Raw genomic sequence first — 54,929 nt, 5'->3', positions numbered from 1 at the left:
GAGGGCGTGGAAGCGACGGGGGATCCGGCCGGCCCGGTACGCCAACCGGCCCGCCTCGACCGCGTGCCGCATCGCCGTCGCCATCGCCACCGGGTCGGCTGCGCGTGTCACCGCGCTGGCCAGCAGCACCCCGTCGCAGCCCAGCTCCATGGCGAGGGCCGCGTCGGACGCGGTGCCGATGCCGGCGTCCAGGATCACCGGCACGTCCACGTTCTGCCGGATGAGCCGGATGTGGTGCGGGTTGGACACCCCGAGCCCGGACCCGATCGGCGACCCCGCCGGCATCACGGCCGCGCAGCCGACGTCGGCGAGCCGGCGGGCGAGGATCGGATCGTCCGAGGTGTACGGCAGCACGGTGAACCCGTCGGCGACCAGCTTCTCGGCGGCGCGCAGCAGCTCCACCCCGTCGGGCAGCAGCGTGCGCTCGTCGCCGATCACCTCGAGCTTCACCCAGTCGGTGCCGAACGCCTCCCGCGCCAGGTGGGCCACCTTCACCGCCTCGCCGGCGGTGTAGCAGCCGGCCGTGTTGGGCAGCAGCCGCACCCCGCAGCGGTCGAGGAGGTCCAGCAGACCACCCGAGCCGCCGGAGGTGTCCACCCGGCGCAGGGCGAGCGTGACCAGTTCGGTGCCGGAGGCCCGGATCGCCTGCTCCAGCAGGTGCAGGTTGGCCGCCCCGCCGGTGCCCAGGACCAGCCGCGAGGTGAACGTGACGTCGCCCAGCTCGAAACCCACGCCGGTCACCCGCCCTGCGCCGCGCTGAGCACCTCGACCCGGTCGCCGTCCCGCAGCGGCGTCGCCGACCAGCCGCCACGCGGCACCACCTCGCCGTTGACGGCGACGGCGAGGCCGCGCTCCTGCTCGGTGACGGCGCGGACCAGGTCCGCGACGGTCGAGCCGCCGGGCAGGGTACGTCCGGCCCCGTTCACGGTCAGTTCCACCGCTCCTCCTTCGTGGTCGTACCGCCGGACACGCGCCCACCGGCAGCGCCCGGCGCACCCGGTGTGCCGGGTCCGAAGCGGTCGGGCGTGAACGGGGCGAGCAGCGGGCCCGGCTCGCCGGTGACGATCAGGTCGGTGATCAGGTCGGCGGTGATCGGGGTGAGCACGATCCCGTGCCGGTGGTGCCCGGTGGCGGCGAGCACGTCCGGCCGGCCCGGCAGCGGGCCGAGGATCGGCGCGTTGTCCGGCGTGCCGGGGCGGAGGCCGGCGAGCGTCTCGACCAGGTCGTACTCGCTCAGCTCCGGCACCAGGTCGACGGCCGCGCGGAGCAGGCGCAACACCGCTCCGGCGGACACCGTCGTGTCGGTGCGCTCCTCGACGGTCGCCCCGACCACCACCTCGCCGTCGACCCGCGGGACGAGATAGACGTGCTCGCCGTCCGCGTACCCCCGGATCACGTGCCGGAAGCCCGGCGCGGCGCCGCCGGGCGCGCGGAGCCTGAGCACCTGGCCCTTCACCGGCCGGACCGGCAGCCCGGTCAGCGCGGCGGCGCCGCAGCCGGCCGCGACCACGGTGACGTCGGCGGCCACGTCGGACAGCGAGCGGACCGCCCCGGCCACCAGCGTCACGCCGGCCCGCTCGGCGGCGGTCCGCAGGGCCGGCACCAGGCGGCGTGGGTCGACCTGGTGGTCGGTGGCGGCGAGGGCGCCGCCGCGCACCCGGGGTGCCAGCGCCGGCTCGCGCTCCCGCAACGCGGAGGGCCGCAGCGCGGCCACCGGCAGGCCGAGAGCCTGCTGGTACGCCCACAGCCGCCGGGCCTCGGCCAGGTCGTCGGCGGTCAGCCCGACCAGGAGGGTGCCGTCGGCGCGGTAGCCGAGGTCGGCGCCGGAGGCGTCGGCCAGTTCGGCGGCGAACGCCGGCCAGCGGGCGGCCGAGGCGGTGAGCAACGCCGTCAGCTCGTGCTCCCCGAAGTACGCCTCGGCGACCGGCGCGAGCATCCCGGCGGCGACGTACGCGGCGCCCGACCCGGGAGCCGGATCGTGCACGACGACCCGCAGCCCGCGCGCGGCGCACCGCCAGGCGATCGCCAGCCCGACCGGCCCGGCCCCCACCACCGCAACCTCGGGTGCAAGGAAGGGCCCCTTGTTATCGCCTCCGGTAGAGGAAGGGCCCCCTCTTAACACGTCAGGGCCTTCAGCAGTTCGGCGGTGGCGCGGGCGGGGTCGGCGGCCCCGGAGAGCGCGCCGACCACCGCCACCCCGTACGCGCCGGCCGCCCGCAGGGCGGGCACGTCCTCCGCCGTCACTCCCCCGATGGCCACCACCGGCACGCTGACCGCCGCGGCGACCGCCCGGACTCCGGCCACGCCGATCGCGGTCGGGAGCCCGTCCTTGGTCGAGGTGGGCCGGTACGGCCCGACGCCCAGGTAGCTGGCCCCGGCGGCGACCGCCTCGCCGGCGGTGCCCGGGTCGCGGGCGGTCGCGCCGAGGACGGCCGCCGAACCCAGCACCGCACGGGCCGCGCCGACCGGCAGGTCGTCGGCGCCCACGTGCCCACCGTCGGCGCCCACCGCCAGCGCCACGTGGAGGCGGTCGTTCACCAGGCAGGTCGCCCGGTACCGCGCGCACAGCACGACCACGCGGCGGGCCAGGTCGTACGCCTCCCGGTCGGTCGCGTCGTCGGTCACCCGGACCTGGACGACCAGTTCGGCGCGGGCCACCGGCAGGGCGGCCCGGACGACGGCGAGCGGATCCCGCCCGGGACGGGTGTCGGTGATGAGATGCAGTCGCCCGAGGGACGGCACGGCAACACTCCTCCCTGCGCCGGCATTACCCGGATCAGGTTCGACGGTCGGGGGCTCACAGCCCCCCTCTCAGCCCGGTCCACCGGGCTCCCGTGGGTCACTTGCGCGTGTCACCGTACGACGGATCCCCCGGATCCGCCAAGTGCGGGTCGCCGTTTTCCCGCTCACCGTCCGACGACGACGGTCGGGGCGGCGCGTCACCGTCCGGTCACGACATGCTGTCCGGATACCCTCCGCGCCGCGCCCGCCGCGCCGCCGGTCGCCCCCGCCGCTTCCCGGCGGCACCACCATCGGGACCGGTCGAGGGCACCTCGCGCCGCGGCCCGGCACCCCGCCCCGTCCGGTGGGCGGGGCGCCGGGCCGCCTACCTAGCCGTCGAGGACGGCGCGGAGGGCCATCAGGTCCTCGTCGCCGGGCTGCCAGGTGCCCGCCCCGGCGTTGGCGCGCACCTGCTCGGGCGTGGTGGCGCCGGCGATCACCGAGGTCACCGCCGGCTGGGCGGCGAGCCCGCCGATGGCCACCTGGAGCATCGTGAGACCGCGTTCGGCGGCGTACGCCTCGATCGCCTCGATGGTGTCCCAGTCGGCGGCGGCGAAGCGCTGCGCGTACCGGCCGCCACCGGCGAGACGGCTGCCGGCCGGTGGCGCCTGGTCCCGCTTGTACTTGCCGGTGAGCAGCCCGTTGGCGAGCGGGAAGAACGGCAGCATGCCGAGCCCGAACCGCTCGCACGCCGGAATGACCTCCGCCTCGACCCCGCGCTCCACGAGCGAGTAGTGGTTCTGCGCGGAGATGAACCGGGTGCGCCCCTGCGAAGTGGCGGTCCAGTCGGCGTCGGCGATCTGCCAGCCGGCGAAGTTGGAGTTGCCCAGGTAGCGGACCTTGCCGGCGGTCACCAGGTCGTCCAGTGCGGCGAGCGTCTCGTCGATCGGGGTGCCCGGGTCGGGCTCGTGCATCTGGTACAGGTCGATGTGGTCGGTGCCGAGCCGGCGCAGCGACGCCTCCACGGCCCGCATGATGTAACGCCGGGCCCCCCGCGCGCCGTGGTCCGGCCCGTTGGCGCCGTGCATGTCCATGCCGAACTTGGTGGCGAGGACGACGTCCTCACGACGTCCCTTGAGCGCCTGCCCGAGCAGTTCCTCGGAGCCGCCCTGCGGCTCGCCGTAGATGTCGGCGGTGTCGAAGAAGTTGATGCCCGCGTCGAGCGCGGCCTCGACCACCGCGCGCGTCCCGTCGAGGTCGAGCTTGCGGCCGAAGTTGTTGCAGCCGATCCCGACCACGGACACCACGAGCCCGGAGTCGCCCAGCCGGCGGTACGTCATCTCAGTCACGAGATCCACCCTATTCCGGCCCGGATCACGCGGCGTCCCAGACCGGCTCGGGAACCTCCGCCACCTCACCGTCGCCCCGGAACAGCACGAACCGGTCGAACGAGCGGGTGAACCAACGGTCGTGCGTCACGGCCACGACGGTGCCCTCGAAGGCGGCCAACCCCGCTTCGAGGGCCTCGGCCGACGCCAGGTCGAGGTTGTCGGTCGGCTCGTCGAGCAGGAGCAGGGTCGCCCCGGACAGCTCCAGCAGCAGCACCAGGAACCGCGCCTGCTGCCCGCCCGACAGGCTGCCGAACCGCTGGTCGCCCTGGCCGGGCAGCTCGTACCGGGACAGCGCCGCCATCGCCGCGTGCCGGTCCATACCCGCGCGGTGCTCGTCGCCGCGCCACAGGATGTCGACCAGCGTCCGGTCCATCAGTTCCGGCCGGTCGTGGGTCTGGGAGAAGTGCCCCGGCCGCACGCGGGCGCCGAGCCGGGCCACCCCGTCGTGCGTGACCGGCGCGAGGGCCGCCGCGCCGTCCACCGGTCCGTTCGCCGGGTCGGGGTCGGTGCCGCCGCGGGCGAGCAGCCGCAGGAAGTGCGACTTGCCGGTCCCGTTGGCGCCCAGCACGGCGACCCGGTCGCCGTACCAGATCTCCAGGTCGAAGGGGTAGGTCAGGCCGTCGAGCTCCAGCTGCTCGCAGATCACCGAGCGCTTCCCGGTCCGCCCGCCGGTGAGGCGCATCCGGATGTCCTGGTCCTTCGGTGGTACAGGCGGCGGTCCGGCCTCCTCGAACTTGCGCAACCGGGTCTGGGCGGCCTGGTAGCGGGAGGCCATCCCCGAGTTGTACGCGGCCTTCTGCTTGTACATGAGCATCAGCTCGCGCAGCTTCTGGTGCTCCTCGTCCCACCGCCGGCGCTGCTCGTCGAGACGGTCGTGCCGGGCGATCCGCGCCTCGTGCCAGCTCGCGAAGCCGCCGGGGTGCACCCAGGCGCTGCCGCCCTCGACGGCGACGACCCGGTCGGCGGTGTGGGCCAGCAGTTCCCGGTCGTGCGACACGTACAGCACGGACTTGCCGGATTCGCGGAGCCGCGCCTCCAGCCAGCGTTTGCCCGGCACGTCGAGGAAGTTGTCCGGCTCGTCGAGCAGCAGCACCTCGTCGGGGCCGCGCAGCAGCAGTTCCAGGGCGAAGCGCTTCTGCTGGCCGCCGGAGAGCGTCCGGACGGGACGGTCCCGCGCGGAGTCCCAGGGCAGGTCGAGCACGATCGTGGCGACGGTGTCGAAGAGCACCTCGGCGTCGTACCCGCCGGCCTCGCCCCAGGCGGCCAGCGCGTCCGCGTACGCGAGCTGCGCCTTGCCGGCGGCGGTGCTGTACTTGCCGCGCACCTCGGCCGTCCGCATGGCCGCCTCGGTCTCGGCGAGCCGGCGGCCGGCGTCGCGCAGGGCCGGCGGGGCGAGCGAGAGGGCCAGGTCCGCGAGCGTGGATTCATCGCCGATCATCCCGATGAACTGGCGCATCACGCCGAGCCCACCGGTACGCGCGATCGCGCCGCGCCGCACCGGGAGGTCACCGGCGACCATCCGCAGCAGCGTCGTCTTGCCCGCGCCGTTCGGCCCGACCAGCGCGACCTTGGCGCCCTCGCCGACCCGGAACGACACGTCGGCGAAGAGTTCCCGGCCGTCGGGCAGCGTGTGCCCGACGGCCGCCACGTCCACGTATCCCACGCCGGCATCCTGCCCGAGGGCCCGGCGGGGGCCAACCGATTACCTGGTGACCCGCAGCACCCGGTAGCCCTTCTGGCTGGCGTGCCGCTCGACCTGCCAGCTCTGCTCGGTGAGCCAGCGGTGCAGCGAGTCGCCGCCGAGGTGCCGGGCGACGACCAGCCAGGCGGCGCCGTCCGGGGCGAGCCTCGGCAGCCAGCGCAGCAGCAGCTGGTGCAGCTCGTCCTTGCCGATCCGGATCGGCGGGTTGGACCAGATCTCGGCGAAGGTCACGTCGGCCGGTACGCCCTCCGGCGGCGCGACGCGCACCCGGTCCGCCGCGCCGACCCGGGCGGCGTTGGCCGCTGTGAGCTCGCGCGCCCGCTCGTTGACGTCCACCGCCCAGACGGTGGCCGACGGTGCCGAGGTGGCGAGCACGCAGGTGATCGGTCCGAAGCCGCAGCCGAGGTCGAGCAGGTCGCCGGTGGTGCCGGGAGCCGGCAGCTCCGCCTTGCGCAGCAGCACCGCGGTCCCGGGGTCGAGGCGGGCGGCGGAGAAGACCCCGCCGGAGGAGGCCAGGGTGTAGTCGCGGCCGGCGACGGAGAACTCGACCTCGCGCGGCTGGGCGGGGGTCGCGGGTTCGGGGGTGAAGTAGTGGTCGCCGGTCACACGCGCGATTCTTCCACCGGCTGACGGGGGGCATGGCGACACCCCGCGTCATCACAATTTCCCATTTTTACCCCCTAAAGGGATAATGGCTCTTACTCTGGGCGACATGGTGTATCGGTACGAGTCCGATGAGGACGCATTCGTGGAGCACCCGGAGCCCGGGTCGGACCTGTCGGCGCTCGGCCCTGGTTCGCCTCCGCCGGCGGGGCCGTCGCCGTCCCGCTTCCCCACCCCGTCACTGCCCCGGACCACCCGGAGACCACCGCCACCCCCCGAGCCCGCCCGCCCGCCGGCTCCCGAGCCGCCCCGCGCGCCGGCACCGAAGCCCGCCCCCACGTTCGCGCCGGAGCCCGCCGCCACGTACAGCGCGGAGCCGGTCCCCGCACGGGCGCCGGCGCCCGCACCAGCGGCGGAGCCGTCCCGCGCACCGGCCGCCACGCCACCCCAGGCGGAGGTCTACTCCCCGGCCGCAGCACCCCCGCCCCGCGGCGGCGGCCGGATGTGGCAGGTCGTGGTCGGCGGCGCGGCGGTGCTGGTCCTGCTCGCGCTCTGCGGGCTCGGCGCGGCCGCCCTGCTCGGCGAGCGCGGTGCTGACCTCGTCAACCCGCCGAACAACCAGCCCGCGGCGGCGGACGAGAGCCCCGAGCCGGAGGCGAACGACCTCGACTCCCGGGACACCGACCAGGCACCGCTGAGCGCCAAGGAGGTCTTCCCGGGCAAGCAGCTCGTCGTCTCCGACGGGCAGCCCGCGTACCAGGTGCTGAAGACGCAGTCCAGCGGCAGCTGCGCCGTCGCCGCCACCGGCGAGGTCGCCGACTTGCTGACCCGCCTCGGCTGCAACCAGGTGGTCCGGGCGACGTTGCGCACCCGGGACGGCGACCACCTGGTCACCGCCGGCCTGTTCAACCTCACCGACCGGGCCAGCGCCGAACGCGCCCGCGACCGGATCCGGCAGATGCTCGACGAGCGGCAGGGCCGGTTCCGGGGCATGGCCGCCGACGAGGAGTCCGAGGCGATCGCCACCGCCCCGGCCCGGGTCGGCTGGCAGGTACGCGGCCACTACCTCGCGTACGCGCTGGTGGCCCGCTCCGACGGCGAGTCCGTCCGCGCCGGCGACACGCAGGTCCGCGAGATCCTCTTCGACATGATCGAACTGCACCTCAACCAGGGCGTCCTGGAGCGGCGGGCGAACGGCGGCGTGGCCGGCCAACCCACGGCCGACCCCGACGACGGCACCGCCTCCCAGAACGGCACCCGGAACTGAGCTTCGGGCACAGCGGGTGCGGGGCTGTCCGGCCGCGCACCCGCTCCGCCGTGCGCTCAGCTCTCCACCGGTACGCGCAGCCGCCGGGTGAGGTCCGCGCGGCGGGCGTACTCGGCCGGGTCCCCGGGGTAGCCGACGGCGACCAGGGTGAGCCCGTGCGCGGGGGCGACCGTCACCTCACTGGCCCGCTCCCGGCGGCTGAGCAGGCCGGCCGGCCATTCGACCGGCCGCCGGCCGTCCCCGACGGTCAGCATCGCGCCGACCAGACTGCGCACCATCGCCTGGCAGAACGCGTCGGCCTGGACGGTGGCGACGAGGATGCCGTCCGGATCCCGCCGCCAGTCGAGCCGGGTCACCTCGCGCAGCGTGGTGGCGTTCTCCTTCCGCCGGCAGTACGCGGCGAAGTCGTGCTCCCCCACCAGCCCGGCGGCGGCGGCGGTCAGCGCCGCCAGGTCGAGCGGCCTCGGCCAGGCGAGGGTGTCGTGCCGGCGCAGCGGCTCCGCGCCCCAGGGTGTGTCGGTGACGCGGTACTCGTAGCGCCGGAAGGTCGCCGAGAACCGCGCGTCGAAGTCGACCGGCACCTCGGTCATGGCCCGCACCCGCACGTCGGTGGGGAGCAGCCGGGCGAGCCGGCGCAGCAGCCGCCCCTCGTGCTGCCGCCAGACGTCCGCCGGCAGGTCGACGTGGCAGACCTGCCCGGTGGCGTGCACCCCGGCGTCGGTCCGGCCGGCCACGGTCAGGCCGGTCGCGGTCCCGGCGCCGAGCACCAGGTCGAGGGTCTGCGCGAGGACCCCGGCGACGGTACGCCGCTCCGGCTGGGCGGCCCAGCCGGAGAAGCCGCTGCCGTCGTACGAGACGTCCAACCGCAGCCGGATGCCCTCGTCCACCTCGTACCCCCTCTGACGCCGCGGGCCCGACACCCCAGGGGGTGCCGGGCCCGACGAAGACCCTGATCAGGCCTTGTTCTGCTCGTTGTTCTCCTCGACGGCGAGGTCGCTGTCCTCGCGCGCCTCGGCGGTGTCACCCGACGCCGACACGGGCGCCTCGGCGTCCTGGTCGTTGTCGGCCGACTTCGGGGCCTCCTCGGCCGGGGCGAGCGCCTCGACCTTGTCCTGCTGGGCGGCCTTGCGGGCGGCGGTCTTCTTGTTCGCCTTCGGCTCGGCGACCTGCAGCTCCTCGACCAGCTCGATGATCGCCATCGGGGCGGCGTCACCCTTGCGCGGACCGGTCTTCACGATCCGGGTGTAGCCGCCGTTGCGGTTGGCGTACCGCGGCGCGATCTGGTCGAACAGGGCGTAGACCACGTCCTTGTCCTTGACGACGGCGAGCACCCGACGCCGGGAGGCCAGGTCACCGCGCTTGGCCTTGGTGATCAGCTGCTCCGCGAGCGGACGCAGCCGCCGGGCCTTGGTCTCGGTGGTCTGGATCTTGCCGTGCTGGAACAGCGACGTGGCCAGGTTGGCCAGCATCAGCCGCTCGTGCGCCGGGCTGCCGCCGAGGCGGGGACCCTTGGTGGGCGTGGGCATTCTCGGTGCTCCTCGTTAATCCTCAGCCGCGCTTACAGCTGCTCAGTCTCGCGGTAGTCCTCGGTGTCGTAGTCGGCCTCACCGAAGGCGTCCACGACGTGCGCCGGGTCGAAGTTCGGGGCGGAGTCCTTCAGCCCCAGACCCATCCCGGCGAGCTTCATCTTGACCTCGTCGATCGACTTCTGGCCGAAGTTGCGGATGTCGAGGAGGTCGGCCTCGGTACGCCCGATGAGCTCACCAACGGTGTTGATGCCCTCGCGCTTGAGGCAGTTGTAGGAGCGGACGGTGAGGTCCAGCTCCTCGATCGGCAGCGCCAGGTCCGCCGCCAGCTGGGCGTCCTGCGGGGACGGCCCGATGTCGATGCCCTCGGCGGTCTCGTCCAGCTCCCGGGCCAGGCCGAAGAGCTCGACCAGCGTCGAACCGGCGGAGGCCAGCGCGGTGCGCGGGCCCATCGACGGCTTGGTCTCGACGTCGATGATCAGCCGGTCGAAGTCGGTCCGCTGCTCGACACGGGTCGCCTCGACGCGGTAGGTGACCTTCAGCACCGGCGAGTAGATCGAGTCGACCGGGATACGGCCGATCTCGGCGCCGGCCTGCTTGTTCTGCGCAGCCGTCACGTAGCCGCGACCCCGCTCGACGGTCAGCTCCATGTCGAGCCGGCCCTTGCCGTTGAGGGTGGCGAGCTTCAGGTCCGGGTTGTGCACCGAGACGCCGGCTGGGGGCTGGATGTCACCCGCGGTCACGTCGCCCGGGCCCTGCTTGCGCAGGTACATGCTGACCGGCTCGTCGTGCTCGGAGCTGACGCACAGCTCCTTGATGTTCATGACGAGCTCGACCACGTCCTCCTTGACCCCGGGGATCGTGGTGAACTCGTGCAGCACACCGTCGATCTTGATCGAGGTCACCGCCGCGCCGGGGATGGACGACAGCAGCGTCCGGCGCAGCGAGTTGCCCAGGGTGTAGCCGAAGCCCGGCTCCAGCGGCTCGATGGTGAACCGGGACCGGGTCTCGTTGATCGACTCCTCGGAGAGGGTCGGTCGCTGGGAGATGAGCATGTCTTCTCTTCTCTTCCGGGGCGCCCGCCATATGACGCCCACGACACAAACGGTTCCGGTGGCCCGCCCCGGAGGGCGGGCCACCGCAACGAGCTCTTACTTGGAGTAGAGCTCGACGATCAGCTGCTCCTGGACCTGGGTGTCGATCACCTGGCGGGCCGGGAGCGAGTGCACGAGGATCTTCATCTGGCTCGGGATGGCCTCCAGCCACGCCGGAACCGACCGCGAACCGGCCTGAGCCTGCGCCACCAGGAACGGGGTGAGCTGCTTGCTCTTCTCCCGGACCTCGATGATGTCGTGCTCCTTGACGCGGTACGACGGGATGTCGACCTTCTTGCCGTTCACCGTGAAGTGACCGTGCTTGACCAGCTGACGGGCCTGGTCCCGGGAGCTGGCGTAGCCGGCCCGGTAGACCACGTTGTCCAGCCGCGACTCGAGGATCTGCAGGAGGACCTCACCGGTCTTGGCCTGCTTGGCCACGGCCTCCTCGTAGTAACCGCGGAACTGCTTCTCCAGCACGCCGTACACCCGGCGGGCCTTCTGCTTCTCCCGGAGCTGGAGCAGGTACTCCGTCTCCTTGGTGCGGCCACGGCCGTGCTGCCCGGGCGGGAACGGCCGGGACTCGAACGGGCACTTCGGGCCATCGCACTTGCTGCCCTTGAGGAACAGCTTCATCTTCTCCCGCCGGCAACGGCGGCAGTCAGCACCGGTGTAACGAGCCATCTCTCTCTACCTCTCAGACCCGGCGACGCTTCGGCGGACGGCACCCGTTGTGCGGCTGCGGGGTCACGTCGGAGATCTGCCCGACCTCGAGACCGGCGGCCTGCAGCGAACGGATGGCGGTCTCCCGGCCGGAGCCGGGGCCCTTGACGAACACGTCGACCTTGCGCATGCCGTGCTCCATCGCCCGACGCGCGGCGGCCTCGGCGGCCAGCTGCGCGGCGAACGGGGTCGACTTGCGGGAGCCCTTGAAGCCCACCTGGCCCGACGAGGCCCAGGAGATGACCGCACCGGTCGGGTCCGTGATGGACACGATGGTGTTGTTGAAGGTGCTCTTGATGTGCGCCTGCCCGTGGGCGACGTTCTTGCGTTCCTTGCGCCGGACCTTCTTGACGGCGGCTCCGGCACGAGCCTTCGGTGGCATAAGTCTGTGCGCTCCTAATTACTTCTTGCCGGGCTTCTTCTTGCCGGCGACGGTCCGCTTCGGGCCCTTGCGAGTGCGGGCGTTGGTCCGCGTCCGCTGGCCACGAACCGGCAGACCGCGGCGGTGCCGGATGCCGGCGTAGCAGCCGATCTCGACCTTGCGGCGGATGTCAGCGGCGACCTCGCGGCGCAGGTCGCCTTCAACCTTGTAGTTGCCCTCGATGTGGTCGCGGAGCTGCACGAGCTCCTCGTCCGTGAGGTCCCGGGCGCGCTTGTCCGGCGAGATGCCGGTGGCGGCGAGCGTCTCCAGGGCGCGGGTGCGACCCACGCCGAAGATGTAGGTGAGCGCGATCTCCATCCGCTTGTCGCGGGGGAGATCGACGCCGGCTAGACGTGCCATGTGCGGGCGTACTCCTCGTGATGTGCTGGCGGAGGTGTGGACCCGCCCCACCCCGCTACCGGCCGTCCCTGTCCTTCCGGCGCCTGTCAGCACCGGCGACCGGGATCGGTCGTTGCCCGAGCGGGCCCCGGCCTCCGACCGGGGGTCAACCACGATGAGGTACGCGCTGCGCACTCCCGCGGCTGGGACGAGCATGTGATGTGTTGTGTCAGGATCTGCGGCCCGGACCGGTTGTCGACCGGCCGCGGTGTCGCGACCGGCCGGAACTGGTTCAGCCCTGGCGCTGCTTGTGGCGCGGGTCGGTGCAGATGACCATGACCCGGCCGTGCCGGCGGATCACCCGGCACTTGTTGCAGATCCGCTTGACGCTCGGCTTGACCTTCACGGTTGCCTTACTTCCCATCTGGCCCGGCGACGCGGTGTTCGCGACTCCGGGCGACGAAGACGGACACGGGACTCACCCGGCCGCCGTCAGGCTTACTTGTAGCGGTAGACGATGCGCCCTCGGGTCAGGTCGTACGGCGAGAGTTCGACGACGACCCGGTCCTCCGGCAGGATGCGGATGTAGTGCTGCCGCATCTTGCCGCTGATGTGAGCCAGCACCTTGTGACCGTTCGCGAGCTCCACGCGGAACATGGCGTTCGGCAGGGGCTCGATGACCCGGCCCTCGATCTCGATGGCTCCGTCTTTTTTCGGCATGTCCTCCGCTGTCCTGACGTCGGTTGCTCCGGACGGCCCACAACGTCTTACACGGGACTGATCAAGATCAGATGCCCGCGCCAGCCGCGGCTCCGACGCCCACCGAAGCGCAGGGTGGGCATGCCGGAGTGGACGCTGTGCGCCGATCAGAAAGTGTACGCCCGCCTGCGCGCCGCCGCCAAACCGACCACCCATTGCCGGCGCTACGAACAGAATGATCGGACGTTCAGCCCGATTCGCCCGGAAGTTTCCTACTCTCGCGTCGCGCCGCCTTCCGCTCCCGCTTGCGGGCCCGCTTCTCCCGGCGCCGCTGCCGGCGCCGCTCCCGCTCGGCCGCCCAGCGCGCCGGCTCACCCGACGTGATCCCGAGCACAGTGCGGACCAGCAGCACCGCTCCCCACGGACCCGCCACCCACCCGGGCCAGAAGTAGAGCGCGTCCCCGGCCAGCAGCGACGTCACCGCCCAGACCGCCACCACGATCGGGACGACCTTCAACCACGGCTCCCACACCTCGACGAGCCACCGGGCGACGACCGGACGGGCACCGACGGCCGGCATCCCGGCCGACCCGGTCACCCCGCCCGGCGGGGCGAGGGCGTTCCCGCCCGGGACGGCGAGCGCCGAGGCCGCGGCGCCGGCCGGCGCCGGCAGGTCCGCGAGCAGCGCGTCGAGTTCGCCGTACGTGCGGGCGGTGTACGCCTGCTGGAGGCGCTCGTCGTACTCGTGCAGGTCCAGACGCCCCTCGTCCACGGCCGCCCGCAACCGGTCGGCCACCGCCTGCCGGTCGGCGTCGGCGGCCCGCATCCCGTCCCGCCCCTGCATGCGTTCCAGCATGCCACCGGCGTGCCACCGGTCGCGATCCCGCGACGGCCGGTCCCTTGGTCGACTCCGTGCCGCCGCCATCGTGGCATCCCCGGTGGGCGGAAACAGCGATGGCACCGGCATCGGGTTGATCACGTGAGTCGGACGGGTCAGGCGGCCAAGGCCCGGACGGGTCAGGCGGCCGGAGCCGGCTGGCGGGCGGTGACCAGGTCGCCGAGGCGCTCCCGGCCGCCGTCCGGCGCGGTGAGCACCCACACCCCGTCGGGCAGCAACGCCATGGTGTGCTCGACGTGCACGGCCATCGACCCGTCCCGGGTCACCACGGTCCAGCCGTCGGCCAGCTCCGCCGTACGGGGCGAGCCCAGGGTGATCATCGGCTCGATGGCGAGGGCCATGCCGGGCACGAGGCGGGGCCCCTTGCCCGGGCGTCCGTGGTTGAGCACGTGCGGGTCCTGGTGCATCTCGGTGCCGATGCCGTGGCCGCCGTACCCGTCGACGATGCCGTACCGCCCGCCCTTGCGGACCGCCGTCTCGACGGCGTGGGAGATGTCGGTGAGCCGGCCCCTGCCGCTGGCGGCGCCGCGGGCGGCCGCGGCGATGCCGGCCCACATCGCGTCCTCGGCGACCGCGGCCATCGTCAGCAGCGCCGGGTTCACGTCGCCGACGCCGACGGTGATCGCGGCGTCGCCGTGCCAGCCGTCCAGCACCGCACCGCAGTCGATCGAGATGAGATCGCCGTCCTGGAGCACCTGCCGGGGGGACGGGATGGCGTGCACGACCTGCTCGTTGACCGAGGAGCAGATCGAGGCGGGGAAGCCGTGGTAACCCTTGAAGGAGGGGACCGCGCCGGCCTCGCGGATGGTGGCCTCGGCGATGGCGTCCAGGTCCGCGGTGCTGACACCGGGCGCGACGGCCTCGCGCATCCGGCGGAGCGCCTCGGCCACCACCAGCCCCGCGGCCCGCATCTTTTCGATCTGGTCAGGAGTCTTCAGCTGGATGTCCAGCTGGGGACGGCGCATCGGGTCGTTACCTTTCCTGCCGAAGAGCGGGGCACGCCGTCGCGTACCCCGCTCCTCGCACTCTATCCACCGAGGGGTCAGCCACCGTACGAGCGCAGGGCGTCGATGGCGCGGACGGTGACGTCCTCCACCGGGCCCGTGGCGTCGATCCCCACGAGCTTGCCCTGGGCGCCGTAGTAGTCGACCAGCGGCGCGGTCTTGTCGGCGTACTCCCGCAGGCGCGTGGCGATGGTCTCCGGCTTGTCGTCGTCCCGCTGGAACAGCTCGGCGCCGCACCGGTCGCAGATGCCCTCGCGCGTGGTGGCGTCGAACTCGACGTGCCAGATCTTGCCGCAGCCCCGGCAGGTGCGCCGGCCGGAGAGCCGCCGGATCACCTCGTCGTCGTCGACGACCAGCTCGAGCACGAGGTCCAGAGCGGTGCCGAGGTCCGCGAGGAGCTTGTCCAGCGCGGCGGCCTGCGGTGTCGTACGCGGGAAGCCGTCGAGCAGGAAGCCCTCGCTCGCGTCCGGCTCGGCGAGCCGGTCCCGCACCATGTTGATGGTGACCTCGTCCGGCACCAGCTCGCCGGCGTCCATGTACCGCTTCGCCTCGACGCCGAGCGGGGTGCCCTGCGACACGTTGGAGCGGAAGATGTCACCCGTCGAGATCTTCGGCACCGCGAGGTGCGCGGCGATGAACTCCGCCTGCGTGCCCTTGCCCGCCCCCGGCGGGCCAACCAGAACGAGTCGCATCTACCGCAGGAACCCTTCGTAGTTCCGCTGCATCAGTTGGCTCTCGATCTGCTTGGTCGTCTCCAGACCGACGCCGACCATGATCAGTACAGCGGTGCCGCCGAACGGGAAGTTCAGGTACTGCTGCTTGTTCAGCCAGATGAAGAAGAAGTTCGGCAGGATCGAGATGACGCCCAGGTAGAGAGCGCCCGGCAGGGTGATCCGGCTGAGGATGAAGTCCAGGTAGTCGGCGGTCGGCTTGCCGGGGCGGATGCCCGGCACGAAGCCGCCGTACTTCTTCATGTTGTCCGCGACCTCGGTCGGGTTGAACGTGATCGAGACGTAGAAGTACGTGAAGAAGATGATCAGCAGGAAGTAGACCACGATGTAGATCGGGCTGGTCGGGTCGACCAGGTTGTTCTGGATCCACGCCTGGGTCTTGCCGGGGTCCGTCTGGTCGAAGAACTGCAGGGCCAGCTGCGGCAGGTAGAGCAGCGACGAGCCGAAGATGACCGGGATGACACCGGCCTGGTTGACCTTGAGCGGGATGTAGGTCGAGGTGCCGCCGTACATCCGCCGGCCGATCATCCGCTTGGCGTACTGCACCGGGATCCGGCGCTGCGCCTGCTCGATGAAGGTCACCGCGGTGATGACGACCAGGACCAGGGCGATCACCAGCCAGAACTTCCCCCAGCCGCTGGTCTCCTTGATCTGCCAACCCTCGGCGGGGAGCCGGGCCGCGATCGAGGCGAAGATCAGCACCGACATGCCGTTGCCGACCCCCCGGTCGGTGATCAGCTCACCGAGCCACATGACCACGCCGGTGCCGGCGGTCATCGTCATCACCAGGATGGTCAGGGTCAGCCAGTCCGGGATGCCGGTCCCCTCGGGGATGATCGGGAACTGGTCGCACTGGTTGTTGAAGAGCTGGCCGGAGCGGGCCAGGGCGACGAACGCCGACGCCTGCAGGACACCCAGCCCCAGGGTGAGGTAGCGGGTGTACTGGGTGATCTTGGCCTGGCCGGCCTGGCCCTCCTTGCGGAGCTGCTCCAGCCGCGGGATCACCACGGTCAGCAGCTGCAGGATGATCGACGCGGTGATGTAGGGCATGATGCCCAGCGCGAAGACCGACAGCTGCAGGAGCGCACCACCGGAGAAGAGGTTGAGCAGGTTCAGGACGCCCGTGGAGCCGTTCTCCAGGGTGTCCAGGCACTTCTGCACATTGCCGTACGACACGCCTGGGCTCGGCAGCGTGGCGCCGAGCCGGTAGATCGCGATGATGCCTACTGTGAACAGCAGCTTCTTGCGCAGGTCAGGCGTGCGGAACGCACTGAGAAAGGCGGACAGCAACTTCTTCCTCCTGCGCGAGGCGGGCCGCCGGTTGTCCCTGGCGGATCGGGGTGGGCCGGGCGAGCGCCCGAAATCCATGACTGGGATGGGACTCTAACAGTCCGCTCCCGGTCCGGGCAGGTGTGCCCGGCTACATAAACCGCTTCCGATGTTACCGGGCGCACACGGCCCAGGTAGACCATGGCGCCCGCCAGTTGACGGACAACTGGGCGGGCGCCATGGGTCGTACAGCCCTACAGCTCGGTGACCGAGCCGCCGGCGGCGGTGATCTTCTCCTTGGCCGACGCGCTGAACGCGTGCGCCGAGACCTGGAGCGCCACCCCACCGAGGTCGCCGGTGCCGAGCACCTTGACCGGCTGGCCCTTGCGGACCGCACCGGCCTCGACCATCTCGACCGGACCGACCTGACCGCCGTTCGGGAACAGCTCGGCGAGCCGGTCCAGGTTGACGACCTGGAAGGTCACCTTGAACTTGTTCTTGAAGCCCTTCATCTTCGGCAGGCGCATGTGGATGGGCATCTGCCCACCCTCGAACGCCGCCGAGATGTTCTTGCGGGCCTTCGAGCCCTTGGTACCGCGGCCGGCGGTCTTGCCCTTGGAGCCCTCACCGCGACCCACGCGGGTCTTCGCGGTCTTGGCACCGGGCGCCGGGCGCAGGTGGTGGACCTTGATCGTCATTACTCGACCTCCTCGACCTTCACGAGGTGGTTGACCGTGAAGATCATGCCGCGGATCTCCGGACGGTCCTCCTTGACCACCACGTCGTTGATCCGCTTGAGGCCGAGCGAACGCAGCGAGTGACGCTGGTTCTGCTTGGCCCCGATCTCGGACCGGACCTGGGTGACCTTCAGGCGAGCCATCAGGAAGCCACCTCCGCCCGCGACGCCAGCATGGCGGCCGGCGCGACGTCCTCGACCGGCAGACCACGACGGGCGGCGACGGCCTCGGGGGACTCCAGCCCCTTCAGCGCCGCCACCGTGGCGTGCACGATGTTGATCGGGTTGGACGAACCGAGGCTCTTGGAGAGCACGTCGTGGATACCCGCGCACTCCAGCACGGCGCGCACCGGCCCACCGGCGATGACGCCCGTACCGGCCGAGGCCGGCTTGAGCAGCACGACGCCGGCGGCGTCCTCGCCCTGCACCGGGTGCGGGATCGACTGGCCGATCCGCGGCACCTTGAAGAAGTGCTTCTTGGCCTCCTCGACACCCTTGGCGATCGCCGCGGGCACCTCCTTGGCCTTTCCGTAGCCCACGCCGACGGTGCCGTCGCCGTCGCCCACGATCACCAGGGCGGTGAAGCTGAAGCGACGACCACCCTTCACGACCTTGGCGACGCGGTTGATCGCGACGACCCGCTCGAGGTGCGGGGTCTTCTCGACGGGCGCGTTTCCGCGGCCGCCCTCACGGCGGTTGTCGCGGCGACCACCCTCGTTGCCACCGGACCCGCCGCCACGGCGCTGTTGACCTGGCATCAGCAGCCTTCCTTTTCTCTCGTGACGGGGATTGTCAGAACTCGAGCCCGGCTTCGCGGGCGGCGTCGGCGAGCGCGGCTACCCGCCCCGCGTACCGGTTGCCACCGCGGTCGAAGACGACCTTGGAGATGCCGGCCGCCTTCGCCCGCTCGGCGAGCAGCGCACCGACCTTGCCGGCCAGGGCGCTCTTGTCGCCCTCGGCGCCCCGCAGCGACGCGTCCAGGGTCGAGGCCGACGCCAGGGTGTGACCCTTGGTGTCGTCCACGATCTGGGCGACGATGTGCCGCAGGGAGCGGGTGACGACCAGGCGGGGACGCTCGGCCGTACCGCTGATGTTCTTGCGGACCCGGAAGTGCCGGCGCGCACGCCCGACGGCGCGCTTGGCGGCGACGCCGCGGCGGCGCTTGAGCAGCGTGGCGCTCACTTCTTACCTGCCTTTCCAGCCTTGCGGCGGATGACCTCGCCCTGGTACTTCACACCCTTGCCCTTGTAGGGCTCCGGCGGGCGGATCTTCCGGATGTTCGCGGCAACCTCGCCGACCAGCTGCTTGTCGATGCCGGCCACGTGGAACAGCGTCGGCTTCTCCACCGTGAAGGTGATGCCCTCCGGCGCCGGGACGAGGACCGGGTGCGAGAACCCGAGCGCGAACTCCAGGTCCTTGCCCTTGGCGGTGACCCGGTAACCGGTACCCGCGATCTCCAGGCTCTTGCGGTAGCCCTCGGTGACGCCGACGATCATGTTGGCGACCAGGGTACGGCTCAGGCCGTGGAGCTCCTTGGCCTTGCGCTCGTCGTTCGGGCGGGCGACGTTCAGCTGCCCGTCCTCGGCCCGCTCGATGGTGATCGGCTCGGCCAGGGTGTGCGAGAGCTCGCCCTTGGGGCCCTTGACCTTGACGGTCTGGCCGTCGATCGTGACGTCGACGCCGGCTGGCACCGGGATCGACTTACGTCCAATACGCGACATTTCTACCTGTCTCCCGTTACCAGACGAAGGCGAGGACTTCCCCGCCAACGCTCCGCTTGCGGGCCTGCCGATCGGTGAGCAGCCCCTGGGACGTCGAAATGATCGCCACGCCCAGACCGCCGAGCACCCGCGGGAGCTCGCCCGACTTGGCGTACACCCGGAGGCCGGGCTTGGACACGCGCTTGATGCCGGCCAGGCTCCGCTCGCGGTTCTGGCCGTACTTCAGCTCGACGACCAGTCGCTTGCCGACGGCGCCCTCCTCGGGCTCCTCGACCGACCAGGTGGCGATGTAACCCTCGGTCTTGAGGACCTCGGCGATGTTCGCCTTGATCTTCGAGTAGGGCATCGTCACCCGGTCGTGGTACGCCTGGTTGGCGTTACGCAGACGCGTGAGCATGTCTGCGATCGGGTCGGTCATCGTCATTAAACTCGTCAACCTTTCTCGCCGGGGTTCCCGGGACCACCCGGGCCTACGGCGAAGAGACAGTGCAGCTGACGCGCGGAGCGCGCCGGGCTATTACCAGGAAGCCTTGGACACGCCGGGCAGCTCACCGCGGTGGGCCATCTCCCGGATGCAGACCCGGCAGAGACCGAACTTGCGGTAGACCGCCTTCGGACGCCCGCACCGCTGGCAGCGGGTGTACGCGCGAACCGAGAACTTCGGCTTCGCGGCCGCCTTGAGGATCAGCGCCTTCTTGGCCATCTCAGTTCTCCTTGAACGGGAAGCCCAGGAGCTTGAGCAGCGCCCGGCCCTCGTCGTCGGTCGTGGCGGTGGTGACCACCGTGATGTCCATGCCCCGCTGGCGATCGATCTTGTCCTGGTCGATCTCGTGGAACACCGACTGCTCGGTCAGACCGAACGTGTAGTTGCCGTGCCCGTCGAGCTTGCGCCCGTCGAGGCCGCGGAAGTCACGGATACGCGGCAGTGCGATCGACAGCAGCCGGTCCAGGAACTCCCACATCCGGTCGCCGCGCAGGGTGACCTTCGCGCCGATCGGCATGCCCTCGCGCAGCTTGAACTGCGCGATGGACTTGGTGGCGCGCCGCACCTGCGGCTTCTGGCCGGTGATGGTCGCCAGATCGCGGACGGCGCCCTCGATCAGCTTGGCGTCCCGGGCGGCCTCGCCGACACCCATGTTGACGACGATCTTGACCAGCCGCGGCACCTGCATCGGGTTGCCGTAGTTGTACTGCTCGCGCAGCTGGGCCACGATCTCGTTGCGGTACCGCTCCTTGAGGCGCGGCATGGTCTTGGTTTCGGTAGCCGTGGTCATCACAGGTCCTTACCGGTGCTACGCGCGATGCGGACCTTCTGGCCGTTCTCGTCGATCCGGTAGCCGACGCGAGTCGGCTTGCCGTCGGAGTCCACGACCATCACGTTCGAGACGTGGATCGGGGCCTCCTGGGTGACGATGCCACCGGTCTTGGCGCCACGCTGGGTGGTGCTGATGCGGGTGTGCTTCTTGACCCGGTTCACGCCCTCGACCAGGACCTTGTCCTGCCGCGGGTAGGCCGCGATGACCTTGCCCTTGGCACCCTTGTCCTTGCCGGCGATGACGACGACCGTGTCGCCCTTCTTGACCTTCACGGTCACAACACCTCCGGCGCGAGAGAAATGATCTTCATGAACCGCTTGTCCCGCAGCTCCCGGCCCACCGGGCCGAAGATACGGGTGCCGCGCGGGTCCCCACCGTCCTTGATGATGACGGCGGCGTTCTCGTCGAAGCGGATGTACGAACCGTCCGGCCGCCGCCTCTCCTTGGCGGTGCGAACGACGACCGCCTTGACGACGTCGCCCTTCTTCACACCGGCACCGGGGATCGCGTCCTTGACGGTGGCCACGATGACGTCGCCGATGCTCGCGTAGCGCCGACCGGAGCCGCCGAGCACGCGGATGCACAGGATCTCCCGGGCACCCGTGTTGTCGGCGACGCGCAGTCGCGACTCCTGCTGAATCACGTCTATCTCCTATGTCTGCCGGTTCTCCGGCCGCACGAGGCGGCCGGAGCCTGGCGGAACCTGCGCCCGACCGATGCCGGCCGAGCTTGAGCCTTCGCTACTTGGCCTTCTCGAGGATCTCCACGAGCCGCCACCGCTTGGTGGCGGACAGCGGCCGGGTCTCCATGATCAGGACCCGGTCGCCAATGCCGGCGGCGTTCTGCTCGTCGTGGACCTTGAGCTTGCTGGTGCGGCGCATGATCTTGCCGTACAGCGCGTGCTTGACCCGGTCCTCGACCTCGACGACGACGGTCTTCTCCATCTTGTCGCTGACCACGAGACCCTCACGCACCTTGCGACGGGCCCGCGCGGCGGCGGTCGTGTTCTCGCTCATGAAGCAGTCACCTCAGTCGGCGCGGCCGAGAGCCCCAGCTCACGCTCACGCATGATCGTGTAGATCCGGGCGATCTCCCGACGGATGACCTGCAGCCGCCGGTTGTTGTCCAGCTGCCCGGTTGCGGCCTGCACGCGGAGGTTGAACAGCTCCGCCTTGGCCTCGCGCAGCTTCGTGACCAACTCCTCCTCGGAGAGCTCACGCAGCTCGGCGGCCTTAACGCCCGCTGCCATCAGGATTCACCCACTTCGCGCGTAACAATCCGGCACTTCATCGGGAGCTTGTGGATCGCGCGGCGCATCGCCTCACGCGCGATCTGCTCGTTGGGGAAGGACATCTCGAAGAGGACCCGCCCCGGCTTCACGTTCGCGACCCACCACTCGGGCGAACCCTTACCGGAACCCATCCGGGTCTCGGCCGGCTTCTTGGTGAGGGCCTGGTCCGGGAAGATCGTGATCCAGACCTTGCCGCCACGCTTGATGTGACGGGTCATCGCGATACGCGCCGACTCGATCTGGCGGTTGGTCACGTACGCCGGCTCGAGAGCCTGGATCCCGAACTCGCCGAACACCACCCGGTTACCACCCTTGGACGCGCCGCTGCGGTCCGGGTGGTGCGGCTTGCGGAAGCCCTTCGGGGGCTTGCGCGGCATCAGCATCTGTCAGCCCTCCTGCTGCGTTTCTGCCGCGGCGGCGACGGCGGACGCGTCCACCGGCTCGCCACTCGGCGTCTCGGCCTGCTGCGCGATGGTGGTCGCGGCTGCCCGGCCGGCCTCGGTGCCACCGGCGGTCGTGCCGGCGGAGCCGGACCGACCACGGCGCGGCCGCTCGGGGCGGTCGCCGCGCTCACGGCGCGGGCGCGACGGAGCCTCGGCCGGGGTCTCCCGACCCGGCACCGCGTCGCCCTTGTAGATCCAGACCTTCACGCCGATCCGGCCGAAGGTGGTACGGGCCTCGAAGAAGCCGTACTCGATGTTGGCCCGCAGCGTGTGCAGCGGAACCCGACCCTCGCGGTAGAACTCGGTCCGGCTCATCTCGGCGCCGCCGAGACGGCCCGAGACCTGGACCCGGATGCCCTTGCAGACCGGGTTCTTCATCGCGGACTGCATGGCCTTGCGCATCGCCCGACGGAAGCTGACCCGGCTGGACAGCTGCTCGGCCACGCCCTGCGCGACGAGCTGCGCGTCCGACTCGGGGCTCTTCACCTCGATGATGTTGAGCTGGACCTGCTTGCCGGTCAGCTTCTCGAGCTCGCCACGGATCCGGTCGGCCTCCGCGCCCTTACGGCCGATGACGATGCCCGGCCGGGCGGTGTGGATGTCGACGCGGACCCGGTCCCGGGTGCGCTCGATGTCGACCTTGGAGATCCCAGCGCGCTCGAGGCCCTTGGACATCATGCGGCGGATCTTGACGTCCTCGCCGATGTAGTCCTTGTAGAGCTTGTCCGCGAACCAGCGGGACTTCCAGTCGGTCGAGATGCCGAGCCGGAACCCGTGCGGGTGAACCTTCTGACCCATTACTCCGCACCCTCCGTCGTGCTCTGCGTCTCGGCCGGCGCAGCCTGCTTCGCCGGGGCCGCCTTCTTCGCCGCCGACTTCTTCGGCGCGGCCGGGGCGACCGCCTCGACCGCGACCGTGATGTGGCAGGTCCGCTTGCGGATCCGGTACGCCCGGCCCTGCGCCCGCGGCTGGAACCGCTTCATGGTCGGGCCCTCGTCCACGTACGCCTCGCTGACGAGCAGCGCGTCGGGGTCCAGCCGCTCGTTGTTCTCCGCGTTGGCGATCGCGCTCGCGAGCACCTTGTACACCTGCTCGCTCGCAGCCTGCGGCGCGAACTGCAGCACCGTGAGCGCCTCCTTCGCGGGCAGGCCGCGGACGAGGTTGACCACCCGGCGCGCCTTCATCGGCGAGATGCGCACGTACCGCGCAACCGCCCGCGCGCCCGGAAGCACCGGAGCGTCGCCCTTTCCTGGCATCGCTGTAACCCCTTGTTCCTCTATCCGTATGCCCGCGGCGTCAGCGCCGGCGGCTCTTCCGGTCGTCCTTCTCGTGACCCTTGAACGTGCGGGTCAGCGCGAACTCGCCGAGCTTGTGCCCGACCATCGCCTCGGTCACGAACACCGGGACGTGCTTGCGTCCGTCGTGCACCGCGATCGTGTGGCCCAGCATCTCGGGGATGATCGTCGAGCGCCGCGACCAGGTCTTGATGACGTTCTTCGTGCCCTTGTCGTTCTGCGTCTCCACCTTCTTGATCAGGTGGTCGTCGACGAACGGGCCCTTCTTCAGGCTGCGAGGCATGTCTTATCTCCCTCAGCCGCGCTTACGCGTGGCGTAGCGGCGGCGGACGATCAGCCGGTCACTCGGCTGGCCCTTACGACGGGTGCGGCCCTCGGGCTTACCCTGCGGGTTGACCGGGTGGCGACCGCCGGAGGTCTTACCCTCACCACCACCGTGCGGGTGGTCGACCGGGTTCATGGCGACACCACGGACGGTCGGGCGCTTGCCCTTCCAGCGCATGCGGCCGGCCTTGCCCCAGTTGATGTTCGACTGGTCGGCGTTGCCGATCTCACCGACGCTGGCGCGGCAGCGCACGTCCACCCGCCGGATCTCACCGGACGGCATGCGCAGGGTCGCGTACGCGCCCTCGCGGCCCAGCAGCTGGATGCCGACGCCGGCCGAACGGGCCAGCTTGGCGCCGCCACCCGGGCGCAGCTCCACGTTGTGGATCGTGGTACCCACCGGGATGTTGCGCAGCGGCAGGTTGTTGCCCGGCTTGATGTCGGCGCTCGGACCCGACTCGACGGTGTCGCCCTGCTTCAGGTCCTTCGGGGCGATGATGTAGCGCTTCTCGCCGTCGAGGTAGTGCAGCAGCGCGATCCGCGCGGTGCGGTTCGGGTCGTACTCGATGTGCGCGACCTTCGCCGGCACGCCGTCCTTGTCGACCCGCTTGAAGTCGATGATCCGGTACTGCCGCTTGTGGCCGCCACCGTGGTGCCGGGTGGTGATCCGGCCGTGGGCGTTGCGACCGCCCTTCTTCGGCAGCGGGGCCAGCAGCGACTTCTCCGGCGTCGACCGGGTGATCTCGGCGAAGTCGGCGACGCTCGAGCCACGCCGGCCCGGCGTCGTCGGCTTGTACTTACGGATAGCCATTGTCTACACCCCTCAGCTGACCGGGCCGCCGAAGGCCTCGATGCGGTCACCGTCAGCCAGCTTCACCATCGCCCGCTTGGTGTCCTTGCGCTTGCCGAACCCGGTGCGGGTCCGCTTGCGCTTGCCCTCGCGGTTGAGCGTGTTGACCGTCAGGACGCGGACGTTGAAGATCTGCTCGATAGCGATCTTGATCGCGGTCTTGTTCGCGTCCGGGTGCACCAGGAAGGTGTACCAGTTGCGGTTCAGCTCGCTGTAACTCTTCTCCGAGACGACCGGCGCCACGATGATGTCGCGCGGGTCGGCGATCGTGCTCACTTGCCACCCTCCTCGGTGGTCTCGGCGGGAACGCCCAGGAACTCGTCCAGGGCCTCCTTGGTGAAGACCACGTCGTCGGCCACCAGCACGTCGTACGTGTTGAGCTGGCCGGCTTCGATCAGGTGCACCCGCGGCTCGTTGCGCAGCGACACCCAGTTCAGCTCGTCGGTGCTGCTCAGCACGACCAGCACCCGGCGGGCGTCGGTCAGCTTCGTCAGCGTGGCCAGCGCGGCCTTGGTCGACGGCTTCTCGCCCGAGACGAACGCCTCGACGACGTGCACCTTGCCGGCGCGGGCCCGGTCCGAGAGGGCGCCACGGAGCGCGGCGGCCTTCATCTTCTTCGGGGTCCGCTGGCTGTAGTCGCGCGGCACGGGACCGTGCACCACGCCACCGCCGGCGAACTGCGGCGCGCGGATCGAGCCCTGCCGGGCACGACCGGTGCCCTTCTGCTTGTACGGCTTCTTGCCGCCGCCGGCGACCTCGCCGCGGGTCTTGGCCTTGTGCGTGCCCTGCCGGGCCGCCGCGAGCTGGGCCACCACGACCTGGTGCATCAGCGCGACGTTGGCCTGCGCGTCGAAGATGTCGGCGGGCAGCTCCACGGAGCCGCTCTTGGTGCCTTCGACGGTGAGGACGTCAACGGTGGTCACTTGGCCGCACCGCCCTTCTTCGCCTTGGTCTTGGCCGCGGTACGGACCAGGACCAGCGCGCCCTTGGGGCCGGGGATGGCGCCACGGACGAGCAGGAGGTTGTTCTCGGTGTCGACCGCCTGGACGGTCAGGTTCTGGACGGTGTAGCGCACGCCACCCATCCGGCCGGCCATCCGGGTGCCCTTGAAGACACGACCCGGGGTGGCGCAGGCGCCGATGGAGCCCGGCGAGCGGTGCTTGCGCTCGACACCGTGGCTGGCGCGCAGACCGTGGAAGCCGTGCCGCTTCATCGGGCCGGCGTAGCCCTTGCCCTTGGTCTTGCCGGTCACGTCGACCGAGATGCCGGCCGGGAACTGCTCGACCGTGACCTCCTGGCCGAGCGAGTACTCGGCGGCGTCGACCGTGCGCAGCTCGACGATGTGGCGCCGCGGCGCCACGTCGGCCTTCGCGTAGTGACCGCTGATCGGCTTCTTGACCTTGCGCGGGTCGATGGCGCCGTACGCCAGCTGGACCGCCGCGTAGCCGTCCCTCTCAGCGCTGCGAACCTGGCTGACGACGCACGGGCCGGCCTGCACCACGGTCACGGGAACAACACGGTTGTTGTCCCAGACCTGGGTCATGCCGAGCTTCGCGCCCAGGATCCCCTTGACTTGCCTGTCCATTTGTCCGATCCCTACAGCTTGATCTCGATGTCGACGCCAGCCGGCAGGTCGAGGCGCATGAGCGAGTCGACCGTCTTCGGGGTCGGGTCGATGATGTCGATCAGCCGCTTGTGCGTGCGCATCTCGAAGTGCTCGCGCGAGTCCTTGTACTTGTGCGGCGAGCGGATTACGCAGAAACGGTTGATCTCCGTGGGCAGCGGCACCGGGCCTGCGACCTGCGCCCCGGTGCGCGTCACCGTCTCGACGATCTTCCGAGCCGAGGAGTCGACGACCTCGTGGTCATAGGCCTTGAGCCGGATGCGGATCTTCTGTCCCGCCATGGTGGCTTCTGTTCCTTCTCTCGATGCCGCTGTGTTGCGGGCGCCTGTACCGGCTGGTACAGGCCCACTTCGCCGACCCCCGCGGTCGGGCGTGTCGCGCCCTCGGGCCAGGCTCCGCCCCGGGACTCCGGAGCGATACCGACCGCGCGGTGGGTCATGGCGCCGATCGCACTACCGCGACCTGGACGCCGTGCGAGGGTGGTTGGCGGACTGGCCGCCAACCACCCTACGCCCGACTGGCCCTCCCGCCCGGAGGTTCGGCAGAAGCCGAACGCAGGCGGTCGAACCGTCGTTACGCAACCTGACTAGTATGCCGCACGACCGGCGGCGGGTCTAATCGGGGTTACCCAGCTCACTTGATGATCTTGGTGACGCGACCCGCGCCAACCGTACGACCACCCTCGCGGATCGCGAACTTGAGGTTCTCCTCCATCGCGATCGGCTGGATGAGCTTGACGCTCATCGTGGTGTTGTCGCCCGGCATGACCATCTCGGTGCCCTCGGGGAGCGTGACGACACCGGTGACGTCCGTGGTCCGGAAGTAGAACTGCGGACGGTAGTTCTGGAAGAACGGGGTGTGCCGGCCGCCCTCCTCCTTGGAGAGGATGTAGACCGTCGCCTCGAACTCCGTGTGCGGGGTCGTGGTGCCCGGCTTGATGACGACCATGCCGCGCTCGACGTCCTCGCGCTTGATGCCACGCAGCAGCAGACCGACGTTCTCACCCGCGCGGGCCTCGTCGAGCAGCTTGCGGAACATCTCGATGCCGGTGCAGACCGTCTTCTGCGACTTCTCGCGGATACCGACGATCTCCACCTCCTCGTTCGGCTTGAGGATGCCGCGCTCCGCGCGACCGGTGACGACGGTGCCACGACCGGTGATCGTGAAGACATCCTCGATCGGCATGAGGAACGGCTTCTCGGTCTCGCGCTCCGGCTGCGGGATCGCGGTGTCGACCGCGCTCATCAGCTCGAGCAGCTTGCCGGTCCACTCGGGGTCACCCTCGAGGGCCTTCAGCGCCGACACCCGGACGACCGGCAGGTCGTCACCCGGGTACTCCTGCGCCGAGAGCAGCTCACGGACCTCGAGCTCGACGAGCTCCAGGAGCTCCTCGTCGTCGACCATGTCGCTCTTGTTGAGCGCCACGACGATGTACGGCACGCCGACCTGACGGGCCAGCAGCACGTGCTCGCGGGTCTGCGGCATCGGGCCGTCGGTCGCCGCGACCACCAGGATCGCGCCGTCCATCTGGGCGGCACCGGTGATCATGTTCTTGATGTAGTCGGCGTGACCGGGGCAGTCGACGTGCGCGTAGTGCCGCGCCTCGGTCTGGTACTCGACGTGCGCGATCGAGATCGTGATGCCGCGGGCCTTCTCCTCCGGCGCCTTGTCGATCTCGTCGAACGGCGTGTACGGGTTCAGGTCCGGGAACTGGTCGTGCAGGACCTTGGTGATGGCCGCCGTCAGCGTCGTCTTACCGTGGTCGATGTGACCAATGGTGCCGATGTTGACGTGCGGCTTAGTCCGCTCGAACTTCGCCTTCGCCACTGGTGTCCTCCTGTGGACTTTCTTGGTTCGTTCGCCCCGGTGCGCCGGTCGGCGCTTAGGACTCTGTCGACAGCCTTTCCGACCTGACGGCCGGAGAGCCTTTGTGGGTTCTGCGGCGATGAAGCCTACAGGCCCGGATTCACACAACCCGACCGAGGTGGCCGCGGGCGGGAGAACCCTCCCGCGACCACACCCGACTCATCGGATCAGCTCAGGCGAGCGTCACTCACCGGTCGCCTTGGCGATGATCTCCTTGGCCACCGAGGCCGGAACCTCGGCGTAGGAGTCGAACTGCATGCTGTAGCTAGCCCGGCCCTGGGTCTTCGACCGCAGGTCGCCGACGTAGCCGAACATCTCCGACAACGGCACCAGGGCGCGGACGACGCGGGCACCGCCGCGCTCCTCCATCGCCTGGATGATGCCGCGGCGGGAGTTGAGGTCGCCGATGACGTCACCCATGTTCTCCTCAGGAGTGGTGACCTCAACGGCCATCATCGGCTCGAGCAGCGCCGGGTCGGCCTTGCGGGCCGCCTCCTTGAGCGCCATCGAGCCGGCGATCTTGAACGCCATCTCGGACGAGTCGACCTCGTGGTACTGACCGTCCACCAGCGTCAGCTTCACGCCGACGAGCGGGAAGCCGGCGAGGATGCCGTACTGCATGGCGTCCTGCGCGCCCGCGTCCACCGAGGGGATGAACTCCCGGGGGATGCGGCCACCGGTGACGGCGTTCGCGAACTCGTAGGTCGGGGCCTCGTTGTCCAGCGGCAGCGGCTCCAGGCTGATGATCACCCGGGCGTACTGGCCGGAACCACCGGTCTGCTTCTTGTGGGTGTACTCGACCTTCTCCACCTGACGGCGGATGGTCTCGCGGTACGCCACCTGCGGCTTGCCGATGTTCGCCTCGACGTTGAACTCGCGGCGCATCCGGTCAACCAGGATGTCCAGGTGCAGCTCGCCCATGCCGGAGATGACCGTCTGGCCGGTCTCCTCGTCCAGCTTGACGCGGAAGGTCGGGTCCTCCTCGGCCAGCCGCTGGATGGCGGTGCTGAGCTTCTCCTGGTCGGCCTTGGTCTTCGGCTCGATGGCCACCTCGATGACCGGCTCCGGGAAGGTCATCGACTCGAGGATGACCGGGTTCGCCGGGTCGCACAGGGTGTCACCGGTGGTGGTCTGCTTCAGACCCTGGACCGCGATGATGTCGCCGGCCTTGGCGGAGCCGCGCTCCTCCCGCTTGTTGGCGTGCATCTGGTAGATCTTGCCGACCCGCTCCTTGCGGTCCTTGGTGGAGTTGACCACCTGGGACCCGGACTCGACCACGCCGGAGTAGACCCGGACGTAGGTGAGCTTGCCGAGGTGCTTGTCGGTCTGGATCTTGAACGCCAGGCCGGAGAACGGCTCCGAGGTGGACGGCTTCCGCTGCATCGGGGTCTCGCCGTCGGTCGCGGTGCCCTCGATCGCCGGAATGTCCAGCGGCGACGGCAGGTAGTCGACCACGGCGTCGAGCATCGGCTGGACGCCCTTGTTCTTGAAGGCGGAGCCACAGAGGACCGGGTTGGCCTTGCCGGAGATGGTGGCCCGGCGGATGGCGGCCTTGATCTCCTCGACGGAGATCTCCTCGCCCTCCAGGTACCGCTCCATCACCGAGTCGTCGACGTCGGCCAGCGTCTCCATCAGCTTCTCGCGCCACTCGGCGGCGGCGTCGGCCAGGTCGGCCGGGATCTCCTCGACCGCGTAGTCCTCACCCTTCTGGGTCTCCCCGCGCCAGGTGAGGGCGCGCATGCCGATCAGGTCCACGACGCCGATGTGGTCGGCCTCGGTCCCGATCGGGATCTGCAGCACGAGCGGCGTGGCGTTGAGCCGGTCGATCATCATCTGCACGCAGCGGAAGAAGTCGGCGCCGGTCCGGTCGAGCTTGTTGACGAAGCACATCCGGGGGACGTTGTACTTGTCGGCCTGACGCCAGACGTTCTCCGTCTGCGGCTCCACGCCGGCGACACCGTCGTAGACCGCGACCGCACCGTCCAGAACGCGCAGCGACCGCTCGACCTCGACCGTGAAGTCGACGTGGCCGGGCGTGTCGATGATCTGGATCGTGTGGCCCTTCCACTCGCACTTCGTGGCGGCGGAAGTGATGGTGATACCGCGCTCCTGCTCCTGCTCCATCCAGTCCATGACGGCAGCGCCCTCGTGGACCTCACCGATCTTGTAGGTGATACCGGTGTAGAACAGGATCCGCTCGGTGGTAGTGGTCTTACCGGCATCGATGTGCGCCATGATGCCGATGTTGCGTACGTTGGCGAGCGCGTCTGCGGCGGCCACTTCAATCCCTACTTATCGTCGTCTCGACACAACTGGTGGCGGTTCCGGCGCCTGGTGGGCGCCGGAACCAAGGTGTTACCAGCGGTAGTGCGCGAAGGCCTTGTTGGACTCGGCCATCTTGTGGGTGTCCTCGCGCCGCTTGACGGCGGCACCGAGGCCGTTGCTCGCGTCCAGCAGCTCGTTCATCAGCCGCTCGACCATGGTCTTCTCGCGCCGCGCCCGGGCGTAGGTGACCAGCCAGCGCAGACCCAGGGTGGTCGCGCGGGCCGGGCGCACCTCGACCGGCACCTGGTAGGTGGCGCCACCGACGCGGCGGCTGCGCACCTCGAGGGTCGGCTTGACGTTGTCCATCGCCCGCTTCAGGGTGACGACCGGGTCGGTGCCGGACTTCTCGCGGCAGCCCTCGAGGGCCGCGTACACGATGCTCTCGGCGAGCTGCCGCTTGCCGCGCAGCAGGATCTTGTTCACCAGCTGGGTGACCAGCGGCGAGTTGTACACCGGGTCAGCGACCAGCGGCCGCCGCGGAGCGGGTCCCTTACGCGGCATGTCAGCTCTTCTCCTTCTTCGCGCCGTAACGGCTGCGCGCCTGCTTGCGGTTGCGGACACCCTGGGTGTCCAGCGAACCGCGAACGATCTTGTACCGCACGCCGGGGAGGTCCTTCACACGGCCGCCACGCACGAGCACGATCGAGTGCTCCTGCAGGTTGTGGCCGACGCCCGGGATGTAGGCGGTCACCTCGATCTGGCTGCTGAGCTTGACACGAGCGACCTTGCGCAGCGCCGAGTTCGGCTTCTTCGGGGTGGTGGTGTACACGCGGGTGCACACGCCGCGCCGCTGGGGAGACCCCTTGAGCGCCGGGGTCTTGGTCTTGGTCGTCTTGGCCTGGCGGCCCTTTCGGACCAGCTGCTGAATGGTGGGCACCGGGTTTCTCCGCTCCCTTCGGCCGCTGCGAGGCGACCGCGCCGTCTGCTCTAGCCGGCCGGATGGACGGCTCTCCTACATTCCAACCAGGGCCACCTGACGGGGTCCCAGCACCCGCGGTCGGGCGTGTCGCCCGGCTCACGGTTCCCGGATCGTCGCTCGCGCGGAACCCGGGGGTCTGTCACCGGCACGCGGCAGGCCGTGCGCCGGATCTTCTGGCTTCGTCGCGCTGCCGCAGGACCATCGGCTGATCGGATCCAGCGCACGCACGAGTTGCCCGGGCTGGCCCGGGCACAAGGGGAAAGAGTACCTACCACAACCGCGCCGGTCAAAACGGGGCGGCCGGCGAAGCGTCTCGCCGCCCGCCGATCGGAACCGTGCTGCCTGCGCGCCCGCGATGGGCACCTACGGACACAAGTGTACCGGCTGCACCGGGAAGTGGCCCCTCGGCCCCGGGGTTCCCTCGGGCTCCCGCCCGGCGGTCGCCCCGTTGGTCACGCCAGCGACACCAGCAACGCCAGCCCCAGCCCGAGCAGGCTGAGCAGCAGCCCGGCGCCGCCGCAACTGACGCCGGAGATGGCCAGGCCGCGCCCGGTGAACCGGACCGCCGGCGGTGCCGCGGGACGGCGGATCTGCCGTATCGCGAGCAGGCCGGCGCCGACGGCACCCGCCCCGGTCAGGACGCCGAGCACGGTGAAGGCGCCGGCGGCCCAGACGCCGTCCCGGTCCGGCCCCACCGCCCCGAAGCAGATCACCAGCAGCGAGACCAGGATCGAGACGATCCCGGCCACCAGCGAACCCACCGCCAGGCCGGAGGCGACCGGCGGCACGTCGATGTGCACCACGCCGAAGGGCGTGCCGGGCACCGGATCGACCCGTCGCGGACGCCCCACCGCGTCCCGTGGCGGGGGCGGCGGCACGGCGGGCAGGGAGCCCCATCCCGCGGCGGCCGTCGGCGGCGTGCCGCCCGGCCCGGTCGGAACACCCCACCCGGCCCCGGAGACCGTCGCGGGAGCGGTCGGCAGCCCCGCCGGCGGCGGGCCGGCGGGCATCGCGGGTGGCCCGGACGGCCCGGACGGCGGGCCGGCAGGCATCGCGGGTGGCCCGGACGGCCCGGACGGCGGGCCGGCAGGCATCGCGGGCGGCCCGGACGGCCCAGACGGCTGGCCGGCGGGCATCGCGGGTGGCCCGGACGGGGGCGGGCCGGCGGGCACGGCGTGCGGCGGCCCGGAAGGCGGACTCGTCGGGCCGGCGGCCGGGCCCGGCGGCGATCCGGCACCCGGGCTCGTCGGGCCGACGGCCGGGGCCGATCCGGCACCGGGGCTCGCCGTGGCGTCGGCCGAGGGCCGGGACCAGGGCTCGGAGGTCGGCGCCGGAGACGGCGGCGAGCCGTCCGGGGGCGTCCACCCGTCCGGAGCGGAGGGGGTGGCCGGCCGACCGGGCGTCGTCGGGTCGGTGCCCTGCGGTCGCGCCGGGTCGGTCACGGGTCCTCCTGTCGGAAGTCGACGTCCACGCACCGGGCGACGGACACCGGTCAGGCTACCGCCGTCGGGCGAGCCGACGACGCCCGGCGCGGGTGGTTCGCCCGCGCCGGTCAGTTCACGTTCGGCGCGAAGTCCTGCCCGTAGGGTGCCTCGGCGAGCCGGATCACGCCGACCACCACCGCGGCGACCACGGCGACCGCGACGAGCACCAGGCCCGTCCAGGCCAGGCGCTCCCCCCGCCGCAGCCAGGCCGCGCCGGTGAGGAAACCCCCCGAGGCGTACGCCTCACGGCGCGCCTGCCGCGCCAGCCGGAGGGCGACCGTCGCAGGCACCACTCCCCCGATGAACAGGCCGGTCAGCGCGCCGATCAGCCCGAGTGCGAAGACCGCCCGCGCTTTCGTTGCCCGGGTCGGATCCGGGTCGAGTGGATGCCGCGGCGGCCCCGCGAGCGGGGCGACCGGGGCGGGCCCGGGAGCGGTGGTCATGCCCTCCATCATGCCCCGCCCCGTCGGAGCTGGTCGGCGGGAAAGTCGGGCCCACCCCGTTACGGCGTGCGGGTCGTCGACCTCGGCGAGTACGGTGTCGATCTCTCCGACATCTCCGCGCCCCGACGACCGGCAGCGGGGGCCGGAGACACGACGAGGCCCCCGGCGGATGCCGGGGGCCTCGTGCGTGCGCTCCTTAGCGGTACGACCCGAAGTCGAAGTCGTCCAGCGGAACCGCCTGGCCGCTGGCCGGCCCGAAGCCGTAGTCGGTCTCCGGGTAGCCGGTCATCGAGTAGACCTTGGCCTTCGCCTCCTCGGTCGGCTCGACCCGGACGTTGCGGTACTTGCTGATGCCCGTACCGGCCGGGATGAGCTTACCGATGATCACATTCTCCTTGAGGCCGATCAGCGAGTCGCTGCGGGCGTGGATCGCCGCGTCCGTCAGCACCCGGGTGGTCTCCTGGAAGGAGGCCGCCGACAACCAGGAGTCCGTGGCCAGCGAGGCCTTGGTGATACCCATCAGCACCGGGCGACCGGCGGCGGGCTCGCCACCCTCCGACACGAGTCGGCGGTTCTCCGACTCGAACAGCGCCCGGTCGACCAGCACGCCCGGCAGGAACTCGGTCGAGCCGGAGTCGATGACCGTCACCCGCTTGAGCATCTGGCGGATGATGATCTCGATGTGCTTGTCGTGGATGAGCACACCCTGCGAGCGGTAGACCTCCTGGACCTCCTGGGTCAGGTGGACCTGGACCGCACGCGGGCCGAGGATGCGCAGCAGCTCGTGCGGGTCGACCGTACCCACGGTGAGCTTCTCGCCGACCTCGACGTGGTCGCCGTCGTTGGCCAGGAGCCGGACCCGCTTCGAGATCTTGTCGTAGACGATCTCGTCGCTGCCGTCGTCCGGCACCACGATGATCTTCCGCGACCGCTCGCCGTCCTCGATGCGCACGCGACCCGGGGTGTCGGCGATGGGCGCCTTGCCCTTGGGCACGCGGGCCTCGAAGATCTCCTGGACACGCGGCAGACCCTGGGTGATGTCCTCACCGGCGACACCACCGGTGTGGAAGGTACGCATGGTCAGCTGCGTACCGGGCTCACCGATCGACTGGGCGGCGATGATGCCGACCGCCTCGCCGACGTCCACGGTCTTGCCGGTCGGCAGCGAGCGGCCGTAGCACGCACCGCAGACGCCCAGCTTCGACTCGCAGGTGAGCACGCTCCGCACCCGGACCGTCTCCACCCCGGCCGCGACGATCCGGTCGACCAGGATCGAGTTGATGTCCGAGCCCCGCTCGGCGACGACGGTGCCGTCCGGCCCCTTGATGTCGTCGGCGAGGGTACGGGCGTGCACGCTGGTCTCGGCGTGCTCGTGCACGACCAGCTGACCGTCCCGCTTCTGGCCGATCTGCATCGGGATGGCACGGTCGGTGCCGCAGTCCTCCTCGCGGATGATGACGTCCTGCGAGACGTCCACCAGACGCCGGGTCAGGTAACCCGAGTCGGCGGTACGCAGGGCCGTGTCCGCGAGACCCTTCCGGGCACCGTGCGTGGAGATGAAGTACTCCAGCACGGACAGACCCTCCCGGTAGCTGGCCTTGATGGGCCGCGGGATGATCTCACCCTTCGGGTTGGCCACCAGACCACGGATCGCCGCGATCTGCCGGAGCTGGAGCAGGTTACCGCGGGCACCCGAGTTGATCATCTTCCACAGCGGGTTCTCCTGCGGCAGCGCGGTGTCCATCTCCTTGGCGACCTCGTTGGTCGCCTTGGTCCAGATCTCGATGAGCTCGCCGCGGCGCTCCTCGGCGGTCATCAGACCACGCTGGTACTGCTTGTCGATCCGGTCGGCTTCCTTCTCGTACCGCTCCAGGATCTCCCGCTTGCGCGGCGGTGCGATGACGTCCTCCATGCCGATCGTCACGCCGGACCAGGTGGCCCAGTGGAAACCGGCCTCCTTGAGCCCGTCGAGGGTGGCCGCGAGGGCCACCTTCGGGAAGCGCTCGGCGAGGTCGTTGACGATCGCGGAGAGCTGGCCCTTGCGGATCTCGTAGTTCACGAAGCGGTAGCCCGGGGGCAGCGTCTCGTTGAACAGGACCCGGCCGAGCGTGGTCTCCACGGTGACGGGGTCACCCTCGACCCAGCCCTCGGGAGCGGTCCACGCCTCGGTGCCGGGGCCGTTGTCGACACCGACCAGCCCGCGCAGCCGGATCTTCACCGGGGCCTGCAGGTGCAGCTCGCCGTTGTCGAACGCCATCCGCGCCTCGGCGTCCGAGCTGAACGCCCGGCCCTCGCCGCGCTCACCGGCGGTGAGGTGGGTGAGGTGGTAGAGACCGATGATCATGTCCTGGGTGGGCATGGTCACCGGCTTGCCGTCGGCCGGCTTGAGGATGTTGTTCGACGAGAGCATCAGGATCCGCGCCTCGGCCTGGGCCTCGGCGGACAGCGGCACGTGGACCGCCATCTGGTCACCGTCGAAGTCGGCGTTGAACGCGGTGCAGACCAGCGGGTGGATCTGGATGGCCTTGCCCTCGACCAGCTGCGGCTCGAAGGCCTGGATGCCCAGCCGGTGCAGGGTCGGCGCCCGGTTGAGCAGCACCGGGTGCTCGCCGATGACCTCTTCCAGCACGTCCCAGACGACCGGCCGCTGCCGCTCGACCATCCGCTTGGCGGACTTGATGTTCTGCGCGTGGTTGAGGTCGACCAGCCGCTTCATCACGAACGGCTTGAACAGCTCCAGCGCCATCTGCTTGGGCAGGCCGCACTGGTGCAGCTTGAGCTTCGGGCCGACCACGATGACCGAACGGCCGGAGTAGTCGACGCGCTTGCCCAGCAGGTTCTGGCGGAACCGGCCCTGCTTGCCCTTGAGCATGTCGGACAGCGACTTGAGCGGGCGGTTGCCCGGACCGGTCACCGGCCGGCCACGTCGGCCGTTGTCGAACAGCGCGTCGACGGCCTCCTGGAGCATCCGCTTCTCGTTGTTGACGATGATCTCGGGCGCGCCGAGGTCGATCAGCCGCTTGAGGCGGTTGTTCCGGTTGATGACGCGGCGGTACAGGTCGTTCAGGTCGGAGGTCGCGAACCGGCCACCGTCGAGCTGCACCATCGGCCGCAGGTCCGGCGGGATGACCGGAACGCAGTCCAGCACCATGCCGAGCGGCGAGTTGCGGGTGTTCAGGAACGCCGCGACGACCTTGAGCCGCTTGAGCGCCCGGATCTTCCGCTGGCCCTTGCCGGTGCGGATGGTCTCCCGCAGGCTCTCCGCCTCGGCGTCGAGGTCCATGTTCTGGACGAGCGCCTTGATGGCCTCGGCGCCCATGCCGCCGGTGAAGTACTCACCGAACCGGTCGCGCAGCTCCCGGTAGAGCAGCTCGTCGGTGACCAGCTGCTTCGGCTCCAGCTTGCGGAAGGTGTCCAGCACCTCGTCCAGGCGGTCGATCTCGCGCTGGGCCCGGTCGCGGATCTGGCGCATCTCGCGCTCTCCGCCCTCCTTGACCTTGCGCCGGACGTCCGCCTTGGCACCCTCGGCCTCCAGCTCGGCCAGGTCGGCCTCGAGCTTGGCGGCCCGCTTCTCGATCTCCGAGTCGCGGCTGTTCTCGGCCTGCCGCTTCTCGGCCAGGATCTCGTTCTCGATCGTCGAGAGGTCACGGTGACGCGCCTCGGCGTCCACGCTGGTCACGACGTACGAGGCGAAGTAGATGATCTTCTCGAGGTCCTTCGGGGCGAGGTCCAGCAGGTAGCCCAGCCGGCTCGGCACGCCCTTGAAGTACCAGATGTGGGTCACCGGAGCGGCCAGCTCGATGTGCCCCATCCGCTCACGACGGACCTTGGAGCGGGTCACCTCGACGCCGCAGCGCTCGCAGATGATGCCCTTGAAGCGGACCCGCTTGTACTTACCGCAGTAGCACTCCCAGTCCCGCTGAGGACCGAAGATCTTCTCGCAGAAGAGCCCGTCCTTCTCCGGCTTCAGGGTGCGGTAGTTGATCGTCTCAGGCTTCTTGACCTCGCCGTGGGACCACTGACGGATGTCGTCGGCGGTGGCGAGGCCGATGCGCAGCTCGTCGAAGAAGTTGACGTCGAGCACTATGTCCCCTATGTCGTCGTCTGTACTGCTTAGCTAGTGGGTGGGGTCGGGAGCCGGCGGCGAGCCGGCTCCCGACCGCTCACCTCAGACCTCTTCGACCGAGCTCGGCTCGCGCCGGGACAGGTCGATGCCCAGCTCCTCCGCGGCCCGGAACACCTCGTCGTCGGTCTCGCGCATCTCCAGGGCCACACCGTCGCTGGAGAGCACCTCGACGTTGAGGCACAGCGACTGCAGCTCCTTGAGCAGCACCTTGAACGACTCCGGGATGCCCGGCTCGGGGATGTTCTCGCCCTTGACGATCGCCTCGTAGACCTTCACCCGGCCCAGGACGTCGTCGGACTTGATCGTCAGCAGCTCCTGCAGGGCGTACGCGGCGCCGTACGCCTGCATCGCCCAGCACTCCATCTCACCGAAGCGCTGACCACCGAACTGCGCCTTACCACCCAGCGGCTGCTGCGTGATCATCGAGTACGGGCCGGTCGACCGGGCGTGGATCTTGTCGTCGACCAGGTGGTTGAGCTTCAGGATGTAGATGTAACCGACCGCGATCGGGTCCGGCAGCGGCTCGCCGGAGCGGCCGTCGAACAGCTGCGCCTTACCGGACGAGCCGATCAGCTGCTTGCCGTCCCGGTTGGGCAGGGTCGACGCGAGCAGACCGGAGATCTCCTCCTCGCGGGCACCGTCGAAGACCGGAGTGGCCACGTTGGTGTCCGGCTCGGACTCGTCCGCGCCGATCGCCTGGAGCTGGCGCTTCCACTCGGCGTCCTCGCCGTCGACCTTCCACCCGGTCTTGGCCACCCAGCCGAGGTGCGTCTCAAGCACCTGGCCGATGTTCATCCGGGAGGGAACGCCGAGCGGGTTCAGCACGATGTCGACCGGCGTGCCGTCCTCGAGGAACGGCATGTCCTCGACGGGCAGGATCTTGGAGATGACGCCCTTGTTGCCGTGGCGGCCCGCGAGCTTGTCACCGTCCTGGATCTTCCGCTTCTGGGCGACGTAGACCCGGACCAGCTCGTTGACGCCCGGCGGCAGCTCGTCGCCGTCCTCGCGGGAGAAGGTCCGGACGCCGATGACCGTGCCGGTCTCGCCGTGCGGCACCTTCAGCGAGGTGTCCCGGACCTCACGCGCCTTCTCGCCGAAGATCGCGCGGAGCAGCCGCTCCTCCGGGGTCAGCTCGGTCTCACCCTTGGGCGTGACCTTGCCGACCAGGATGTCGCCGGGGACGACCTCGGCGCCGATCCGGATGATGCCGCGCTCGTCGAGGTCGGCGAGCATCTCCTCGCTGACGTTCGGGATGTCGCGGGTGATCTCCTCCGGGCCGAGCTTGGTGTCCCGAGCGTCGACCTCGTGCTCCTCGATGTGGATCGAGGTGAGCACGTCCTGCTGCACGAGGCGCTGCGACAGGATGATCGCGTCCTCGTAGTTGTGGCCCTCCCAGGTCATGAACGCCACGAGCAGGTTGCGCCCGAGCGCCATCTCGCCGTCGTCGGTGCAGGGACCGTCGGCGATGACCTGGCCGGCCTCGACCCGGTCGCCCTCGAAGACGACCGGCTTCTGGTTGACGCAGGAGCCGGCGTTGGAGCGGCGGAACTTGTGCAGCAGGTACGTCCGGCGGTGGCCGTCGTCCTGGTGGACGGTGATGTAGTCGGCGCACAGGTCCTCGATGACACCGCCGACCTCGGCGACCACCACGTCACCGGCGTCGACCGCGGCCCGGTACTCCATGCCGGTGCCGACCAGCGGCGCCTCCGCCTTGACCAGCGGCACGGCCTGGCGCTGCATGTTCGCGCCCATGAGCGCGCGGTTGGCGTCGTCGTGCTCGAGGAACGGGATCATCGCCGTCGCGACGGAGGTCATCTGCCGCGGCGACACGTCCATGTAGTCCACGGCCGCCGGCGGGACGTCCTCGGTCTCGCCGCCCTTACGGCGGACCAGGACCCGGTCCTCGGCGAACGAGCCGTCCGCCTTGAGCGGCGCGTTGGCCTGCGCCTTGACGAAGCGGTCCTCCTCGTCCGCGGTCAGGTAGTCGATCTGGTCGGTGACCCGACCGTCGACGACCTTCCGGTACGGCGTCTCGATGAAGCCGAACGGGTTGACCCGGGCGAAGGTGGACAGCGCGCCGATCAGGCCGATGTTCGGGCCTTCCGGCGTCTCGATCGGGCACATCCGGCCGTAGTGCGACGGGTGCACGTCACGGACCTCGAAGCCGGCCCGCTCCCGGGACAGACCACCCGGGCCGAGCGCGCTCAGCCGCCGCCGGTGGGTCAGGCCCGCCAGCGGGTTGGTCTGGTCCATGAACTGGGACAGCTGCGACGTGCCGAAGAACTCCTTGATCGCCGCCACCACCGGACGGATGTTGATCAGGGTCTGCGGCGTGATCGCCTCGACGTCCTGCGTGGTCATCCGCTCGCGGACGACCCGCTCCATCCGGGACAGGCCGACCCGGACCTGGTTCTGGATCAGCTCGCCGACCGTACGCAGGCGCCGGTTGCCGAAGTGGTCGATGTCGTCGGCCTCGTAGCCCTCCTCACCGGCGTGCAGCCGGCAGAGGTACTCCACGGTGGCGACGATGTCGTCCTCGGTGAGCGTGCCGGTGGTGATCGGCACGTCCAGCTCGAGCTTCTTGTTGAACTTGTAGCGCCCGACCTTGGCGACGTCGTACCGCTTCGGGTTGAAGAAGAGGTTGTCGAGCAGGGTCTGGGCGTTCTCACGGGTCGGCGGCTCGCCGGGGCGGAGCTTCCGGTAGATGTCGAGCAGCGCCTCGTCCTGGCCGGCGATGTGGTCCTTCTCAAGCGTCGTCATCATCAGCTCGGACCAGCCGAACTTCTCGCGGATCTGCTCGGCCGACCATCCGATGGCCTTGAGCAGCACCGTGACGGCCTGCCGGCGCTTGCGGTCGATGCGGACGCCGACCGTGTCGCGCTTGTCGATGTCGAACTCCAGCCAGGCACCCCGGCTCGGGATGACCTTGACGCTGGAGAGGTCGCGGTCGGACGTCTTGTCCGGCTGCTTGTCGAAGTAGACGCCCGGGGAACGGACGAGCTGGCTGACGACGACCCGCTCGGTGCCGTTGATGATGAAGGTGCCCTTCGGCGTCATCATCGGGAAGTCACCCATGAACACCGTCTGGCTCTTGATCTCGCCGGTGGTGTTGTTGGTGAACTCCGCGGTCACGAAGAGCGGGGCGCAGTAGGTGAGGTCCTTCTCCTTGCACTCCTCGATCGAGGCCTTGACCTCGTCGAAGCGCGGAGCCGAGAAGGAGAGCGACATGGTGCCGGAGAAGTCCTCAATGGGACTGATCTCGTCGAGGATCTCCGCGAGACCCGAGCGTGCGTGCGGGTCGTCCGCCGACCGGCCCTGCCACGCCTCGTTGCCGACCAGCCAGTCGAAGGACTCGGTCTGGATGGCGAGGAGGTTGGGGACCTCGAGGTGTTCGGTGATCCGGCCGAAGGAAACTCGGCGGGGAGCGAAAGCGCTCGACGTACGACTGGTCTTCGCAGGGCGGGAAGCTGCCAAGATGCGTCCTTCCGAGGACCGGTGCTGCAGAACGGCTGGTACGCGTGCACTCCAATGACCCCACCAGAAATATCCACAAACGGACATTTCCGAGCAGGGGTCAAGTCGGAAGGCAGCGCAAACTAGCAGTGTAGCCGAGAGGCTAACCGCTGTCCAGCCCACCCCGCAGGTCGTCGCGGAACGTGCCCCGGGACCCCTCAGACGGGGTCACACGGGCCGCTCGGAACGCGACGTCCCACCGGGCCACTCAGGTGTCGCCGGCGATGGCGTCGCCGCTGCCATTACCCAAGTGGTGGCCGTTGCAAGCGCGGAAGGTCTTGCTGGTGTCAGCGTGCCTGGCAGGCCGGTGCCGCGTCAAGGGCCGGTCTCCGGCTCGCCGTGCCTTTCCCTCCCCCGGGTCACCGCCCGGCACCCCGGCGGCGCGCCACACCGGACGCCGACCGCCCTGCTCACGTGCGCTGCCGCCGGAGCCACCAACGCGACGGGCGGCGATCCGATTCCCGGATCGCCGCCCGTCGTGACGCGGTGTGTGCCCCGGCTCACGTGAGCCGGACGCGCGTCAGGTCGTACCTCAGGTCACTTGAGGGTGACCTTGGCGCCCTCGCCCTCGAGCTTGGCCTTGGCCTTGTCGGCGGTCTCCTTGTTGACCTTCTCCAGGACCGGCTTCGGCGCGGCCTCGACGAGGTCCTTGGCCTCCTTCAGGCCCAGGCCGGTCAGCTCACGCACGACCTTGATGACCTGGATCTTCTTGCCACCGTCGGCGTCGAGGATGACGTCGAACTCGTCCTTCTCCGGCTCGGCCTCGGCGGCCGCACCCGGGGCGCCCGGGGCGGCAACGCCCATGGCAACCGGAGCGGCGGCGGTGACCTCGAAGGTCTCCTCGAACTGCTTCACGAACTCGGAGAGCTCGATCAGCGTCATCTCCTTGAACGCGTCGAGCAGCTCTTCGGTGCTGAGCTTCGCCATGTCTGGCGTCCTTTCTCAAAGTGAAAACTAAGAACGTGGGTGCGCCGGGAGGCCTCAGGCCGCCTCGGCGCCCTCCTTCTCGCGCTTGTCCTGCAGGGCGGCCGCCAGACGCGCGGTCTTGGCGAGCGGGGCCTGGAACAGGGCCGCGGCCTTGCTCAGGTTGCCCTTCATGGCGCCGGCCAGCTTGGCCAGCAGCACCTCACGGGACTCCAGGTCGGCGAGCTTCGTGACCTCGGCCGCGGAGATGGCCTTGCCCTCGAAGACACCGCCCTTGATGACGAGCTTCGGGTTGGCCTTCGCGAAGTCGCGAAGCCCCTTCGCCGCCTCGACGACGTCGCCCGAAACGAAAGTCAGCGCGGTAGGACCGGTGAACAGCTCGTCGAGGCCGGAGATGCCCGCGTCGACCGCCGCACGCTTGGCCAGCGTGTTCTTCGCGACCGTGTAGCTGGTCTCCTTGCCGAGCGAGCGCCGCAGCTGGGTGAGCTGGGAAACCGTCAGACCGCGGTACTCGGTCAGCACGGTCGCCCCCGCGTTGCGGAAGCTCTCGGTCAGCTCAGCGACGGCCGTGGCCTTGTCGGCCCGGATCGGCTTGTCCGCCATGTCCCTCCTCTCTCGTTGCTCGAGGCTGGTCACCGCCGACGAGCGGGATGCTCGCGACGGAGACGGAGGCATCGCACCAACGAGAAAAGCCCCGGCGCAGGGCGCACGGGGCGAGGGCCGGCGGCCACGACGCGGTCGGCGGACCACGTGCAGAAGCCGGTTTCGCTTGCCGCCCTACGCGGGTCGCCCGTCGGTAGCGGGACCTTCGACCGTGCCGAAGCACGGTGACCAGCGGTCTCTGGGTGGAACTACGCGACAAGGTTACGCGACACCCACCGTGACCGCCAAATCGCCCCCGCAGTGCGCCCGCTCACCCCCCGACGCGGCCCTCAGGCGCGCCGGTTCCCGTGGGCGTACCCGACGAGCGCCACCGTCGCCCAGGCCTGCGCCCCGCCCGTCAGCAACACCGGTCGGTCCGGGGAGCGGGCCCGCCAGCGCCCGGACGGACAGACGGACGGGGCCCCGCCACATCGTGGCGGGGCCCCGTCGGGGCAGTCGTGCTCAGCTCTCGGCCGAGGTCTCCTGCAGGTTCTTCACCACGTTCGGGTCGATCGGGACGCCCGGGCCCATGGTGGTGGTGAGCGTGACCTTCTTCAGGTACTTGCCCTTGGCGGCGGACGGCTTGGCCCGCAGGATCTCGTCCAGGACCGCCGCGTAGTTGTCGATCAGCTGGGCCTCGGAGAACGAGGCCTTGCCGATGATCAGGTGCAGGTTGGAGTGCTTGTCCACCCGGAAGGTGATCTTACCGCCCTTGATGTCCGAGACGGCCTTGGCGACGTCCATGGTCACCGTGCCGGTCTTCGGGTTCGGCATGAGACCGCGCGGGCCCAGGATCCGCGCGATCCGACCGATCTTGGCCATCTGGTCCGGCGTGGCGATCGCCGCGTCGAAGTCGAGCCAACCGCCCTGGATCCGGGCGACCAGCTCGTCGGTGCCCACCTCGTCCGCACCGGCCGCGGCGGCCTCCTCGGCCTTCGCGCCGGCGGCGAACACGATCACGCGGGCGGTCTTACCGGTGCCGTGCGGCAGGTTGACCGTGCCGCGGACCATCTGGTCCGCCTTGCGGGGGTCGACGCCGAGGCGCATCGCGACCTCGACCGTGGCGTCGAACTTGACGGAGGTGGTCTCCTTGGCCAGCTTCACGGCCTCGGCCGGGGTGTAGAGCTTGGACCGGTCGATGACCTCGGCGGCCTTGCGGTAGTTCTTGCTGCGCTGCATCTGTGGTTACTCCTGTGGTCTCTGGCGGGCAGCGGCGCTCGCGTGCCCTCCCACGAACGGGTTCGGCGCGGTGTCGGCCGAAGGTCAGTCGACGACGTTCAGGCCCATCGACCGGGCGGTGCCGGCGATGATCTTCTCGGCCTGGTCGAGGTCGTTGGCGTTGAGGTCCGCCATCTTCTTCTCGGCGATCTCACGCACCTGGGCGCGGGTGACCTGGCCGACCTTCTCCTTGTGCGGGACGCCCGAACCCTTCTGCACACCGGCGGCCTTGATCAGCAACCGGGCGGCGGGCGGGGTCTTCAGCACGAAGGTGAACGTGCGGTCCTCGTAGACGCTGATCTCGGCGGGGACGATGTCGCCCCGCTGCGACTCGGTCTGCGCGTTGTAGGACTTGCAGAACTCCATGATGTTCACGCCGTGCTGGCCGAGCGCGGGGCCGACCGGCGGCGCCGGGGTGGCCTGGCCCGCCGGCAGCTGAAGCGTGAACGTCTTGACGAGCTTCTTCTTCGGAGGCATGTCTCTTCCTGGGACTTGGAACGGGGATTCGCACCGGCTGCGGGCACGCACGGTCAGCGCACCGCGAAGACGGCGACGTTCTAGGGTAGCGCAGCGCTCCACCACCCGGTCCGCCGAGGTCCGGCGAAGGCTGGAAACGCGTACGCCGGCGGTGGGCTGCACCCTCCGCCGGCGTACCGGATGTCAGATCTTGGCGACCTGGTTGAAGTTCAACTCGACCGGCGTCTCCCGGCCGAAGATCGACACCAGCACCTTGAGCTTCTGCTGGTCCGCGTTGATCTCGCTGATCGTCGCCGGGAGGGACGCGAAGGCCCCGTCGGTGACGGTGACCGAGTCGCCGACCTCGAAGTCGAGGACCTTGACCTCGGGCTTGGCCTTCTTCTGCTCGGTCTCGACGGCCGGCGCCAGCCACTTGAGCACCTCGTCGAGGCTCAGCGGCGCCGGGCGGTCGGCCCGGTCGGTGGCGCCCACGAAGCCGGTCACGCCCGGCGTGTTGCGCACGCAGGAGTACGACTCCGCGGTCAGCTCCATGCGGACCAGGATGTAGCCCGGGAAGACCTTGGCCTGCACCTGCGACCGCTTGCCGTTCTTGACCTCGACCTCTTCCCGGGTCGGGACCTCGACCTGGTAGATGTAGTCCTCCATGTCGAGGGACGTGATCCGGGTCTCGAGGTTGGTCTTGACCTTGTTCTCGTAGCCGGCGTACGAGTGCACCACGTACCAGTCGCCCGGCGCGTAGCGCAGCTTCTGGCGCAGCTCGGCGACCGGATCGAACTCCTCGTCCTCGGTGGCCCCGCTGGCGGGAGCCTCCGGCGCGCTGGCGGCCTCGACCGACTCGTCACCAGCCGCCGTCGCGACCGTGGACTGCTCGTCCGCGGGTCCGGCGGTCTCGTCGTACTCAGGCACGCTCGCTCACTTCCGTCACTATCGGCAGATCTCGCCGGTCAGCTGGGGTTGCCGAAGACCCACAACACGCCCTTCGCGAACACGTAGTCGAATCCGACCACGAGGGCGGTAACCACCGTAACGAATGCGACCACCACGGCGGTGTAGGTCAGCAGCTCCTTGCGCGTCGGCCAGATGACCTTACGCAGTTCGGCGACGACCTCGCGGATGAATCGGGCGATGCGCCCGAACGGCCCGACCTTCTCGGTCTCCGTGCGGGTCTTCGGCCGGTCGGCCGACTCCGCCCGGGCCCGCGACCGGGTCGCGGTGCCACCCCGGGAGACCGGCTCCTCGGCCTCCTCGGCGTCCTCGGCGTCGTCGCCGACGGCGTCGAACTCGTCGTTCAGACGCTCGTCGTCGGCGTCCTCGCCGCGCCGCTTGTTGTCGGCCACTTCGCCCTCCGTCGCGGGATGTCGGTTCGCACGCCGTCGCGACGTGCGCGGCGCCTGGTCACGCCGGCCGGCCCGACCGTCCCGCGACGGGCCGCGGCCGGCGGATCGAACCGGAGGGCCCCGAGTGCCTCGGAACCACCCCGCCGATACCACCACCACGGGCCGGACGCCGCCGGACGGCGGCGCGACCCACGGGAACGGTCAGGCCTGAGGCGCAGGGGTGACAGGACTTGAACCTGCAGCCTGCGGTTTTGGAGACCGCTGCTCTGCCAATTGAGCTACACCCCTGTGCGGCGACGATCACCCCACCCCGCCACACATGGCCAGGCAGGGGTCACGAGCCCCACGGCGGACCAGTGTACGGGTAGTGCCACGACTTTCCCAACCGGTCCACCCATCGCGCGTCGCGAGATCGCTCAGCGGGGCGTCCGGATGGTCGCCTTCGCCTGCGACAGCACCTTCTCGCCCAGGCAGGTGGCGGTGATGTCGAGCCTGGTCAGGCCGTCTTCGGTGACCTCGCGGACGGTCGCCGTCACCTCGATCTCGGTGCCCTGGTCGTCGTCCGGCACCACCACCGGACGGGTGAACCGGACGCCGTAGTCGACCACCGCGTCGGGGGCACCGGCCCACTCCGCCACCGCCCGGCCGACCAGCGCCATCGTGAACATGCCGTGGGCGATCACGCCGGGCAGCCCGACCTTGGTGGCGATCCGGTCGCTCCAGTGGATGGGGTTGAAGTCGCCCGAGGCGCCCGCGTAGCGGACCAGGTCCGCGCGCGTCACCCGGAACGTCTTGGCCGGCAGATCCATCTCAGCCCTCCCCGCGTACGACGATCTTCGACCAGACGGTGACCACCGGCTCGCCGGCCGACGTGGTGACCTCGGTCCGGGTGGTCAGGAAACCGTGCCCACCGCGGTTGCTGACGTCCTCGATGGTGTTGGCGCAGATCAGCTCGTCGCCCGCGACCACCGGGCGGGTGTACGCGAACCGCTGGTCGCCGTGCACGACGCGGCTGTAGTCGACGCCCAGGGCCGGGTCCTCGACGATCTGCCGGCTGGCGGCCATGGTGAGCACCACCGGAAAGGTCGGCGGCGCGACCACGTCCGGGTGGCCGAGCGCACGGGCGGCCTCCGGGTCGTGGTGGGCCGGGTCGCTGGCACCGATGGCCGTCGCGAACTCGCGGATCTTTTCTCGGCCCACCTGGTAGGGGGCGGTCGGCGGGTACGTCCGGCCGACGAAGGACGGGTCCAGGGACATGTCGCGAACCTACACGGGAAACACAATCGCCGATCCGCACGGCTAGCGGTGGCTCAGGGCCACGCCGGGGCCGGCGGATCGGCGATCGGACGTGCTCGGGACCGGGCCGGCGGGGCCGGCCGCAGGTCAGCGGGTCTCGCGGTGGACTGTGTGCCGGCCGTCGCGCGGGCAGAACTTCTTCAGCTCGATGCGGTCCGGGTCGTTACGACGGTTCTTGCGCGTGATGTAGTTGCGCTCCTTGCACTCCACACACGCCAAAGTGATCTTCGGCCGGACATCGGTCGCCTTCGCCACGGCGGAGTGCCTTCCTCGCTAATGGTGACAACTACGGCGCATCAGCCTACGCGCTGACTACGCGCACATGCAAAGTGGGCGCCTGTGGCGCCCATCCCACCGACCGCCGGAGCGGCCCGGTGGACGAGAGTAGCGGTGGCCGGACTTGAACCGGCGACACAGCGATTATGAGCCGCTTGCTCTGCCATCTGAGCTACACCGCCGTGGCGGGTCCAGCCGGACCCTCTGAGCCCCCTTACGGAATCGAACCGTAGACCTTCTCCTTACCATGGAGACGCTCTGCCGACTGAGCTAAGGGGGCCTGCGCGATCACTCGGTGGCCGCGCAGAGGTAAGAGTACACGGCCGGCTGGCCGAGGTGAAATCGGATCCCCCGGTGGCACGTGTGCGCAGCTCAGGGCACAACCCGGAGGCGCGGCAGCTCCCCCGCGGGAACCGCCTCGGGGTCGACCTGGGCGCCGAACCAGGCCTCCAGGCGCTCGTACGGCAGCGGACGGCTGAACAGGAAACCCTGGCCGATCTCGCAGCCGATGTCCTGGAGGAGCTCCAGGGTCAGTTCGCTCTCCACGCCCTCGGCCACCACGGCCAGCCCGAACTGCTGGGAGAGCGTGACCACGGCGTTCACGATCGCCAGGTCGCCCGGGTCGGTGGCCATGCCCTGCACGAACGAGCGGTCGACCTTCACCTCGTGCACCGGGAGCCGCCGCAGGTGCGCCAGCGATGAGTCACCGGTGCCGAAGTCGTCCACCGAGAGACGTACGCCCAGGTCCCGCAGGCGGCGCAGGGTCGGTATCGGGCGGTCCGTGCCGTCCAGCACCCCGGACTCCCGGATCTCCAGCGTGAGCCGCTGCGGCGGCACGCCGTACTCGTCGAGCAGCTCGCCCACCCGGGCCGGGAAGTGCGGGTCGGTCAGCGTACGCGGAGAGAGGTTGACCGCGACGGAGAGCGGGTGGCCCCCGTGCGCCCAGTCCCGACTGCGCCGCAGGCCCTCCCGGAGCACGAACTCGGTGAGCCGGCCCAGCTGGCCGGTGTGCTCCGCGACCGCCACGAAGTCCTCCGGCGAGACCGTCCCGTGCGCCGGATCATCCCACCGGGCCAGGCACTCGACGCCGACCAGCCGGCGGTCCCGCAGGGTGACCTTCGGCTGGAAGTAGACCTCGAGCTCCCCGTCGTCCAGCGCCCGCCGCAGGTCGCCGGCGAGGCCGAGGCGGCGCAGCGACCGGGACTCCAGGGCCGCGTTGAACAACTGGACGCTGCCCGGCACGGACTTGGCCGCCGTGGCCGCTAGGTCGACCCGTTGCAGCAGGATGGCCGCGTCGCTGCCGTGATCCGGGTGGACGGCGACGCCCACCGCGGTGTCGACGTCGAGGGTGAGCGCGTCGAACATCATCTGGTCCCGGATCTGGTCGCGCATCCGCGCCGCCATCTCCAGTGCGGCGTCGGCGCTCTCCAGCCGGAGCGTCACCAGGAACTCGTCACCGCCCGCGCGGCCCACCAGCGCGGACGACGGCGCGCACGCGCGCAGCCGGTCGGCGACCTCGACGAGGACCTTGTCCCCGGCCGCGTGCCCCAGCGACTCGTTGACCTGCCGCAACCGCTCGACGTCGAACAGCAGCAGCGCCACGACCTCGCCCGGAGCCCGGATCTTGACCGCCTCGTCGAGCGCCGCGGTGATCCGCCGCCGGTTGGGCAGCCGGGTAAGGGTGTCGTGGTGCGCGTCGTGGCGCAGCCGGTCGACCAGACGCGAATTCTCCAGCGCCACCGCCGCGTGGGCGGCGACCGTCTCGAACAACGTGATGTCCGTGCGGGCGAAGTTGTTGCTGTCGCCCAGCCGGTTGGCCACCTCCAGGGTCCCGATCACCGCCTGGCCGGACCGGAGCGGAAGCACGATCACGTCCTTCACCCGGTGCGCCGCCACGACGCCGCGCAGGTCCAGGTCCGTGGTCAGGCTGCGGCCGATGGCGACGGTACGGCCCTCCGCGCGGGCCCGTTCCCGGAGCGCGGCGGGAGTCCGGGCGAGATCGAGCAGGCTCTGGTCGTCGTTCCGGGCCGTGAGCAGCACCTCCGGATGCCGCCCCTGAGCGGGCAGCCAGAGGGTGGCGTACTCCGCCTGCATCAGCGCCCGGACGCGGCCGAGCAGCGCGTCCGGCAGGGTCCCGTCCTGGCCGCTCTCACCCACCGCGCGGCTGAGGTCGTACATGTCGGAGAGCGTGCGGTGCTGCCGGAAGAACTGCGCGTACGCGCGGTAGACCAGGGCCAGCGCGAGGATGAGCCCGGCGAGCAGCAGCAACGACCACCAGGTGGTGGCGACCAGGATGAGGACGACCAGGCCGCTGGCGATGTTGATGGCTACGGCGAGGAGCGCCGGCGGGGACTTCCGGAGGGCCTCCCGGCCGGCCTGCCAGCCCTGCAGGAGCGTGTGCACGCCGGCCACGGAGGTGATGCTCACCAGGATGACCATGCTGGCCGCCGCGAAGAGGGTCAGCCAGGTGCCGGGGCCGACTCCCCGCACCGGCGGGAGCGCCTGCAGGACGAGGACGGCGAGGGACGCACCGGCGGCGGCGCGGGCCACGTTGAACCAGAACTTGGTGGGGCCGAACCGGTGCCGGATGTGCGTGATGACCGCCGCGAGCGTGTAGATCGTCACCACCGCCAGCGGCCCGACGAGGTAGAACGCGAGCACGAGCGGTATCTCGGTGAGCGTCACGCCGATGGACTGCCGCCGGACGGTGAAGTTCAGCACCGGGATCCCGCCGGCCACCATGGTGACGAGCAGCACCGCCGCCAGTGGCAGGCCCGCGAAGGGCTCCGGCGCGACGAGACCGACGACCGTCGAGCAGACGACGGCGAGTAGCGCCATCGGCCCGGTGATCAACCAGGCGTACTCCGTCGGGCGGGGACCGGTACGGCCTCGACCCGCCATGCCACGCCCCCTCGCCGACGCTGCTGGTTCACCTCACGGGACGGACGGGTCAGCGCGGCGCCGGCATGTTCCAGATGATGTCCATCGTCTGCGCGTCCCCCAGGCCCCAGAGGTCACCGACGAAGCTGCCGCCCACGAGCGCGGCCAGTACGAGAAGCGAGCCAAGCAGCCGGCCCAAATTTCGACCAGACATGTTTGCTCCTGTCAGGAAAAGGTGCCAGGGATGGTGAAGGTGCCCACGATCGTGCCACATGGCACGGACGCAGGAAAGCGCAGATAGCCCGCCTGGGCCGACCGTTTGCGAGCTCGCACCGTTCGGCTCGGACCGTCTCCACCGGAAGCCTGCTCAGCGGTGTCGCACCGTGCGCGCCGCTTCACTGTCCGCCGAATACGACTTCTGGTGCAAATTGCATGGGCGCAGGGCGACCAGCCACGGGGGATGCCGCCCTCGTGGTCGACCCGACCAGTTCAACGACATCGGTCACTATACAGACGCATCGCCCGGGAGCGGAGCTTCGACAGGGCGGATCGGACGGAACCGCCTGGGCCGAGCCGTCCGGGCGGGTCAGCCGGGGCGGGCGACGGGTCGGTCGCTCGCGCAAATCCCCAGCAAGCCCCACGACGCTGTGACGGACCCGTCCGATGGTGCGTGCCAACCGCCTCACTCTTGATGAACCGCCGCTGGTAGGCGGGCGTGCGGCGAGGCTACCTGCGCGAACGGGAGCGGGCTCAGGATCACCGCAGCGGCCGGAACGCGGCCCGCACCTCGTTCGCGAACAGGTCGGGCTCCTCCCAGGCGGGGAAATGGCCGCCCCTGTCGACCTCGTTGAAGTAGGCGACGCCGGGGTAGGCCGTCTCGACCCAGCTGCGCGGGGCAGCCCAGATCTCGCCGGGGAACGTCGTGAAGCCGACCGGAACCGAGACCGGCGGAGGAGCCTGGCCGGACGCCTGGGCCGCGGCCAGGAAGCGTCCGAACTCCCAGTACCACCGGGCGGCCGAGGCGCCGGTGCCGGTCAGCCAGTACAGGGTGATGTTGTCGACGATGGTGTCCCGGGTGAGGCCGCCCGTCGGCTGCCCGTCGACGAACGCGCGGGCCATCTTGTAGTAGCTGTCCGTGTCGTGGTCGAGCATCCACGCCGCCAACCCCACGGGTGAATCCAGCAGGGAGTAGCCGATCGTCTGCGGCCGCGTCTGCTGCTCCAGGAAGTAGCCGAAGCCGTCCGTCGTGAACGTGTTGAGCGCCTCGAGCGCCACGCGTTCCTGCTCGGACTCAGCCGGCAGTTGGTCCTTGAATCCGAGCGCCCCGGCGAGCAGGTTGACGTGGATGCCGAGCAGCCCCTCGGGCGCCTGGCGGCCCATCGCGTCCGTGACAGCGGCGCCCACGTCGCCCCCCTGGGCGACGTAGCGCGGGTAGCCGAGGCGCTTCATCAGCTCCGCCCACGCGCCCGCGATGCGGCCGTTCTCCCAGCCGAGCTCGGTCGGCTGCCCGGAGAAGCCGTAGCCGGGCAGGGACGGCAGCACCAGGTGGAAGGCGTCCTCGGCCCGCCCGCCGTACGCGGTCGGGTCGGTGAGCGGGCCGACGGTCCCGAGCAGTTCGACGACCGAGCCCGGCCAGCCGTGCGTCATGATCAGCGGCAGGGCGTTCTCGTGCTGCGACCGCACGTGGATGAAGTGGATCTCGACGCCGTCGATGTCGGTCGTGAACTGCGGCAGGGAGTTGAGCTTCGACTCGAAGGCGCGCCAGTCGTGATCGGTCGTCCAGTAGCGGGCCAGTTCCTGGACCGTCGCCAGCTGCACACCCTGGGAGCGATCGTTCACCAGCTCTCGGGAAGGCCAGCGCGTGGCCGCGACCCGGCGACGCAGGTCGGCGATTGCTTCCTCCGGCGTGTCGAGCCGGAAGGGACGGATCTCGTCGTTGGACATGCTCTCCACCTGCCGGATCGGTTCGACCGGCGCCCGGGCGCCGGCGGGGCTGACACGGCCCAGTTTCCCAGCGGCCGGGCAACCGGCGGACCAAAACGCGATTTTGCGCCCGGGGCCGGTGGGGACCAGCTCACCGACTTCTCGTGGAGAGCGCGGGCGTGCTCGGCGGCGGTCGTCACCAGCCGCAGAGCCAAGCTGCCCACAGCCTTCAGGGACGCCCGAATCAGGTACGTCTACTCCGGTCGCATCCTCGTGCATCGCGGTGGACACATACCCCAAGAAGATCCGCGGGAAGGCGGTCAGGCCCACCACTTCGGATACCACCTCAGAACCTCTTCCGCAGTCTTCGGTGGCTTGAATTCTCTTTCTCGCCGAGTTGCGATGACGATCGAACCATTAGACACAAGCAGCCCTGCGGCGAGCAGTAGCGACGTGATCTCATCGGGCCAGCCCAACCACAATCCGGCACCTGACGCAAGCCAGAGCAGGAACCCGACAAGCTGCGCCACCACCCGGAGACGCAGACGCTTCATGCATTGAGTCTAGGTTCGATTGACAAGGGGGCAGAGTCTCCCGAAGTCACAACGGCGCACGGATGCCGACGAAAGCGGATAGCTTTCGCGAGGGATTTGAAGGGCGTCTGCGATCTTGGTCTGGACAGCCGCGCTGAGCTGCTACTTCTCGCCGTCGCGCGACGCTTCCGCGTCCAGGTGCCGATGATCTGCCCCCGCCCCCGACGCTGCCCGCTGGCGGTCGATCGCGTACATCACCTGGCGCGCGCCGAACTCCTCGAAGGTGTCGACCCGGACCATGCCGAGGGCTTCCAGGAGGCAGACCGATCGACGATTCGCCTCCTGCGTGACGGCGACCAGCCGGGAGGCGTCCGGGAACCGGTCGAAGGCAAGACCGATGGCCGCCGTGCACCCCTCCCGGGCGTAACCACGTCCCCACCACTCCGGCAGGAAGATGTACGACAGTTCCAAGTCCCCCGTCCGGTACCGGCCGAGGTGGCACCAGCCGACGATCTCTCCAGAACTCCTCGTCACCATCAGCCCGCCCGTGGGGTCACCCGCACGCCGTTCGGCCGCCACCTCGTCAGACACCGGGCCGCCGAGGTAGCGCCGCATCACCGGGTCCTGCCACATCCGCCCAAGCACCGGTAGGTCGTGCGCCCGGACCTTCCGCAGCACGAGGCGTTCTGTTCTGGCCAGCGCCTCAACCGACTCGGCACTCATCGCGTCATCCTCCACCAGTCCCACGCTCATCCGAGGGCTGGGCGAGGAAGCCGGCAACGCTGCCATCTCGGGCTGGGCCTACGAAATGCGGGCCTGGTACGCGCTGACGCAGGGCCGAACCACCTCCAGTCGGCCGACCGCCGACACCAGGACGAGGCCGGCTCTCGTGCCAGGACATGATTCGGCTAGGGCGCCACATGTGGGTACGCCCGACCGTCGCGGTCAGGCTCCGGCGGTTTATCAGAGGCGCGCGGTCAACGGCAGATGTGCGCGTTGCTTTGGCTGACGCGCTGACCTACATCGCGCGGCGCGACTTCAAAAACCGATCAGTCACGGGAGCAGCAAGACCTTCCCCGTTGTACGGCGCGCTTGCAGCTCCTCGTGCGCCAGCGACGCCTCGGTCAAACGGAACGTGCGGCCGATATGCACCTCAAGCCGCCCGTCACTCAACCATCTCCACAACTCGGACGACCGTCTGAGTAACTCGGCTGGCGTAGCGACGAAGTCCCGCAATGTCGGTCTGGTGACGGTCAGCGATCCCGACTGACCGAGCCGGGCCAGGTCGAATGGCGGGACCGGCCCGCTGGACTGGCCGAAGAGCACCAGCGACCCGCGAACGGCAAGCACGCTGAGGGACTTCTCGAAGGTGGCCCGCCCGACACCGTCATAGGCCGCGGCGGCACCAAGTCCGCTCGTGCCGCGACGCACAACCTGATCGAAGTCGGCGTACCCGACAACCTCGTCAGCGCCCGCGGCCAAGGACAGCTCCGCTTTTTCCTTCGTGGACACCGTGGTATAGACCTTGGCGCCCAACAGCTTCGCAAGCTGCGTCAGCAACAGCCCGACGCCACCCGCGCCGGCGTGGATGACGACGTGATCGCCCGGCTGGATCCGGTAGGAAGTGGTCGCGAGGTAGTGCGCGGTCAGCCCCTGCATCGGGAGGGCGGCGGCCTGCTCGTCGCTCACGCCGTCTGGCACCGGAATCAGCTGCCACACCGGCGCGACCACCTGCTCGGCGTAGGAGCCGGGAACACCCTGCCATGCCACCCGCTGGCCGATCTCGAAGCCGGTGACCTGGGGCCCGATCTCGACGACCCGCCCCGCGCCCTCACCCCCCAACACGAACGGCAGTGGCCGTGGATAGGCGCCGGTGCGCTGGTACACGTCGATGAAGTTGACTCCGACAGCGGCCACGTGCACCCGAACGTGCCCGGCCGGCAGAGGATCCGGCTCACGCTCCGTCAGGGTGAGCACGCTCGGCTCGCCATAGCGGGTCACCTCGACGGCTCGCACCGCTGCCTCACGACGTTGGTGTGATGGAAGGCTTCAACTACCTCTTGCACCCTCAGGGCTGTGGCGAAGTCCGCAAGGTAACGCGGGTTTCCACCCCGAACGGCGTCGGCGAACAGCGAAAGCCGGGTCGTCTCGGATCCCCGTGGTTGCGTCAGATGCACCGTTTTCCATTCGCCACCTTCGGACGCGAGCAGCTCGCCCCAGTTGCGGAGCAGGTACGAGCGACGCGTTCCCCATAGGATCCATTCGTATAGTTCGGGCCCGGCGACGCCGGAGAAGGCCGACACATAAACGGGCACGCCGCCCGCACGCAGGAACCCACGCGCGGCGACCTCGCTCGCGTGCGGATCGGCGAGCGGAAAGTCGACACCGACCTCGACCGGATCGAGCGGGCCCAACAGGCGATCGGTCAGGTACACGAAGTGCGACAAGACCTCGCGAACCAACCCACCCTGATCCCGGCCGGCGAGCCATGCCGCGTCCGCCTGGAAGTCCCGCGGCCACCGCGGAAAGGATAACCGAACCTCGATCCCTCTGACCTCGCCGACCTCGCCCTCTGCCAGGCTCCGCTCAAGGTGCAGTACGGCATTGCGGTCCGACAGCGCGAAGTTCACCGCTGCGGCGACCCCCCACTCGGCTGCCGCCGCGACCATCCGCCGCCCATCGGCCAAGCTGATCGCCAGCGGCTTCTCGCAGAAGACAGCCTTACCGGCCCGCATCGCAGCGATCGCCGCCTCCGCATG

65 protein-coding genes, 3 tRNA genes and 1 riboswitch (2 of these 69 only partly in view) are annotated in these 54,929 nt (G+C 70.1%); of the genes, 1 reads left to right on the top strand and 67 read right to left on the bottom strand.

From position 1 onward, the window contains the following. The 7 genes from ACN26Y_RS11350 to ACN26Y_RS11320 all read right to left on the bottom strand — a co-directional run. Window positions 1–741, bottom strand: the 5' portion of a protein-coding gene (locus ACN26Y_RS11350; RefSeq protein ID WP_155330254.1) for a thiazole synthase. It extends 36 nt beyond the left edge of the window; only the first 741 of its 777 coding nucleotides appear in the window; its start codon is at window positions 739–741; its stop codon lies off the left edge, out of view. Then, window positions 738–938: a sulfur carrier protein ThiS gene (gene thiS / locus ACN26Y_RS11345; RefSeq protein WP_155330253.1), complete on the bottom strand. Its 201-nt coding sequence runs from the start codon at window positions 936–938 to the stop codon at window positions 738–740. Before thiS ends, ACN26Y_RS11350 begins: the two co-directional genes overlap by 4 nt. Continuing rightward, entirely contained in the window at window positions 929–2,122 is a 1,194-nt protein-coding gene (gene thiO / locus ACN26Y_RS11340; RefSeq protein WP_155330252.1) for a glycine oxidase ThiO, read from the bottom strand. Before thiO ends, thiS begins: the two co-directional genes overlap by 10 nt. Continuing rightward, a complete protein-coding gene (gene thiE, locus ACN26Y_RS11335; RefSeq protein ID WP_155330251.1) occupies window positions 2,116–2,742 on the bottom strand; it encodes a thiamine phosphate synthase in 627 nt (208 codons plus the stop codon). The genes thiO and thiE overlap by 7 nt, the downstream gene beginning before the upstream one ends. Then, a riboswitch (TPP riboswitch) is annotated at window positions 2,737–2,845 on the bottom strand. (Overlaps the previous gene by 6 nt.) Before the next feature lie 265 nt (window positions 2,846–3,110). Next, the gene (locus ACN26Y_RS11330) at window positions 3,111–4,079 is read right to left on the bottom strand and encodes an aldo/keto reductase (protein ID WP_422734690.1); all 969 of its coding nucleotides are present in this window, start codon (window positions 4,077–4,079) and stop codon (window positions 3,111–3,113) included. Between the two features lie 16 nt (window positions 4,080–4,095). Next, window positions 4,096–5,775: an ABC-F family ATP-binding cassette domain-containing protein gene (locus tag ACN26Y_RS11325; protein WP_155330250.1), complete on the bottom strand. Its 1,680-nt coding sequence runs from the start codon at window positions 5,773–5,775 to the stop codon at window positions 4,096–4,098. A 39-nt stretch (window positions 5,776–5,814) separates the two neighbouring features. Further along, on the bottom strand, window positions 5,815–6,420 hold the full coding sequence (locus ACN26Y_RS11320; protein WP_155330249.1) for a class I SAM-dependent methyltransferase: 606 nt from the start codon (window positions 6,418–6,420) through the stop codon (window positions 5,815–5,817). Window positions 6,421–6,526: 106 nt separating this feature from the next. On the opposite strand from ACN26Y_RS11320, the gene ACN26Y_RS11315 reads away from it, so the two are divergent. After that, window positions 6,527–7,684: a hypothetical protein gene (locus ACN26Y_RS11315; RefSeq protein ID WP_155330248.1), complete on the top strand. Its 1,158-nt coding sequence runs from the start codon at window positions 6,527–6,529 to the stop codon at window positions 7,682–7,684. A 56-nt stretch (window positions 7,685–7,740) separates the two neighbouring features. Here ACN26Y_RS11315 and truA read toward each other — a convergent pair whose 3' ends face one another. The 60 genes from truA to ACN26Y_RS11015 form a co-directional block, all read right to left on the bottom strand. Beyond that, window positions 7,741–8,571 (bottom strand): tRNA pseudouridine(38-40) synthase TruA, encoded by an 831-nt coding sequence (gene truA, locus ACN26Y_RS11310; protein ID WP_155330247.1) that lies wholly within the window; start codon window positions 8,569–8,571, stop codon window positions 7,741–7,743. Window positions 8,572–8,637: 66 nt separating this feature from the next. Next, window positions 8,638–9,210, bottom strand: coding sequence for a 50S ribosomal protein L17 (rplQ, locus tag ACN26Y_RS11305; protein WP_155330246.1), 573 nt, complete (start codon window positions 9,208–9,210; stop codon window positions 8,638–8,640). A gap of 32 nt (window positions 9,211–9,242) precedes the next feature. Then, window positions 9,243–10,265 (bottom strand): DNA-directed RNA polymerase subunit alpha, encoded by a 1,023-nt coding sequence (locus tag ACN26Y_RS11300; protein ID WP_155330245.1) that lies wholly within the window; start codon window positions 10,263–10,265, stop codon window positions 9,243–9,245. A 96-nt stretch (window positions 10,266–10,361) separates the two neighbouring features. Beyond that, on the bottom strand, window positions 10,362–10,988 hold the full coding sequence (gene rpsD, locus ACN26Y_RS11295) for a 30S ribosomal protein S4 (RefSeq protein WP_155330244.1): 627 nt from the start codon (window positions 10,986–10,988) through the stop codon (window positions 10,362–10,364). A gap of 13 nt (window positions 10,989–11,001) precedes the next feature. Continuing rightward, a complete protein-coding gene (gene rpsK / locus ACN26Y_RS11290; protein WP_014440747.1) occupies window positions 11,002–11,409 on the bottom strand; it encodes a 30S ribosomal protein S11 in 408 nt (135 codons plus the stop codon). 18 nt (window positions 11,410–11,427) lie between these two features. Further along, window positions 11,428–11,808, bottom strand: a complete 381-nt coding sequence (gene rpsM / locus ACN26Y_RS11285) for a 30S ribosomal protein S13 (protein WP_155330243.1) — start codon at window positions 11,806–11,808, stop codon at window positions 11,428–11,430. Window positions 11,809–12,079: 271 nt separating this feature from the next. Next, window positions 12,080–12,193, bottom strand: a complete 114-nt coding sequence (gene rpmJ / locus ACN26Y_RS11280; RefSeq protein ID WP_012184307.1) for a 50S ribosomal protein L36 — start codon at window positions 12,191–12,193, stop codon at window positions 12,080–12,082. 92 nt (window positions 12,194–12,285) lie between these two features. Continuing rightward, window positions 12,286–12,507 carry a translation initiation factor IF-1 gene (infA, locus tag ACN26Y_RS11275; protein WP_007073013.1) on the bottom strand — a complete coding sequence of 74 codons (222 nt, stop codon included), beginning with the start codon at window positions 12,505–12,507 and terminating at the stop codon, window positions 12,286–12,288. A 226-nt stretch (window positions 12,508–12,733) separates the two neighbouring features. After that, entirely contained in the window at window positions 12,734–13,312 is a 579-nt protein-coding gene (locus ACN26Y_RS11270) for a DUF1707 SHOCT-like domain-containing protein (RefSeq protein WP_155334033.1), read from the bottom strand. A gap of 191 nt (window positions 13,313–13,503) precedes the next feature. Continuing rightward, entirely contained in the window at window positions 13,504–14,349 is an 846-nt protein-coding gene (gene map, locus ACN26Y_RS11265; protein ID WP_155330242.1) for a type I methionyl aminopeptidase, read from the bottom strand. 77 nt (window positions 14,350–14,426) lie between these two features. After that, complete coding sequence (locus tag ACN26Y_RS11260) at window positions 14,427–15,080, bottom strand: adenylate kinase (protein ID WP_155330241.1); 654 nt, start codon at window positions 15,078–15,080, stop codon at window positions 14,427–14,429. Then, entirely contained in the window at window positions 15,081–16,409 is a 1,329-nt protein-coding gene (gene secY / locus ACN26Y_RS11255; protein ID WP_422734688.1) for a preprotein translocase subunit SecY, read from the bottom strand. Window positions 16,410–16,642: 233 nt separating this feature from the next. Beyond that, window positions 16,643–17,086: a 50S ribosomal protein L15 gene (gene rplO, locus ACN26Y_RS11250; protein ID WP_155330239.1), complete on the bottom strand. Its 444-nt coding sequence runs from the start codon at window positions 17,084–17,086 to the stop codon at window positions 16,643–16,645. Next, window positions 17,086–17,268: a 50S ribosomal protein L30 gene (gene rpmD, locus ACN26Y_RS11245; RefSeq protein ID WP_155330238.1), complete on the bottom strand. Its 183-nt coding sequence runs from the start codon at window positions 17,266–17,268 to the stop codon at window positions 17,086–17,088. Before rpmD ends, rplO begins: the two co-directional genes overlap by 1 nt. Then, entirely contained in the window at window positions 17,268–17,882 is a 615-nt protein-coding gene (gene rpsE, locus ACN26Y_RS11240) for a 30S ribosomal protein S5 (RefSeq protein WP_155330237.1), read from the bottom strand. The genes rpmD and rpsE overlap by 1 nt, the downstream gene beginning before the upstream one ends. A 34-nt stretch (window positions 17,883–17,916) precedes the next feature. Then, window positions 17,917–18,306, bottom strand: a complete 390-nt coding sequence (gene rplR, locus ACN26Y_RS11235; RefSeq protein WP_073834923.1) for a 50S ribosomal protein L18 — start codon at window positions 18,304–18,306, stop codon at window positions 17,917–17,919. Further along, window positions 18,303–18,845: a 50S ribosomal protein L6 gene (gene rplF, locus ACN26Y_RS11230; RefSeq protein WP_155330236.1), complete on the bottom strand. Its 543-nt coding sequence runs from the start codon at window positions 18,843–18,845 to the stop codon at window positions 18,303–18,305. The genes rplR and rplF overlap by 4 nt, the downstream gene beginning before the upstream one ends. 16 nt (window positions 18,846–18,861) lie before the next feature. Next, window positions 18,862–19,269: a 30S ribosomal protein S8 gene (rpsH, locus tag ACN26Y_RS11225; protein WP_155330235.1), complete on the bottom strand. Its 408-nt coding sequence runs from the start codon at window positions 19,267–19,269 to the stop codon at window positions 18,862–18,864. A gap of 93 nt (window positions 19,270–19,362) precedes the next feature. Further along, on the bottom strand, window positions 19,363–19,548 hold the full coding sequence (locus ACN26Y_RS11220; RefSeq protein ID WP_007073023.1) for a type Z 30S ribosomal protein S14: 186 nt from the start codon (window positions 19,546–19,548) through the stop codon (window positions 19,363–19,365). A gap of 1 nt (window position 19,549) precedes the next feature. Further along, entirely contained in the window at window positions 19,550–20,119 is a 570-nt protein-coding gene (gene rplE / locus ACN26Y_RS11215; RefSeq protein WP_155330234.1) for a 50S ribosomal protein L5, read from the bottom strand. After that, window positions 20,119–20,439: a 50S ribosomal protein L24 gene (gene rplX, locus ACN26Y_RS11210; protein WP_012184319.1), complete on the bottom strand. Its 321-nt coding sequence runs from the start codon at window positions 20,437–20,439 to the stop codon at window positions 20,119–20,121. The genes rplE and rplX overlap by 1 nt, the downstream gene beginning before the upstream one ends. After that, a complete protein-coding gene (rplN, locus tag ACN26Y_RS11205; protein WP_007465279.1) occupies window positions 20,436–20,804 on the bottom strand; it encodes a 50S ribosomal protein L14 in 369 nt (122 codons plus the stop codon). The genes rplX and rplN overlap by 4 nt, the downstream gene beginning before the upstream one ends. Window positions 20,805–20,901: 97 nt before the next feature. Next, complete coding sequence (gene rpsQ / locus ACN26Y_RS11200) at window positions 20,902–21,177, bottom strand: 30S ribosomal protein S17 (protein ID WP_155330233.1); 276 nt, start codon at window positions 21,175–21,177, stop codon at window positions 20,902–20,904. After that, on the bottom strand, window positions 21,174–21,410 hold the full coding sequence (gene rpmC / locus ACN26Y_RS11195) for a 50S ribosomal protein L29 (protein WP_088982056.1): 237 nt from the start codon (window positions 21,408–21,410) through the stop codon (window positions 21,174–21,176). The genes rpsQ and rpmC overlap by 4 nt, the downstream gene beginning before the upstream one ends. Continuing rightward, a complete protein-coding gene (gene rplP, locus ACN26Y_RS11190) occupies window positions 21,410–21,835 on the bottom strand; it encodes a 50S ribosomal protein L16 (RefSeq protein ID WP_007465292.1) in 426 nt (141 codons plus the stop codon). The genes rpmC and rplP overlap by 1 nt, the downstream gene beginning before the upstream one ends. Before the next feature lie 3 nt (window positions 21,836–21,838). Further along, entirely contained in the window at window positions 21,839–22,693 is an 855-nt protein-coding gene (gene rpsC / locus ACN26Y_RS11185; RefSeq protein WP_155330232.1) for a 30S ribosomal protein S3, read from the bottom strand. Continuing rightward, entirely contained in the window at window positions 22,693–23,151 is a 459-nt protein-coding gene (rplV, locus tag ACN26Y_RS11180; RefSeq protein ID WP_155330231.1) for a 50S ribosomal protein L22, read from the bottom strand. The genes rpsC and rplV overlap by 1 nt, the downstream gene beginning before the upstream one ends. A 40-nt stretch (window positions 23,152–23,191) precedes the next feature. After that, window positions 23,192–23,473 (bottom strand): 30S ribosomal protein S19, encoded by a 282-nt coding sequence (gene rpsS, locus ACN26Y_RS11175; protein ID WP_091125151.1) that lies wholly within the window; start codon window positions 23,471–23,473, stop codon window positions 23,192–23,194. 12 nt (window positions 23,474–23,485) lie between these two features. After that, entirely contained in the window at window positions 23,486–24,325 is an 840-nt protein-coding gene (rplB, locus tag ACN26Y_RS11170; protein ID WP_155330230.1) for a 50S ribosomal protein L2, read from the bottom strand. 12 nt (window positions 24,326–24,337) lie between these two features. Continuing rightward, window positions 24,338–24,640: a 50S ribosomal protein L23 gene (gene rplW / locus ACN26Y_RS11165; RefSeq protein WP_091125159.1), complete on the bottom strand. Its 303-nt coding sequence runs from the start codon at window positions 24,638–24,640 to the stop codon at window positions 24,338–24,340. Next, window positions 24,637–25,287, bottom strand: coding sequence for a 50S ribosomal protein L4 (gene rplD / locus ACN26Y_RS11160; protein WP_155330229.1), 651 nt, complete (start codon window positions 25,285–25,287; stop codon window positions 24,637–24,639). Before rplD ends, rplW begins: the two co-directional genes overlap by 4 nt. Next, window positions 25,284–25,949 carry a 50S ribosomal protein L3 gene (gene rplC, locus ACN26Y_RS11155; protein ID WP_155330228.1) on the bottom strand — a complete coding sequence of 222 codons (666 nt, stop codon included), beginning with the start codon at window positions 25,947–25,949 and terminating at the stop codon, window positions 25,284–25,286. The genes rplD and rplC overlap by 4 nt, the downstream gene beginning before the upstream one ends. Before the next feature lie 11 nt (window positions 25,950–25,960). Next, window positions 25,961–26,269: a 30S ribosomal protein S10 gene (rpsJ, locus tag ACN26Y_RS11150; RefSeq protein ID WP_007073037.1), complete on the bottom strand. Its 309-nt coding sequence runs from the start codon at window positions 26,267–26,269 to the stop codon at window positions 25,961–25,963. 352 nt (window positions 26,270–26,621) lie between these two features. Next, window positions 26,622–27,815 carry an elongation factor Tu gene (tuf, locus tag ACN26Y_RS11145; RefSeq protein WP_155330227.1) on the bottom strand — a complete coding sequence of 398 codons (1,194 nt, stop codon included), beginning with the start codon at window positions 27,813–27,815 and terminating at the stop codon, window positions 26,622–26,624. Between the two features lie 222 nt (window positions 27,816–28,037). Next, window positions 28,038–30,134, bottom strand: a complete 2,097-nt coding sequence (fusA, locus tag ACN26Y_RS11140; protein WP_155330226.1) for an elongation factor G — start codon at window positions 30,132–30,134, stop codon at window positions 28,038–28,040. A 75-nt stretch (window positions 30,135–30,209) separates the two neighbouring features. Next, window positions 30,210–30,680, bottom strand: a complete 471-nt coding sequence (rpsG, locus tag ACN26Y_RS11135) for a 30S ribosomal protein S7 (protein WP_155330225.1) — start codon at window positions 30,678–30,680, stop codon at window positions 30,210–30,212. A 1-nt stretch (window position 30,681) separates the two neighbouring features. Continuing rightward, window positions 30,682–31,056, bottom strand: a complete 375-nt coding sequence (rpsL, locus tag ACN26Y_RS11130; RefSeq protein ID WP_007465318.1) for a 30S ribosomal protein S12 — start codon at window positions 31,054–31,056, stop codon at window positions 30,682–30,684. Between the two features lie 494 nt (window positions 31,057–31,550). After that, window positions 31,551–31,922: a hypothetical protein gene (locus ACN26Y_RS11125; protein WP_155330224.1), complete on the bottom strand. Its 372-nt coding sequence runs from the start codon at window positions 31,920–31,922 to the stop codon at window positions 31,551–31,553. Between the two features lie 728 nt (window positions 31,923–32,650). After that, on the bottom strand, window positions 32,651–33,025 hold the full coding sequence (locus ACN26Y_RS11120; RefSeq protein ID WP_155330223.1) for a hypothetical protein: 375 nt from the start codon (window positions 33,023–33,025) through the stop codon (window positions 32,651–32,653). Between the two features lie 196 nt (window positions 33,026–33,221). Then, window positions 33,222–37,109, bottom strand: a complete 3,888-nt coding sequence (locus tag ACN26Y_RS11115; protein WP_155330222.1) for a DNA-directed RNA polymerase subunit beta' — start codon at window positions 37,107–37,109, stop codon at window positions 33,222–33,224. Window positions 37,110–37,193: 84 nt separating this feature from the next. Continuing rightward, window positions 37,194–40,625 (bottom strand): DNA-directed RNA polymerase subunit beta, encoded by a 3,432-nt coding sequence (locus ACN26Y_RS11110; RefSeq protein ID WP_155330221.1) that lies wholly within the window; start codon window positions 40,623–40,625, stop codon window positions 37,194–37,196. Window positions 40,626–41,201: 576 nt separating this feature from the next. Beyond that, window positions 41,202–41,591: a 50S ribosomal protein L7/L12 gene (gene rplL / locus ACN26Y_RS11105; RefSeq protein ID WP_155330220.1), complete on the bottom strand. Its 390-nt coding sequence runs from the start codon at window positions 41,589–41,591 to the stop codon at window positions 41,202–41,204. 54 nt (window positions 41,592–41,645) lie between these two features. Continuing rightward, window positions 41,646–42,191 carry a 50S ribosomal protein L10 gene (gene rplJ, locus ACN26Y_RS11100; protein ID WP_155330219.1) on the bottom strand — a complete coding sequence of 182 codons (546 nt, stop codon included), beginning with the start codon at window positions 42,189–42,191 and terminating at the stop codon, window positions 41,646–41,648. Window positions 42,192–42,692: 501 nt separating this feature from the next. Then, window positions 42,693–43,409 (bottom strand): 50S ribosomal protein L1, encoded by a 717-nt coding sequence (gene rplA, locus ACN26Y_RS11095; protein WP_155330218.1) that lies wholly within the window; start codon window positions 43,407–43,409, stop codon window positions 42,693–42,695. 84 nt (window positions 43,410–43,493) lie between these two features. Then, the gene (gene rplK, locus ACN26Y_RS11090) at window positions 43,494–43,925 is read right to left on the bottom strand and encodes a 50S ribosomal protein L11 (RefSeq protein WP_155330217.1); all 432 of its coding nucleotides are present in this window, start codon (window positions 43,923–43,925) and stop codon (window positions 43,494–43,496) included. 183 nt (window positions 43,926–44,108) lie between these two features. Beyond that, window positions 44,109–44,831, bottom strand: coding sequence for a transcription termination/antitermination protein NusG (nusG, locus tag ACN26Y_RS11085; protein ID WP_155330216.1), 723 nt, complete (start codon window positions 44,829–44,831; stop codon window positions 44,109–44,111). Window positions 44,832–44,869: 38 nt separating this feature from the next. After that, on the bottom strand, window positions 44,870–45,262 hold the full coding sequence (gene secE / locus ACN26Y_RS11080; protein ID WP_422734687.1) for a preprotein translocase subunit SecE: 393 nt from the start codon (window positions 45,260–45,262) through the stop codon (window positions 44,870–44,872). A gap of 215 nt (window positions 45,263–45,477) precedes the next feature. Further along, a tRNA-Trp gene (locus ACN26Y_RS11075) sits at window positions 45,478–45,550 on the bottom strand. A gap of 128 nt (window positions 45,551–45,678) precedes the next feature. After that, entirely contained in the window at window positions 45,679–46,071 is a 393-nt protein-coding gene (locus ACN26Y_RS11070) for a MaoC family dehydratase (protein ID WP_155330214.1), read from the bottom strand. A gap of 1 nt (window position 46,072) precedes the next feature. Further along, window positions 46,073–46,519, bottom strand: coding sequence for a MaoC family dehydratase N-terminal domain-containing protein (locus tag ACN26Y_RS11065; RefSeq protein ID WP_155330213.1), 447 nt, complete (start codon window positions 46,517–46,519; stop codon window positions 46,073–46,075). A 126-nt stretch (window positions 46,520–46,645) separates the two neighbouring features. Continuing rightward, window positions 46,646–46,813 (bottom strand): 50S ribosomal protein L33, encoded by a 168-nt coding sequence (rpmG, locus tag ACN26Y_RS11060; protein ID WP_007073056.1) that lies wholly within the window; start codon window positions 46,811–46,813, stop codon window positions 46,646–46,648. Window positions 46,814–46,943: 130 nt separating this feature from the next. Further along, a tRNA-Met gene (locus ACN26Y_RS11055) sits at window positions 46,944–47,016 on the bottom strand. A gap of 25 nt (window positions 47,017–47,041) precedes the next feature. Then, window positions 47,042–47,114 (bottom strand) — tRNA-Thr (locus ACN26Y_RS11050). Window positions 47,115–47,206: 92 nt separating this feature from the next. Continuing rightward, window positions 47,207–49,735 (bottom strand): putative bifunctional diguanylate cyclase/phosphodiesterase, encoded by a 2,529-nt coding sequence (locus ACN26Y_RS11045; protein ID WP_155330212.1) that lies wholly within the window; start codon window positions 49,733–49,735, stop codon window positions 47,207–47,209. Between the two features lie 49 nt (window positions 49,736–49,784). Beyond that, entirely contained in the window at window positions 49,785–49,928 is a 144-nt protein-coding gene (locus ACN26Y_RS11040; RefSeq protein ID WP_196255836.1) for a hypothetical protein, read from the bottom strand. Between the two features lie 542 nt (window positions 49,929–50,470). Further along, window positions 50,471–51,658 carry an epoxide hydrolase family protein gene (locus ACN26Y_RS11035; RefSeq protein WP_155330211.1) on the bottom strand — a complete coding sequence of 396 codons (1,188 nt, stop codon included), beginning with the start codon at window positions 51,656–51,658 and terminating at the stop codon, window positions 50,471–50,473. A 299-nt stretch (window positions 51,659–51,957) separates the two neighbouring features. Further along, the gene (locus ACN26Y_RS11030; protein WP_422734686.1) at window positions 51,958–52,191 is read right to left on the bottom strand and encodes a hypothetical protein; all 234 of its coding nucleotides are present in this window, start codon (window positions 52,189–52,191) and stop codon (window positions 51,958–51,960) included. A gap of 141 nt (window positions 52,192–52,332) precedes the next feature. Further along, window positions 52,333–52,959, bottom strand: coding sequence for a GNAT family N-acetyltransferase (locus ACN26Y_RS11025; protein WP_422734685.1), 627 nt, complete (start codon window positions 52,957–52,959; stop codon window positions 52,333–52,335). A gap of 264 nt (window positions 52,960–53,223) precedes the next feature. Then, a complete protein-coding gene (locus ACN26Y_RS11020) occupies window positions 53,224–54,186 on the bottom strand; it encodes a quinone oxidoreductase family protein (RefSeq protein ID WP_155330208.1) in 963 nt (320 codons plus the stop codon). Continuing rightward, on the bottom strand, window positions 54,168–54,929 hold the 3' portion of the coding sequence (locus tag ACN26Y_RS11015) for a Gfo/Idh/MocA family protein (protein WP_422734684.1). The gene runs 252 nt beyond the window's last position; only the last 762 of its 1,014 coding nucleotides appear in the window; its start codon lies beyond the right edge, outside the window — the gene reads right to left on this strand; its stop codon occupies window positions 54,168–54,170. Before ACN26Y_RS11015 ends, ACN26Y_RS11020 begins: the two co-directional genes overlap by 19 nt.

The organism is Micromonospora sp. WMMD558, assembly GCF_049315255.1.
GTDB lineage: Bacteria > Actinomycetota > Actinomycetes > Mycobacteriales > Micromonosporaceae > Micromonospora.
Note: the sequence above shows the minus strand (reverse complement) of the source record. Positions and strands in the feature narration are given on the sequence as shown.

Excerpts from the sequence above, each read along its gene's own strand:
- ACN26Y_RS11315 (WP_155330248.1), top strand. The coding sequence starts at position 6,527 with ATGGTGTATCGGTACGAGTCCGATGAGGACGCATTCGTGGAGCACCCG.
- rplQ (WP_155330246.1), bottom strand. The coding sequence starts at position 9,210 with ATGCCCACGCCCACCAAGGGTCCCCGCCTCGGCGGCAGCCCGGCGCAC.
- ACN26Y_RS11300 (WP_155330245.1), bottom strand. The coding sequence starts at position 10,265 with ATGCTCATCTCCCAGCGACCGACCCTCTCCGAGGAGTCGATCAACGAG.
- rpsD (WP_155330244.1), bottom strand. The coding sequence starts at position 10,988 with ATGGCTCGTTACACCGGTGCTGACTGCCGCCGTTGCCGGCGGGAGAAG.
- rpsK (WP_014440747.1), bottom strand. The coding sequence starts at position 11,409 with ATGCCACCGAAGGCTCGTGCCGGAGCCGCCGTCAAGAAGGTCCGGCGC.
- rpsM (WP_155330243.1), bottom strand. The coding sequence starts at position 11,808 with ATGGCACGTCTAGCCGGCGTCGATCTCCCCCGCGACAAGCGGATGGAG.
- infA (WP_007073013.1), bottom strand. The coding sequence starts at position 12,507 with ATGCCGAAAAAAGACGGAGCCATCGAGATCGAGGGCCGGGTCATCGAG.
- ACN26Y_RS11270 (WP_155334033.1), bottom strand. The coding sequence starts at position 13,312 with ATGCGGGCCGCCGACGCCGACCGGCAGGCGGTGGCCGACCGGTTGCGG.
- map (WP_155330242.1), bottom strand. The coding sequence starts at position 14,349 with ATGCGCCGTCCCCAGCTGGACATCCAGCTGAAGACTCCTGACCAGATC.
- ACN26Y_RS11260 (WP_155330241.1), bottom strand. The coding sequence starts at position 15,080 with ATGCGACTCGTTCTGGTTGGCCCGCCGGGGGCGGGCAAGGGCACGCAG.
- rplO (WP_155330239.1), bottom strand. The coding sequence starts at position 17,086 with ATGACGATCAAGGTCCACCACCTGCGCCCGGCGCCCGGTGCCAAGACC.
- rpmD (WP_155330238.1), bottom strand. The coding sequence starts at position 17,268 with ATGGCTCGCCTGAAGGTCACCCAGGTCCGGTCCGAGATCGGGGCCAAG.
- rpsE (WP_155330237.1), bottom strand. The coding sequence starts at position 17,882 with ATGCCAGGTCAACAGCGCCGTGGCGGCGGGTCCGGTGGCAACGAGGGT.
- rplF (WP_155330236.1), bottom strand. The coding sequence starts at position 18,845 with ATGTCGCGTATTGGACGTAAGTCGATCCCGGTGCCAGCCGGCGTCGAC.
- rpsH (WP_155330235.1), bottom strand. The coding sequence starts at position 19,269 with ATGACGATGACCGACCCGATCGCAGACATGCTCACGCGTCTGCGTAAC.
- ACN26Y_RS11220 (WP_007073023.1), bottom strand. The coding sequence starts at position 19,548 with ATGGCCAAGAAGGCGCTGATCCTCAAGGCGGCCGCGAAGCCGAAGTTC.
- rplE (WP_155330234.1), bottom strand. The coding sequence starts at position 20,119 with ATGACCACGGCTACCGAAACCAAGACCATGCCGCGCCTCAAGGAGCGG.
- rpsQ (WP_155330233.1), bottom strand. The coding sequence starts at position 21,177 with ATGAGCGAGAACACGACCGCCGCCGCGCGGGCCCGTCGCAAGGTGCGT.
- rpmC (WP_088982056.1), bottom strand. The coding sequence starts at position 21,410 with ATGGCAGCGGGCGTTAAGGCCGCCGAGCTGCGTGAGCTCTCCGAGGAG.
- rplP (WP_007465292.1), bottom strand. The coding sequence starts at position 21,835 with ATGCTGATGCCGCGCAAGCCCCCGAAGGGCTTCCGCAAGCCGCACCAC.
- rpsC (WP_155330232.1), bottom strand. The coding sequence starts at position 22,693 with ATGGGTCAGAAGGTTCACCCGCACGGGTTCCGGCTCGGCATCTCGACC.
- rplV (WP_155330231.1), bottom strand. The coding sequence starts at position 23,151 with ATGCCAGGAAAGGGCGACGCTCCGGTGCTTCCGGGCGCGCGGGCGGTT.
- rpsS (WP_091125151.1), bottom strand. The coding sequence starts at position 23,473 with ATGCCTCGCAGCCTGAAGAAGGGCCCGTTCGTCGACGACCACCTGATC.
- rplB (WP_155330230.1), bottom strand. The coding sequence starts at position 24,325 with ATGGCTATCCGTAAGTACAAGCCGACGACGCCGGGCCGGCGTGGCTCG.
- rplC (WP_155330228.1), bottom strand. The coding sequence starts at position 25,949 with ATGGACAGGCAAGTCAAGGGGATCCTGGGCGCGAAGCTCGGCATGACC.
- rpsJ (WP_007073037.1), bottom strand. The coding sequence starts at position 26,269 with ATGGCGGGACAGAAGATCCGCATCCGGCTCAAGGCCTATGACCACGAG.
- rpsG (WP_155330225.1), bottom strand. The coding sequence starts at position 30,680 with ATGCCGCGTAAGGGACCCGCTCCGCGGCGGCCGCTGGTCGCTGACCCG.
- ACN26Y_RS11120 (WP_155330223.1), bottom strand. The coding sequence starts at position 33,025 with ATGACCACCGCTCCCGGGCCCGCCCCGGTCGCCCCGCTCGCGGGGCCG.
- rplL (WP_155330220.1), bottom strand. The coding sequence starts at position 41,591 with ATGGCGAAGCTCAGCACCGAAGAGCTGCTCGACGCGTTCAAGGAGATG.
- rplJ (WP_155330219.1), bottom strand. The coding sequence starts at position 42,191 with ATGGCGGACAAGCCGATCCGGGCCGACAAGGCCACGGCCGTCGCTGAG.
- rplA (WP_155330218.1), bottom strand. The coding sequence starts at position 43,409 with ATGCAGCGCAGCAAGAACTACCGCAAGGCCGCCGAGGTCATCGACCGG.
- rplK (WP_155330217.1), bottom strand. The coding sequence starts at position 43,925 with ATGCCTCCGAAGAAGAAGCTCGTCAAGACGTTCACGCTTCAGCTGCCG.
- ACN26Y_RS11070 (WP_155330214.1), bottom strand. The coding sequence starts at position 46,071 with ATGGATCTGCCGGCCAAGACGTTCCGGGTGACGCGCGCGGACCTGGTC.
- ACN26Y_RS11065 (WP_155330213.1), bottom strand. The coding sequence starts at position 46,519 with ATGTCCCTGGACCCGTCCTTCGTCGGCCGGACGTACCCGCCGACCGCC.
- ACN26Y_RS11045 (WP_155330212.1), bottom strand. The coding sequence starts at position 49,735 with ATGGCGGGTCGAGGCCGTACCGGTCCCCGCCCGACGGAGTACGCCTGG.
- ACN26Y_RS11040 (WP_196255836.1), bottom strand. The coding sequence starts at position 49,928 with ATGTCTGGTCGAAATTTGGGCCGGCTGCTTGGCTCGCTTCTCGTACTG.
- ACN26Y_RS11035 (WP_155330211.1), bottom strand. The coding sequence starts at position 51,658 with ATGTCCAACGACGAGATCCGTCCCTTCCGGCTCGACACGCCGGAGGAA.
- ACN26Y_RS11030 (WP_422734686.1), bottom strand. The coding sequence starts at position 52,191 with ATGAAGCGTCTGCGTCTCCGGGTGGTGGCGCAGCTTGTCGGGTTCCTG.
- ACN26Y_RS11025 (WP_422734685.1), bottom strand. The coding sequence starts at position 52,959 with ATGGCAGCGTTGCCGGCTTCCTCGCCCAGCCCTCGGATGAGCGTGGGA.